The sequence below is a fragment of the Epilithonimonas sp. 33E genome (assembly GCF_059372615.1).
In genome coordinates, this window is record NZ_CM182009.1 from 3,286,885 (window position 1) to 3,344,555 (window position 57,671).

Below are 57,671 nucleotides of genomic sequence, written 5' to 3' on the forward strand. Positions count from 1 at the left end.
TCCTTTGAGTTTCATTCTTGCGAACGTACTCCCCAGGTGGCTAACTTATCACTTTCGCTTAGTCTCTGAATCCGAAAACCCAAAAACGAGTTAGCATCGTTTACGGCGTGGACTACCAGGGTATCTAATCCTGTTCGCTCCCCACGCTTTCGTCCCTCAGCGTCAGTTAAATCTTAGTGACCTGCCTTCGCAATTGGTGTTCTAAGTAATATCTATGCATTTCACCGCTACACTACTTATTCCAGCCACTTCAAATTTACTCAAGACCTGCAGTATCAATGGCAGTTTCACAGTTAAGCTGTGAGATTTCACCACTGACTTACAGATCCGCCTACGGACCCTTTAAACCCAATAAATCCGGATAACGCTTGCACCCTCCGTATTACCGCGGCTGCTGGCACGGAGTTAGCCGGTGCTTATTCGTACAGTACCTTCAGCTTCCCACACGTGGAAAGGTTTATCCCTGTACAAAAGAAGTTTACAACCCATAGGGCCGTCGTCCTTCACGCGGGATGGCTGGATCAGGCTCTCACCCATTGTCCAATATTCCTCACTGCTGCCTCCCGTAGGAGTCTGGTCCGTGTCTCAGTACCAGTGTGGGGGATCACCCTCTCAGGCCCCCTAAAGATCATTGACTTGGTGAGCCGTTACCTCACCAACTATCTAATCTTGCGCGTGCCCATCTCTATCCGCCGGAGCTTTCAATATCAAGTGATGCCACTTAATATATTATGGGGTATTAATCTTCCTTTCGAAAGGCTATCCCCCAGATAAAGGCAGGTTGCACACGTGTTCCGCACCCGTGCGCCGCTCTCAATTGCCCGAAAGCAATCTACCGCTCGGCTTGCATGTGTTAGGCCTCCCGCTAGCGTTCATCCTGAGCCAGGATCAAACTCTCCATTGTATGTTTGTTTGTCCTTATACTCAAACTCAATTTAAAATTGACGCTTTGGTTTTTTTTCCTTACTTGGTTGTTATATCTTATGTCAATGAACTTTGTTCTTTTCGCCTCCTCAGGAATCTTAATCTGTCATCTTGTTCCTGATTTGCGAGTGCAAAAGTAAAAAGTTTTTTCCAAACTACCAAAACTTTTTTGAAGTTTTTTTTCGTAACCTCGAATCCGTTTCCGTTATGTTTTTCTTACCATCTCCTGCGCTCCCAACATCTCTCGATTCGGGACTGCAAAGATAGACAAACTTTTTATTACAGCAAATTTTTTGAAACGTTTTTTTTTAATCTGTTTCTAAAAACATATTAACCAAACCCATCACTATCTTACTGCTCTCCTGCGCTACCAATTCTCTCGTTTTGGTTCTGCAAATGTATGGTGAATATGTAACAACTTGCAAATCGAATTAACAATAAATTTATAATTGTGTAAAACTTGCTTAATTAAACTGCTGTGGTAGAAGGTTCTAAAGACATTTTAAAGTTATCCACATTATGTTAAATAGATTACTGTATCGTGAAATATTATTATGAACATGGATGTGCGGCAGGGATAGCAGCGGTTATCCTTTTGCTTTTTTTGTGGAACGGTCGCTCTGGTTGAATGTGTCATCAACTTCTATATTATAATAGTATGGTGAAACTATGACCTGAAAAAGCAAAAGATATGAGCGAATAGCCCGGTGACAAAATAGCCAGGGAAATGGTTTGGCTTTTGGCAGCCGCCCAAATTTGCTTTTAGAATCTTAATGGGTTGTTGATATCTATTGATGATATAGATATCTGGAAATTAAATCCGGTTTTGAAATTTTTCATACCTATTATATATATAGTATGAAAATGATAATCCTACTGTGTCTGCGACTGCATCTAAAACTTCGAGCGAACGACCAAGCTTCATAATGTCTTGTAAAATCTCCGTTAGTAATGCATAAGAAACGAGTATGAGAAAAAAATATAAGAATATGGTTTTGGGAAATCTTAACTTATAGAAAAATCCTAAAAGAAAGAAAATGGCAAAATGGATAAGCTTGTCCAAATGAGGGAACATAAAGGCATATTCTTTATTTTCCAAACCCGGACGCAACAGCATATAAGTAAGAAATGCCCAATAAATGGGCAATATAATCTTACTGTATTTTGTTATGATATTATCCAACAACTTCCTGGTATTCTTCTGCGGATAACAAGGTTGACAGATCTGCTGAATCTGAGACTTTCAATTTAATGATCCAACCTTTTCCATAAGGATCGGTATTCAGTAATTCCGGTTGATCTTCCAGGTCTGCGTTAACTTCTAAAACTGTACCTGCTACCGGAAGATAAAGGTCGGAAACGGTTTTAACCGCTTCTACACTTCCGAATACATCGCCTTCGTTTAGATCTTCGTCAACAGTGTCAACATCTACGAATACGATATCTCCCAACTCTCCCTGGGCATAATCTGTAATCCCGATAGTTGCTGTATCGCCTTCTACTTTGATCCACTCGTGGTCTTTGGTGTACTTTAGTTCTGATGGTGTGTTCATTTTCTTTGATTAGGTTTTGGCAAATTTAATTATATAATTATGATATAACAATAGAATAAAAATAAATTACAAAAAAAGAGTAAACAAATTGTTTACTCTTTTTGATTATTAATTGGCTCCTCCAAAAGTCAGCGTTGCTGTAATACCAGCTCTGATTGTTGATAATGGGAATGCTGTTGAAATCTTGTACTTCGTCATCATCTGATCGTAGAAAAATTTCAGGTTCAGATTCTGTGACATATTATAATCTGCCGATAACTTGAGACTGAAAATCTTTTGTCCTCCTGTTACCTGAGAATCGTCTATCAAGATATTGGTAAGTGTTGTCTTGCTATCTCTCATTGATAGATCCGCTCTCATATTAAGGTCGCTCTTAATATCTCTTCCTTTCCCTTTATAATTAATTCTTATCTTGAGGTCTTTCAGTATATATCCGTAGCCTACTACAAATTCATTTCCTAATTCTTCGGTGAGAGTTGTATTAACCAACCCTAAAAGGTAAGTTCTATCTCTATTGTAGTTGAAACGGAACTGCATATTGTTTCTCATTGTTACATCAAAACCAATAAGTGGTGAGAAAGATTCTACATATCCAACCTGTGTAAATGTATAAGGATTATATCTATTACCATTGGAATCATAGGCTGTACTTGGATCTCTCAAATCCCTGTTAAAATAATCTACACTTGATTGGATACCTGACATTGTAAATGTAGATACATAAGAATGTAAAACATCAAACTTGGAGAACTGACTATTGATTATCGGTAAATTTCTAAGACCAGAATATACCAATTTCCAGTTTGGCAAAGGAATTCCGGCTTTTGTAGGATTGCCCAGTTTTTTCGGAGACTTACCTTCAATTGCTGCCTTGAATGCAGGAATCAAAATGTAAGAGTTACTTCTGGAATAACCTGCAGTGTAGCCTTCTACATCCCTGATCCCTTCATATTGCTGAGAGATGGCTAAAGCATTATCCTTTATAGCCTGATAAATAGCTGCGCCATCTTTGAAAGCTGTATTGAATGACCAGGAAGTATTGGAATAAGTAATCAACTCCGTTCCAAAAGCATCTCTATAACCACGATAATTATTTTCTACAACATTATATCCGCCTTGAACATAGTTTCTACTATAGTTTTGTAAAACATTGAAATCAATTCTAAGATCATTGGCCGGCATAAGTTGTAGATCTCCGGTAATGCTCCTATTATTGAGTTCAGAATAAGCATCATTCATTAATTTAGAATTGGAAACCCAGCCATTTTCAATCACTGTTCTTCTGATATCCGCCTGAGACCCCAATAAGAATCCAATTGTTGGTCCACCCAGAGTCTGTCCATACCCATAGAAGTTAGGTGCAGACAATAATCCAGGTAATACAATACCGTTATTCTCATTATAATTAAAATTGAACTGTTTAAATGAAGTCAATGCATAAGCCGCGGCCTGAAGTGGTGACAACTTATTCTTGAATTTATAATTCTTGAATTTGAATCTGCTATTTTTCTTGGTAAATGCAGTATTGTATACATTCCCAAGAGAATCTATCTCCTGACGACGCTTTTGTAATTTTTCATTGATCTTTCTAAAATAATTAAACTTAGATAAGAACTTAGGAATATCAACAGTTGATGTTGCAACAATTGCATTGGTGTTCTGCGATATATTACCAAGATTTTCGTAAGTTTTGGTATCATCGTTATAAAAATTCCTAACTGCGGTTGATCTTGCATTCCAGTTGTATTGGAATTGATAGCTTAACTCCGCATTGATAAAATCAAGATAAGGGAAATATTCAAAAGGCAGCCTGTAATTCAGTTGCGCTCTGTGGTTATACAACACCGGACGACCAGCTCTGAAAGGATTACTGAAAATAGAACGGTTTGTCATGGAATTAACATCCATTTGGTCATTCAATGTTTTCGTTTCGGAATTGATTTCCAACTTCAAAGACTTGGTGAAATTAAACCCTAAACTATACTGCCAGCCAAAGAAGAAGTTTCTGTTTCGGATTGTTTCGAAATCCGAGCCTCCATTTCCTGAAAGCAGTGCATCAACATTTCTATATTCCAGCTCATTATAATTTCTATCCAAAATTGTTCTGAAAGACAAACGTGTCGGAACCGGATTGAAATTGAATTCTTTTGCCCATCTCAGGTATTTATATGATTTGGCAGTATCGCTGATCATTTTGTCAAAAGGTTTCAAAACGTATGGCTTGAAGGTGTAATTATACTCTACATAACCTTTCAGATATTGTTTATAATTACGTTTTGTATAGATGTCACGATAAAAATCATCATTATAGATTGCCGTCACATTCAGGTTTTCTACGTCATAGAACTTTGCCTTTTTATTTGGGTTCATTCTTTCCTTTCTCATATTCACCACACCAATGCTTCTTTGTTGTGTATAAGTACGAACCACTTTTTTCAATTCATCCTGGTTTGGAGCTTTTTTAAGTTCCACATCATTATCCAAAGGATTATATTTTGGATCAGTGATGGTTTGGGTGTAGGAATAATTTAAAGGAATTTTCATTCCTGCCTTTTCCGGCAAAAACTTATCTACATTAACCGTTGTATTGATACTGAATGCTGAGTTTTCATCCTGAGATCTTTCAGAAGGCTTAGAATCAATTGCACCAAATCCAATAGAAGCATAAGACGCGTTGGCGTTAACCATTGCAAAATCACCCAGGTTAAAGTTCAGACTTGCATTACCTGCATAGCCACCTTTGTTTTCTATCTCTGACAGACGTATCTCATTGACCCAAAGAACCAAATCTTTTTCAGTAGCCTTTATACCTTTCGCCGAAGCAACTTCGTTACGTACTCCAATCATAATCGTGGTAACGTTACCAATACTTGGACGGCCTTTTACATAGATTTTTTTGTCACTTTCGTTATTTCCATAATCAAGATACAAATATCTTTCATCAAATTTAACCGCATTCGGATTTGATCTCATCAGCTCATCTCTTTTCAATTTTGCATTAACAAAATTCTCAACTTCAAGATCAACATTGTTTTCAGTCGGCCAAATATCCAGCTGAGAAGTGGCATTCTTTGCAGTATATTTCAAAGATGCTTCATATTCATAATAGTTATCTGTGGCATCACTACCGAAACGTATAAAGAACTTAGCATCATGGTCAAGCTCGCTGCTGTTGGATGTTGTAGTGTTTGTCTGATTTTCTGCGTGTACAAATAACTGTAGCTTTTTATAACGGCGCATATCCAGACTTGTATTCTTGAAAACACCTTTAGATGTTCTAAGCTTAGTCGCTTTCATATACAAGGAAGATTCGTTCTGTCTTTGCGCACCAGAGTTTCCACTAAGAACCTGTCTGTCAATTCCCGGAGGCAACACATAAGGTGGCGTTCCTAATGCATTTTCTTCCAGGTTTACACTTCCTATATCAAAGTTGCTATTGTCTTCTGGCTGTGTACCTTCATTTTCACCGGTTCCGCTGGAAGCAATATTTTTAGTATATTTTCTCCAATCTGATCTTACTAAATCAAATGATCCGAATCTCAGGGTTGATGTCTGGTCAAAACCTCTCATTAATAGTCTTGCAAATCTTACATTATTAAGAATAGACGGATCAGAACCTTCCACCACTTTTGTCCCGTTAGCACCATCATAATTGGCAACCGGAATTCTGTACAAATACCATTTTACTTTGCCAGCCTGTCCGTTTTCAAACTTAACATCCACTTCCTTGATGTCAACAATTTTGCTGTCAGGCGCGCCAAGTGTCATCGCAGCAGGAGATAGATCAATGGTATATTGATTATAATTTTCTGTCTGATCAAGGTTATAATCTCTATTAAGATCCTCGGCATCAGGTGTCTGAGTTGCAACTTCCAGAGTATTGGATGCTGAGTTGCCTTCCGGTCCTCTGAAATATTTGTAACGCTCTGTCAAAGAAGATGCAAGATCTCCTTGGAATTGATTCGATAAATAGAAAACAAAATTATCCGAAGCAGGATCCAGCTCATTAGTAACCGGATTCACAAAATTGACTCCAAATTTTTGCTGCTCCTGTGTTCCATTAAGACCGTCATAACCTAAATCCTGTTGTGTTCTCTCGTCTCCTTCAGATGAAAAAGCATAAAGGATAGGGAACTGGCTCGGCTGTGTCCCCCAATTGGTTGTAGAGGTATTGGTCTGTGTTGTTGCTGTCGGCAATCCATTTTCGAATTGCAGCTTACCATCTTTAAGAACATCTTCAGAAACATTTCCTAATTGAAGTAACAATTTTGGATCGGTTCCCAGATTGTTTCCATCTGCCCGCGGATCCATTAACCAAAATTCGACATAATCAATATTAGATGTTATAAAGTTGGTTACAGAAATAGGTCTCATCAATCCAGCCCATCTTTGCGATGTAGCCTCATTAGCCGGATTAACGTTATAAGGTCCTCTTTCCTGCGGATAGTAAGTGATATCGAAAGTATTCAGCAGGGTTTGTTCACCCGCAACATAATCACGGTTATTGTAAAGTTCTTTCATCTGAACTCTTCTGGACGCGTGATTGGATAATCTCTGAGCATTAATCCCATTGGGAGCAGCTCCTCCAACTCCGTAAAATCTTGGGTCAATTGTATACCATGACAATAATCCTCTGCCATTTCCACTATTCAAGTTATCATTATCTACGGATGTTGGGAATATCGGGTCATTAAGATTTTTCTCCGGACGCGACGCCAGACTCCACATTGCCGGTTCCTTCAAAGAAATTTTAGAAGTGGTCTGTTCAAAATCATCAATATAAGATTGATCATTAATCCCTTTACTTTGTCCCGGAATCAGATAAGCACCCTCAGCTTTGAAGTTAAGGTTAGAAGGCGCTTCTGTATTTACAAACGGGATTTTGTCCGTTAATCTTGTCAGGAATGGCAATTCGTTATTGTACATCATATTGAAGCCAGCCATTGTATTGCTAACGGCTTCCTGACCATAGTTCACTTTTTGGGTCAAAGGACGCTCTGTATAGTTAACAACAGTAGCTCCTAATGTAAAGTGCTCATTAAACTTCCTCTCGAGATTCAACCCCCAAAAGCTTTTTCTTTGGGTATTGAATGTTAACTGATTTTCTAAAGAAATATTAATGGCCTGGCCAGATTGTTTTATCGTTTCATTAATGATATTAACAGTTCCCAGCATATAGTCCACCGTATAATCGACACCTTCAACCAGCTGAGCACCATTAGCCGTTACTTTTACCGAGCCTTGCGGAACGTTGATCGCACCAAGAGATATTCCTTGTCCCTGAGTTCCTTTATAACGTCCTTCGATTGTATATCGCAGTGGAATTTCCGAAGGTATTGTTTTCTGTTTATCATAGATATCATTAAAAACATATGGCGTCTTGTCAGGAATATTTAGAATACTTTCCAGATAACTACCAAAAGGTTCAGTTTTGGTAAATATGATTTTCCCATTTTCTGCATCAACGGTAATTCCCTTAACAAAATCAAAAATACCATCGCCTTTCGTTCCGTCTGCATTTGTCTGTAGGTCATTATTTGCATTTAGACGATCCAAATTAAAGAGTCTTAACAAGTTGGCATCGGCCGGCATTCCATTATTGAATGAAACACCCGGCAAATAATTAACTTTTCCACCAGAGTTCGGATCTTTGAAATTAATATTCAATAAGAAATCCTGAGCCTGAATTTGATTAGTGTTAAGAGAATAAATATTTTTCATCATCAATTCCCACATTGGAGATGTAGGTCTTGTTGCTGAATTTGATTTTAAAAGTTTTGTAACAAGTACAGCATTCTCTTCAGAGAATTCACCAACTTTATAAACAGTGCTTGATCCGTTAATCGTATATGAATAAGAAACTGCTAAAAATTGTTCATTATTCAATCTCTGATTCAATGATATATAACCTAATTGTGTATTGAATTTATATTCCGAAGTTGTCAGCTTTCTTGCCTTTGCATTCGTCATAAAATGTTCTCCGGCAACAAATGGCTCCGGCGAACCTTGAGAATTAGGAAAGGACCTACCATTTAAAGTGCTATATGCAGTATTGATATCTCGCGTAGTTCCTAATGCGGTAGAAACTTGTGCGTATAAATTATTAAGACCATTATTAGGTGTTACTCCCTGAGCATCGCCCAAGTCTCTGATGCCCACAATTGGTTTCTGGGATTCCAGATTAGCTCCACCCTGATCAAGCACCCAAACTTCGATTCTTGTAATATTAATCCTTGAGCTGATTAAAGGATAATTTTCTAAAGACTTATCATAATTATCCAGGAAATAATGTCCCATAAAATAATGCTGATTATCTTCATAATCAAAAGCATTAACTTTAAAAGTACTCATAGTTCCGCCACCTTGTGCAACTATGGTTTTCGCTTCACCCTGCTGTTGTGAAAACACCAAGGTTCCGGTTGTTTTACCCAACTGGAATTCTGTTTTGAGACCAAATAATGATTGAGAACCCCTGATCAAACTTGTAGAAAGCGGCATGCTGATATTACCAACTTCTACTCTTTTGATAATCTTGTCTTCGGGATCCTGTCCTTTTTCATTCAGACCTTTGGACTGGAGATCTTTCCAGGAACCTTTTGCCTGCCAAACCATATTCATCCGGTTTTCAAAAGCAAAACCACTTTGAGTATCGTAATTAGCTTTCAGTTGAAGGTTCTCACCCACTTTTCCGGTAATTCCCAACTGAATCCTTTGCTGGATGTTAATCGCAAAACTGGTTCTGTTTTGTGCAAGAATCAATGGGTTATCAATCTTCTGATAAAGGCCTCCTAAATCAAATGAGGCAAATCCCTGAGGAATCAATTCAATTTTATTACTGCCAAAAATATTTTCGAACATTTTATTTTTGATCGTAATGGCTGGAATCAGGCCTTTTTTCTTAGCATCGGTCTGATCTTTCCTTCTTCCAAGATCATTTAAAAGTGATTTCTCTTCGTAATAGGCACGAAGATTGTTTTGCATCACATAGTTTTTGTATTCTTCGAATGTCATCGCAATCGGAGCTCCAACTACAGAGTTCCCGATTTTTGGATACAGGTAATACATTCCCGTTTTGATGTCATAAAAAGCATCATAACGGATAGGATCACCAAGACTGAAATCCGTCCTGCCGGTTACCAGTGTATCGGCTGGTTTTTCCTGTGCATATGCATTTGTAAAACCGACAAATAATAAAAAAAGGAGCGTTAATTTATAAAGGTAAATATTTTTCTTCACTTATATTTTTTTAAGAAACTGATGATAAAAATTCATCAACTGTTAAATATTTTTTAAAATCTCTTTCACTAATTCTTCTACAGAAACTTCAGGATTTTGCTTCAGAATTCTATCAGCAATTTTTTCACTCACTTTCCTGGAAATCCCTAAAACTTCTAATGCAGATAACGCTTCATTTTTGTTTTTATTGTCTGCAAAATTAGAAAGTTTCTCTTCCGAATTGCCGAAACTACCAACTTTATCGCGTAAATCAATGATGATTCTTTCTGCTGTTTTAGCACCAATCCCTTTCACTTTCTGGATGAGTCCGCTATTGCCGGAAAGTATTGCATTAGCAGCTTCTGACAAGCTAAGCGAAGATAATAATATTAATGCAGAAACAGGCCCAACACCATTAACACTTATTAACAGATTGAACATCTCTTTTTCTTCCTTGGTAAAGAAACCAAAAAGCAAGTGCGCATCCTCGCGAATAATTTGCTGGATGTAAAGTAGAACGTTTGCTCCTTGTGTCAGTTTTTGGGATGTCTGCAGACTGATACCAACATAATATCCAATTCCGCTAACATCAATCACAGCAAATGTTGGTGTTAGCTCCTGAACAATTCCTTTGAGTGAATAAATCATCGAAATAAAAAAATTAGGGTTTTGCGAAGATATAAATTAAGTTAAAAACAAAAGCCATCTTAACACGTTAAAATGGCTTTTACTTTATATTATAGATAAATAATTCTATTTTTTATCTTTCATCTGTGCATCAAGGACTGCAATCGTTGCAAGATTTACAATTTCGTCTACACTTGATCTCATTTGTAGAACGTGAACCGGTTGGTCTAGTCCCATCAAGATTGGTCCAATGGTTTGAGCCGCTTTCATTCCTCTGATAATCTTGTAAGAAAGGTTTGCACTTTCAAGATTTGGAAAAACCAAAACATTGGCCGGATTGGTTCCTAATTTTGAGAATGGATAATCCGCCAGGTGGTCGCTATTCAAAGCGAAATCAGGCTGAATCTCACCATCCACTACCATTTTCGGATATTTCTCGTGAAGGATTTTTACCGCAGCAGCCACTTTTTTAGACGTATCCGCTTTAGCTGAAAAATTCTCAAATCCTAACATCGCCAACCTTGGCTCGATAGCAAAAGATTTTACTGTGAATTCTGCCATTCTTGCAATTTCTACAAGATCTTCCGTGGAAGGATTTTTATTAATTGATGTATCTGCAAAGAACAATGGTTTCTTTTCTGTCAAGATCATCATCATTGCGGCAACCTTATTAACACCCGGTTTTTTATCGATGATTTCTAAAATCGGTTTCAGAACCGATGCATAACTTTTAGAAAAACCAACAATCAAAGCATCCGTATCGCCGTGTTCCAGCATCAATGGTCCAAAATAATCACGCTGTCTGACATGTCTTTTTGCTTTGTATTCATTGATACCTTTTCGGTTTCTCTTATCCCAAAGTGTCTTCCTGTATTTTTTACGGGTTTCTTTTTGCTCATCATCATTCGGGTCGATGATTGGAATATCTAATGTAATTCCGTATTCTTCCATTTTTTCTTTGATAAGCCTTTTGCTTCCTAATAAGCTTGGATAAGCGATTCCTTCTTCCTGTAGAATCTGTGCTGCTTTCAGGATATTATATTCTTCTCCATTACCAAGCGTTACTCTCTTCGGATTTGCCTTTGCACGGTTCTGCATCATTCTTACGAGCTTCTCATCACGACCCATTCTGTCAAGAAGCTGATTTTCATATGCTTCGAAATCTTCAATCTGCTTGCCGGCGATTCCACTTTCCATTGCTGCTTTTGCAACGGCGATAGAAACTTTGGTAATCAATCTGTTATCAAAAGGTTTTGGAATGAAATATTCTTTTCCGAAACTGATGTTACTTACATTATAAGCCAACTTCACCATTTCCGGAACCGGCTCTTTTGCAATTTCTGCCAAGGCATGAACTGCTGCTAATTTCATCGCTTCATTGATTCCTCTTGCCTGAACATCCAAAGCTCCTCGGAATATGTAAGGGAAACCAAGAACATTATTCACCTGATTAGGATAATCACTTCTTCCGGTTGCCATTATCACATCTTCTCTTGTTGCGATTGCCAAATCATAACTGATTTCCGGGTCCGGATTGGCCAAAGCAAAAACGATTGGATCATTTGCCATAGAAAGTAACATCTCTGCGGACATTACATTTCCTTTCGACAATCCCACGAAAACATCTGCGCCTTTTACCGCATCTTCCAAAGTCGAAATATCAGTCTGAGCAATGAAGTCTAATTTCTCAGGTGTAAGATTTTCTCTTTTGTGATTGATGACACCTTTGCTGTCACACATCAAAATATTTTTCGGATCAAGACCAAGCGAAATGTACAATTTGGCACAGGCAACCGCTGCCGCCCCAGCTCCATTGATTACCATTTTTACTTCCCCGATTTTTTTCCCTGCAATTTCCAAAGCATTAATCAAAGCAGCTGCAGAAATAATCGCCGTTCCGTGTTGGTCATCGTGCATCAATGGGATATCTAACTCTTCTTTCAATCTTTGCTCGATGTAGAAAGCTTCCGGTGCTTTGATATCTTCCAGATTGATTCCTCCGAAAGTTGGTGCGATGGCTTTTACGGTTTCAATGAACTTATCAGGATCTTTTTCATTGATTTCAATATCAAAAACATTGATTCCTGCAAAGATTTTAAAAAGCAAACCTTTTCCTTCCATCACCGGCTTAGATGCTTCCGGACCGATATCTCCTAATCCTAAAACAGCTGTACCGTTGGAAATTACGGCTACCAAATTTCCTTTGGATGTATATTCGTAAACGCTTTGCGGATCATCGTGGATTGCCATACAAGGTACAGCAACCCCTGGCGAATAAGCCAAAGACAAATCTCTTTGCGAAGAATGTGGTTTGGAAGGAATTACCTCGATTTTACCCTTCGGTTCCTGACGGTGATAATCTAAAGCTGCTTTATCAAAAGCGTTTTGGTCTCTTGAATTTTTTGACATTGTTGATTTACTTTTGTTGTGCTTCTATATTATTATAGACTCACGGGTTTTTATTTTTTCTTTGCGTAAGGGCGGAGGGCATTGTTGGAGCTCTTTTTTGTTTTTGTTGAAAAGGCAGTTCGAGCGCCTCAGGATGACAAAAAACAAAAAAAGCGACTGCCCGCAGACCGGCCCGCTTGTTTTGGCGGCTGACTCAGCCTGGCAAAACAAAGGGATACGCCCTAATATTATTGCAAAGTTAAAGCTTTGGAATGATATAGTCACGATGATAATTGACCAGACTTTCTATCGGCTTCTGTACAACTGTCCCGATTCTGAAGTGAAAATCTGACGCCGCTGCCCGTAAGGAATCTTCGAAAAAGTAGGCAATGGATCCGATGAAATTGATCTCACAATCCCGGCACTCTTCGTACGGCATCACCTGAAACTCAAGGAAATTCTTGAGTTCTTTGTAAATAAAATTCTGAAAATACGGATGGTTTTTTCTATCTACAATGAACCTTGTAAAATCTGCCATATAAGCATTCGCTCTGGGATTGTGATACATATTTTTCAATAATTCATCAATATTCAGCTGATAAATCTCAGTAAATTGCTGATGCAAATCCGGTGGCAGTTTCTTCATAAAATAATGACGAACGAGCTGCTTTCCTAATGCACTTCCACTGCCTTCGTCCCCGATCAGGAATCCTAAAGACGGTAATTCGGTTTTGACATTTTTGCCATCGAAATAACAAGCATTGGAACCTGTTCCGAGAATGCAGACAATTGCAGGAACGCCTCTGTAAGCGGCATATGCTGCTGCGAGAAGATCTTCTTTGACGTGAATCTGAGCATTGGTAAAAACCTTTTGGATCTCCCGCTCAACGATCAGCTTTTTTTCTGCTGTTCCACAACCTGAACCATAAAAAAAGATATTTTCCAGATAATCCTGAAACTTTGTAAGAGCTTGATTTTTTTCTAATTCGGGAGCAATTAATTCTGCTTTTATGATATTCGGATTGAAACCTACCGTTTCTGTTTTCAGTACTTCTGTACCGTCGTTTTCAAGAATGACCCAGTCGCATTTTGTAGATCCTCCGTCAACAATAGCAATCATATAAATATGTATTTAGAATGCTAAAATAATATTTTTTCGGGAAGGTTTTGAATTGATTTTTAATTATTGATCTTTATCTTCTATCAACCAGTCTTCTATCTCGTCCTCCAGATAAGTTGTTTGTAGTTTGATGGCATTGATGAAGTCATCCGGGATACTTTCTGTAGTCTCGTTGCTTTCGAGATCCCAGAGCTCATCAGACATTGTTTCATACTCAGAATAGATTCTTTTGAATCTGGAACTGCTTTTTTCCAACTCTTCGATCTTTTTTTGCTGAGGCAAAAATTTTCTGTAAGGTCTGTTAGAATTTTTCATTTGATTAATATTTGTGGTTTGGGTGTTTGTGTTTAGCGAAAAAATTTCCTGACCAATTATTATTAGTCAGGCTAACTTTACTCTCAACTGGAATTATTTGCATTATTTTCAACAAGAAAACCTTTGTGCAAACAATTTTTCAATCAAATCTCATTTTCTTTTACAATAAAATAAATGTAGGAATATTTCTAATACAAAAAAATTATTTAACGATTATTTTAAAACATTTAACAATTCCTATAAATTTGCAAACGAAATGAAACAATTAATTCTACATCAGAAGCAAGTTATATTCTTTATCATAGCCGGCGGACTAAGTGCTATTATAGAAATCGGCAGCTTTAAGCTTTTCAGCGTTTATCTTCCAAAAGTCTTTTTTTTGGAGTATAATCTGTATGGAATTAAATATCCGTTTAGCAATATCCTGTCTACGAGCTGTGGAATTATTACTAATTATTTTTTAAGTATTTGGTTTGTGTTTGAAAGAGGAAAACATTCTAAGAGAAAAGAGTTTGTTTATTTTATCCTTGTTTCTGTGGTTTCTACTTTTATAAGCTTGTTTTTGTTCCAGGTATTATATCACTTTGTCTTCAAAGAAGTGATAGATCTGGGAATCTATGTGCTTTCTCCGGAAATGATGAGTAAGATCTCCGCCATACTTCTCGTCTCGATGCTGAATTATTCTATAAAGAAAAAAGTTATTTTTAACGGATAAAAACTTATTTTTGGTCTGATTAATTTTTATTAGACATTAATGAGAACATTACTGGTGTATGTTTGGCGATTTTGGATGGTGATTCTGGGCACTGTTCTTACATTAATATTTTTTATTCCTGTTTATATTTTATCGATCCGGCAGAAGGATTACAAATTCTGCTATTTTTTTATCCGTCTCTGGGCTATCGGGATGTTCTACGGAATGGGTTTCCGATACAAAATGATTTCTAAAACTGGTAAAAAAATTGATAAGTCGCAGCCCTATGTTATCATATCCAATCACACTTCTATCATGGATGTTATGCTGCCCTGTATTCTTTTCCCTAATCATCCGCTGTGTTATGTCGGAAAAAAAGAGCTGGAAAAAATCCCAATCTTTGGAACCGTTTATAAAAGGGTTTGTGTAATGGTGGACAGAAATAGTGCAAGAAGCCGTGCTGATGTTTACCGAAGATGTGCTGAAAGAATGCAGCAAGGTCACAGTGTTGTTATTTTTCCTGAAGGCGGTGTCCCAGATGATACGAGTATTGTTTTGGATCAATTCAAAGACGGTGCTTTTATTTTGGCAACTAAACATCAATTTCCTATTGCGGTTTTCAGTTTCAAAGGTTTGAAGGAGATGTTCCCTTTTGATAATAAAAAAGGATATCCCGGAGTTGTGAAAGTTTTCTTCAATGATATTCTAACACCAGACTTATCATTAAAAGAGCTCAAAGAAAAAGCTTTTGACGAAATCCAATTGTCTCTGATAGAGAAAATAAAATAATTTATCCAACGAATAATACTTTTCACTACATTTGTTTAAAAATATTAACTTAAAATTAACAAACAATTAATACATGACACCACAGAAAACCAATTGGGGACAGTTTATTCCTCTAGTTACAGTTTTTTTCTTTTGGGGATTTGTTGCCGCAAGTAACGACATCCTGATTCCCGTTTTTAAGGAAGCTTTTCACCTCACTCAAAGCCAAAGTCAATTGGTATCTGTTGCTTTTTATGTTGCATATACAGTAGGTTCTCTTATTTATATGTTTATTTCTAAGGGTATTAGACAAGACCTTATTAACAAAATCGGTTACAAAAACGGATTGATTTTAGGATTATTGATTTCTGCTTTTGGAACCTTATTATTCTATCCAGCCGCAAATACCGGTTCATTTACATTAATGATATCAGGATTATTCATTGTCGGATTGGGATTCTCCCTTCAACAGATCGTAGCTAACCCACTGGCGATTGAAATTGGACCTTCAGAAACAGGGGCTCAAAGATTAACAATGGCAGGCGGAATTAACAATCTAGGGACAACAATCGGACCTCTGATCGTATCTTTTGCAATTTTTGGCTCTGCTACTACGGCCAATACAACTGCTAGTATAGAAAGTGTAAAGATTCCTTATTTGATTTTAGGTGGCGCTTTTGTTCTTGTTGCATTGTTATTGAAATTTTCATCCCTGCCTCAAAAGACTGAAGTGAGCACCGAAAATACAGAGTATACCACTCCAGGAGAGCACAGGACTTCAGCCCTTAAATATCCACAACTAGTTCTGGGAATGATTGCAATCTTCGTTTATGTTGGTGTAGAAGTTTCTACTGCAAGCAATCTTCCTGCATATATGGAAAAATCGTTAGGATTCTCAACAAAAGATGTTGCTCCCTATGTTTCTCTTTACTGGGCTAGTTTGATGATTGGCAGATGGACGGGATCAGTGGAAGCTTTTGATATTTCGGGAGGATTCAAAAAAATATTGAGATTCCTAGCTCCGTACCTGGCATTTGGAGTTTTTCTATTGGTTAATGCTATTGCACAACATGACTTGAGGCCTTTCTATATCTATCCGCTCATTATCCTGGTAATGATCATTGCAGATGTTCTCAGCAAAGGAAATCCGGCAAGAATGCTATTGCTTTTCTCATTAGCCGGAATTCTCGCAACAATATTAGGAATGACAACAGAAGGTATGGTTTCTGTGTATGCATTCACAAGTGTCGGCTTATTCTGTAGTACGCTTTGGCCGTGTATTTTTGCTCTGGCTGTTAATGGATTAGGAAAAAATACTAATGAAGGCAGCAGTATGCTAATTATGATGATTATGGGTGGAGGAATCGTGAGCTGGCTGCAAGGTTACATTGCTGATCTTACTTCTATCCATTCAAGTTATATTGTTGGTGTGATTTGTTTTGCTTATCTTGCATTCTATGCAGTAAGAGTTACCCAAATTTTAAAATCACAAGGAATTAACCTTGAAAAAGAAAAAATATCCGGTGGTGGTCACTAATAAAAATATCTTTTTAAAAAATAAAAATTGGGCAATCGTTTTGGTTGCCCAATTTTTATTTTTTTACATATTATCAAAACTTGATTTTGCAGTTAATTTTTTTTCAAAGCTTTTTGAATGGAAAAAGAGTTTACACATTGCTATATTTTCAAAATTTAATTTTTCTTTTGGAGATTTAGTCTATATTTTAATTACCATAATATTGATCTATTTAGTGTGGGGTTTAATCAAAAACAGAAATTCAAAATTCCTAAAATACATTCTTATTTCCTTCAACATATTCTATTTTATGTATCAATGTTTCTGGGGGATGCTTTATTTCCAGACACCAATTATAAATAAACTCCAAAAGAGAAAAATATCAGATTACGAAGTCAAAAATCTAACCCTTAAATATCTTGAGTTGTGTAAAAAAACACGGGAAAAGGTATCAGAAAATAAAAATGGTGTTTTTATAATCAGAGATATCCGGCAATTAAAACTTGAGATCTTAAAACAACAAAAAAACTTGCCGCAAAACATTAGCATAAAAAAGCCGGTTACAGACTTATCCGTTAAGCCAAGTTTATTCGATTCTTTTATGAATAAAACAGGAATCCTGGGCTATTATAATCCGTTTACAGCGGAATCACAATACAATCCTAATATTCCGGCTACACAACTTCCATTTACTCTGGCTCATGAGATGTCACACCAGCTTGGTTATGCCAGAGAACAGGAAGCCAGTTTTATAGCTTATCTATACTCAAAAAAAACAAATAATGCGGATTTACAATATAGCACTCAGCTATATATCTTAAAAAGTCTCTTAAGATCGATCGCCAAAAATGACAAACCTTTTGCAGAATCTATCATTGGGAAATATTCTGTTAAGATGAAGAAAGACCGGGAAAATGAAGTAGTTTTTGCTGAAAAAAATAAGGGTATAATAAGTGATTTTTTTGGAGCAACCAATGATCTGTTTTTAAAAACAAATCAACAAGACGGGCAGGTAAGCTATTCTTATTTTATCAATCTGTTGCTTCTATATGAGCTATAAAAAGAAAAAGAATCGTACAGTAAGTACGATTCTAAAAACACAAATGATGAAAAAAAATTTATTGCTCCTGAGTGATTGTCTCAAAAGCACCGTAAAAGTACAACATTTGAATTTACCCTCCAAATATTTTAAGCACATATTTAAAAAAAAAGCAGAACATATTAATAATCAAAATATTAAATGTTTTAAAATTATTATGATTAGAGACTTCTCTTAATTTTATCGACCTTGTCCCAAGAGGCCATTATATTAGTTAAAAATCTGATTAACCATCTAATCATTAAAAGGCTATTTTTCAAATAATAAGATGCATAAGAATCTGGAGCATTCCCTTAATTTTGAATAACCTAAAATAATATGACGCAGATATATTACAGAGAAATATATATTTTTTAGTTGTTTTATTAAAAAAACTTACCCTAAAAAATAATAGACTTTTTTTAATTACTAGAAAATAAAAATCCGCAAATGTCTATACATTTACGGATTTTCCAGTAGCGAAGACGGGAATTGAACCCGTGACCTCAGGGTTATGAATCCTGCGCTCTAACCATCTGAGCTACCTCGCCATTTTTGTGGTGCAAATATAAGGATATTTTACATTCCCACAAACTTTTAATTAACTTTTAAATAATCTAAAACATCAGCTACATGATTGGGTTTGCTAATGATTTTATTATCAGCATCTAATATGAAATAAGTTGGCGTTGCGGAAATATTATAAGTATCTCCATATGAGCTATACCAGCCTTTCCCTTCAGAATCACTTATCCAGGGATATATATTGGCTTTACTCTTAAATTCATCAAGATTGCTATCTAGCGATAAACCAACAACCTCAATGTTTTGTGCTTTTAATTTAGCATACTTTTCCAAAAGTTTTGGTAATTCTGCTTCACAATGAGAACAAGTGGAAGACCAGAATACAACAATTTTTTTATTGCTTTTTACATCGTACAAAGACTTGGCTTTGGTATGTATAGGATTTACAAACACATTATTGGGCATCTTAGCACCAATTTCTGTATTATTATTCGATTTCAGGGTTGATGCAAGCCTGTCATTGATTGTACATTTAAGATTATTGCCTTCTGCAAGATATTTTTGTTTCAGCTTATCCATATTATAGGTGTTAAAAATATCAATAAGCTCAGAAAGTATAGTTTGTCCTCGTGGTGTTTCAAGATTAACAGCAGCTAATAATTTGTCGACGCCTTCTTCTACATTGGATTTAGAAACATTCAAATAGTTTATTAAGGAAGGTTTTAAAATCAGCGATGTCTCCAGATATTCTCCAGATTTTGAGTAAAAATCAATATAATCCTGAGGTTTTAGCTCAGTTGCTTTTTCCTGTACAGAAAATTTTTGATTTTTGTGATAATAATCTAGAAAGGGATGAGTCTCATAGAGTAACTGATCGTTTTTCGAAAGCAAATTAATTTCCTTCTCAAGCGATTTATAAAAATCTTCCGTCGGTCTGTAATAATCCTTAATCTGGATCAGAGCCGGCAGTATTAATTCCTGTTTTTTTTGCTGGTCAATCTCATTCCCAAATAATTGATTTGTCTGATCATTAAAAACTACATTCGAGAACTTATTTTTACTATCCAGATCAACTTTGAAATCGATATTTTTATTTTCTGAAACCAAATTTACTGAAGAATTCGTCTTCTGAAAAAATGCTCTCATCATTCCAGTATACTTTTTATCAACTTTGAACACAGCTTTATTATTTGTGATCTTAGCTTTAGAATATAAAATCTCCTTAGATCCGTTAAAACCATATAGATACATATCAGAATCAGACAAATATGAAGGGATTTCCACAGTAACACTGAACTGTGGAAATGCATATGCAGATAATAAAATACTGCTTATAAATAATGTTTTTTTCATAGAGTAAAAATAAAAAAAACTCACTTAAAAGTGAGTTTTAAAATATTAAAAAATTTTATTGTAAGGCTTTTTGCTTTTGTTTCATTACAAAAATTATAGTCATTGCAATAGCAATTAAAAACAAAATAAAAGTATAGCTATCTATTGGGGAAGCAGGATAAGCTCCAATATCTCCGGATTCAGGATTCTCGGGTGGTGGTGGTACAGATTGAGCAAATCCGAATATACTCATCAGTAAAAACAAGAAACGGTATACCCTTTTTAATAAAAAATTAATCATCATTAGTTATTTTTGTGTTTAATTAACAATTTTTTTAGTTACAACCTCTCCTTTATCAGAAATAGCTCTAACCAAGAACATACTTTTTGCTTGATAATTCAAAGGAACAGTATAATCTGAGCCAGTAGATATTTGTGATTTGGTGTTCAATAACTGTCCTGTTGCAGAATACACCTCAACAGTTGCTTTATTCCAATTTTTTGCGAATCTTACAACCCATTGAGAATCTTTCTTAGCTATTATTGTTTGAGAATTATTAACGTTCCCAGTTCCTAATGTTGCACCTTCCGGCAGTTCATAATATAAACCTAAAACTTTAGCACCACTCATAGAAAGGCTATCACCATCTACAATCTTTATAAACTGACCCTGAGAATTCTTTAGATAAAAGCTATTTCCATCACTTAGCCCTTCCGGAACTCTATTACCTTTTTCATAAACCTCAAACTTCAGATAATATGGAGTTCCAACATCACTTATATAAAGAGGAATTTCTTTAGACTTGTAAGCAACTTCATTAGCTTCGTTAATATAAAGTTTTCCGGAAAGATTAATATCTTCACCTCCTGTTAAAGTCTCTTCTTTAGTATAAACAAAAGCATTATCTCCACTATAAGCTTGTAAACTTGTATTGCCGGGACTGTTCCCGGTAACAGCAGAAGGAGAAATTGCATAGTATGTTCTTCCTATTTCCAAGCTGTCTGTATCATACATTATAACCGCTACCTGCTTTACAATTTTGTCTGTAGGAATATCTGCATCATCAAATATCTTACTTGTAGGATTGGTGGTTTGCGTTGTATTATCTCTTGAAGTAGATGCAAAACGTCTTAATAAAGTATAATTAATTGCAGATGCGGCATTGTTTCCATTGTCAGCGGAAAGTTTAACCATGAACTCACCCATAGGTTTAATCACTAGACGGTTACCGCTAATATCTCCAGCTTGAAATACACCGGAACTTGCAACCATAACAACAGTTCTTCCCGCAGTACCATTGGCTGATCCGCTTGTATTTTCAGTTGGATAGCTGGTTCCTGATCCTCTTGTCCAGGTTAAACCCGAGGTATAATAGGCGATACCCTGTAAATTAGGTATAGCATTACCATCAGAGTTTGTAGATTCTGACTGACCAATGTATCTTAAATCAATATTTGTTAAAAAGGGATTTGCAACCTGATAAAGGTTCTTACCGTAACTAGCATCCCAGCCTCCTGCATTTCCAGTCTTTGATTGAAAGGGATCATCTAAATAGCTGTAATATCTTTCGCCATAATAATTAGTAGCAGATCCATTATAACCAAAGCTAATTCCACTGGATGCTCCTGTAAGAGAATAAGATTGATTTCCACTAACATCAGAAACCGGAGTTCCCGCAAACGTAGTAACCACCGAAGCTGCCGCAGCATCCCAAACAACTGTTCCTGAAGAATTTCTTCTCGGTATGATGTAATAATCCAGTGGAGTACCTACATAAGTTGTCGACAATGCGGAACTAGCCGCCGCTATCTGATCAAATCTTGCTCTGGCATTATTCCATCTGAATACAGAACTAGGATTAAAACGTCCTGCAGAATTATTAGCACCATTAGTCACATTAAGATAACTTCCTCCTGTGTTTCCCGGACTATTAGCTAAATTAGCCACCAGATCTGAAATCGGGTAGTTATAAAAAGGCAAAGCAAGCTGCTGCTTAGCTGTAGATCCGCTATTGGCATCTGCTCTGTATTCTTTATTAACTTTACCTGTAATATTAGTCTGAGGAATACCCGCAATATAAAGCTGTCCGTAACTTGTTGCACCGTTGAACTTCAAATTAACATTTGATGTAGATGCAATGTTAAGCTGATCTGTAGAAGCAGCATTAATCATGATATTTCCGGAATTGTTTACTATAGCTGTACCGGCGGTTTGTAATCCACCACCGTTGTATACCAAAGTTTGACTCTGAACAGTAACTAATGCTGAATTTCCAACATAAGTAAGAACCTGGGAAAAAGCAATACTATTGAATAGTATTAATTTGATAATAAATAATTTTCGTATCATTGTGTGTATATGTGTTTGTGTGTTCTTCTTGCAAAGATATTAATTTTTTAGATATTCGTATAAAATATCTAATTAATTAAAGATTTTATAATATTGAGTCTATTTTTACGTATTGGTTATTTTCAATATCAAACATATAATCTTCCAATACTTTTTCAGTTGTCCCTCGCAGACCTCTCGCTCCAAGTCCTTTATTCATAGTATCTTCCACGATTTCTTCAATAGCTTGATCTGTAAATTCGAGAGTGACATTATCCATCTTGAACAATTCGGTAAACTGATTAATGATAGAATTTTTAGGTTCTTTCATAATTCTTACAAGCGTCTCTTTTGTCAACTTATCGAGATAAGTAATGATAGGAAATCTCCCTAAAAGTTCAGGTATCAACCCAAAACTCTTCAAATCGATCGCATTGATCTGACTTAAAATGTAATCTTCTTCATCGGTTTTATTGATTTTGTCTGCGGAAAAACCAATGGCTTGCTTGTTAAGTCTTCTTTCAATAATTTCTTTCATCCCGTCAAAAGCACCTCCAGCAATGAACAAAATATTCTGGGTATTAACCTGAATATACTTCTGATCCGGATGTTTACGTCCGCCTTGAGGCGGAACGTTCACAATGCTTCCTTCCAGCAATTTCAACAAACCTTGCTGAACACCTTCTCCCGAAACATCTCTTGTGATACTCGGATTATCAGATTTTCTGGCGATTTTATCAATCTCATCAATAAAAACAATTCCTCTCTCGGCTTTTTCTACATCATAATCAGCAACCATCAACAATCTCGAAAGGATACTTTCCACATCTTCACCCACATAACCTGCTTCTGTAAGGATTGTCGCATCTACAATACAGAATGGAACATTCAGTTGTTTTGCAATCGTTTTTGCCAGCAATGTTTTTCCTGTTCCGGTCTCACCGATCATTATGATGTTGGATTTCTCAATCTCAACTTCACGGTTTTCATCCTGAGCATGTAATAATCTTTTGTAATGATTATAAACCGCTATCGACAATTGTTTTTTTGCCTGGTCCTGACCAATCACATATTCATCAAGAAAAGCTTTTATTTCTCTAGGCTTTTTAAGTTCTTCCAGAGATTCCGCCATAGATGCAGAATCCGAAGTTTTATTAACACTATCTTTTACAATGGCATGTGCCTGTTCTATACAGTTTTCACATATAAATCCATTTTGCCCGGAAATCAGTATTTGTACTTCACTCTTTTTCCTTCCGCAAAATGAACATTGATTTGGATTCATAATTTTCTCTAAGTTCTAAATTAAAAAAAGAAGCTCAAGACTTCTTTTATGCTTTTATTATGGATTCCTGAATTTCTTTATACTCTTCGGGTGTAAAAATCAGCCTAGCATTTTTAAAATTAAGGTCGTCCATACTGTTAAGTGGTATCAAATGTATATGAGCATGCGGCACTTCCAAACCGACAACAGCCACTCCTACTCTTTTGCAAGGGATAGCTTTCTTGATTTGCTTTGCAATGTCCTGTGTAAAAGCCCAAAGTTCTTTGTAATCTTCAGAATCTAAATCGAAGATAAGGTCGGTTTCCTTTTTCGGAACAACCAGCGTGTGACCTTTTACCAAAGGCATCGCATCCAGAAAAGCGATGTGTTTTTCGTCCTCGGCAATTTTATAACTAGGAATTTCTCCGTTGATGATTTTAGAAAAAATAGTGCTCATAATTTTTTTAATATTGATTTTAATTTCAGCAAGTTTTAAACCAACATCTCTATTTTTATTTTATAGCGAAATTTCTAAAACTTCAAAAGAAAGCTTATTTCCATTAGGCAATACGATATCGGCTGTTTCACCAACAGATTTGCCCAAAAGTCCTTTCGCAATAGGTGTATTCACAGAAATTTTTCCAGCCTTCAAATCACTCTCATTATCAGGAACCAAAGTGAATTTTTGCTCACCTTTTGTCACATTGTTCTTCAATCTTACAGTTGTAAGGATAGATACTTTGCTCAGATCAAGCTGGCTTCCGTCAATGATTTTGGATGTAGAAATAATATCTTTCAATTTAGAGATTCTCATCTCCAACATCCCCTGCGCTTCTTTAGCTGCATCGTATTCTGCATTTTCAGACAGATCCCCTTTATCTCTTGCTTCAGCAATCTGCTGCGTTATTTTTGGTCTTTCGATCGTTTCTAATTGTTCCAGTTCGGCTTTCATTTTGTCCAAACCTTCTTTGGTCACGTAGTTCATAACAATAAAATTTATCGTTTGTATAAAAAAATAATCCGACCTTTGCCGGATACTAATTTGTCTCGAATTGAGTTTACAAATATATAATTTATTTTTGAAATGAAAACCAAAAAAATCGCATCGCTATTCGCATTATTTTTGATTATCAGCGTTTTAAACACTAATAATTCTTGTAGTGAAAGAAATGAAACCGTAAGCTGTTTTCCTAATTCCACGATTGCTGTACAACTTAACCTGACTTTACCGCTTTATTACAAGTTACAGACCGTTGGAGCCTGGGTTTACGTGAATGAAGTTGGAGCCGGAACCAGAGGACTGATCGTGGTAAGAACAACAAGTGGATTCAAAGTTTATGATAGAAATGCACCACATATCTGTCCGGATACAGATACAACTCTTGAGGTCAAAAATGACACTTCCATTTATTGTCCGAAAGATGGTTCACAATGGATTCTAATCACGGGACAACCTACGGATAACAGCGTTGCCAAAATAGCACCAAAAACCTACGGATATAATTTTGATTCCAATACTAATATTTTATCAATTTATAATTAAAGATGAGAGTGGTAATCCAACGCGTTTCTGAAGCAAACGTAAAAGTTGACAACCAAATTGTTGGAGAAATTGGAAAAGGATTGATGCTTCTGATCGGTGTTGATGAAAATGATGAAAACGCAGATGCAGACTGGCTTGTCAAAAAAATTCTTGATGTACGGGTTTTTTCCGATGAAGAAGGAAAAATGAATCATTCCGTGAAAGACATTAATGGCGAAATCCTTTGCATCAGCCAATTCACTCTGATTTCTGATTATAAAAAAGGCAATCGCCCTTCCTATATCAAAGCTGCCAAACCTGATAAAGCCATTCCACTGTTTGAATATTTTAAAGATGAAATAAAAAAATCCGGACTGAAAACCGAAAGCGGCATTTTTGGTGCGGACATGAAAGTTTCATTGATTAATGATGGTCCGGTGACATTAGTTTTTGACAGCAAGACAAAATTATAAAGGAGCAATATTTGCTCCTTTACTTTTAATCGACCTCGTATTCAAGTTTTATGGTAATGCTTGCTTCTTTTTCCTTGGAAGTGGTATTGTAAGTTCCGCCATAGGAATAATCTTCGTTGGAATTTGGTGCCGTAATCTGAATTACGCCCATTGTTGCTTTTTTCAGATTTCCGAGACTGCTTCCCGCATTTTCAGCAATTTTCTCCGCTCTTTCTTTCGCATCTTTTGTAGCGTTAGCAATCATTTCTTGCTTAACATCAGACAACTTGGTGTAGAAATATTGCGGTGAAGAAGATGTGAACTCTATTCCACGATTGATGATTTCGGTAATGTTTCTGGAGATATTTTCAATTTTTGAAACTTCTTTGGATTGGATAGAAACACTTTGGGTCAAATTATATCCTGAAAATTCTCCCTGTTGATAATTCCCGTTGGAATCCGTATAGCTTCGGAATTGTTTCTGAATATCAACCGCAGAAAAAACCATTTCATTTTGTTTCACACCTTTGGAAAGAAGATAATCAGAGATCACTTTTCTGTCAATTGCCAAAGCATCATAAGCCGATTTCAGCTCAAAATTATTCTTGGAAAAGCTTCCTGACCAGGTAATAAGGTCTGATGTAAATTTTTTGGAACCAAGTCCGGTCACAGAAACGGTATTTTCCGACTTGTTTCTGTTTTTGATAGCGCTGCCAAGCAATCCAGCAGCAATAATAAAACCTAATGCAGCAATCCCAACTGCAATATAATTCTTCATAAAATTTTGTATTTGAGTTTTTTGTATCAAACTTGATACCAAATTTTAAGATTTCATTAACATTTTTTATCTAATTGGACCCTTTTCAGAGTTTAAAACTCTGAAGGGTTTGATTAGCTTTCTTTATTGAAATATCGATTTTTCAAATTCCAGACTCACGCCTTTCATTTCGCCTGGCATTGGCGGAACTGTTTTAGTTAATTTGATTTTGATGAAAGTGATTTGTGGAAACTGGTTTTCGATTTTGTTAATGATTCTTCCAATCACGTGTTCCAAAAGTTCGGAACGAATTGCCATTTCCCGATGAATAATTTCGCTGACCTCAGCATAATTGATGGTATCTTCAAGATTATCCGACTGTGATGCTTTTTCTAAATCGGCTTGTAATTCAACATTGATGATATAATTATTTCCAATCAAAGCCTCTTCTGGCAAAACACCGTGATAAGCATAGATTTTTATGTCTTCTAATAGGATTTTTGATTTCATTCTTTAAAAATAGAAAAATATTTTGAACGCAAAGTCCGCAAAGATTTTTAATCATAATTGAAAAATATTTTAAGGTTCGCAAAGGCGTAAAACTCAGCAAAGGAATAAACGAATTAAAACATCTAGTTTGTCATACCGGAGGAATCTCTTCGGTTTAGATTCTTACAGAATGACAAAGATTCTGGTAAACTCTTATTTATTCTGAGGTTTCTTTCTTGCAAAGCTGCAATAGGGATAGTAGTGGAAATCCTTTTTTGCAAAAAAAGATTGCAACGGATAGCCCGACCCGAGCGGATGCCCTTCGAGAGCCTCAGGATGACAAGTGTTGGCGAGGGGATTGCCCAAATCATTCTACAAAAAAACCTCATCTGAAAAGACAAGGTTTGTAATTTTATTTGATGCTTTTGGAAAGTTCCAGCATGGCTTCAATCGGTTTCAATGCTTTGAGACGAATATCCTCGTCCATTGTAATTTCCGGAAGTTCATATTTCATACACAGATAAAGTTTTTCCAGCGTGTTTCTCTTCATAAAGAAACATTCTGAGCAGTTGCAGCTCTCGTCGAAAACCAAAGCGGGAATCAAAGATTTGTGCGGTGCGCGTTTTCTCATCTCGTGAAGGATGCCTTCTTCAGTCGCAATGATAAACTCTTGGCAATCATCTTGTTCTACATAATTCAAAAGCGCGGACGTTGATCCAATGAAATGCGCCAGTTCCAAAACCGGCGTTTCGCTTTCCGGGTGTGCGATCAGTTTTGCATTCGGGTGGTCTGCTAACTGCTTTGCGATACGTTCCATAGAAAATGCCTCGTGCACGATGCAGCTCCCGTCCCAAAGAATCATATCACGACCTGTTTTCTTGCTGAGATATCTTCCTAAGTTTTTATCCGGCGCAAAAATAATCGGTCGGTCTTTTGGTAAAGCATTAATGATCTGTTCTGCGTTGGAGCTCGTTACAATAATGTCCGAAGCCGCTTTGGTTTCCGCATTACAGTTGATATAAGTTGCTACCAGTGCATCTGGATATTGCTCACGCATTTTGTTGAGACCTTCCGCCGAACAGCCGTCTGCCAAAGAACAACCTGCCAATGTATCGGGAAGAACCACTTTTTTGGTTGGATTAAGGATTTTCGCCGCTTCCGCCATAAAGTGTACGCCACAAAAAGCGATCATATCCGCATCGGTTTCCTTTGCCTGTCTTGCCAATTGTAAAGAATCGCCAAGGAAATCAGCGATATCCTGAATCGGACCCGGCTGATAATAATGCGCCAGAATAACGGCATTTTTCTCTTTTTTAAGGTCAAGAATAGCTTTCACAAGGTCATCGCCTGTCGGAATCGCAAATTCTTTGAGGTCAAGAAACCCTTTTACGGGCATATTATTGATTGCAATGTCTAATGTATTTTCCATTACGTGTTTTTCACATTTTTATTCGTTGATAAAGTTATTAATAATTTTCTCGACTTCCGCTTTTGCCGTGTCCAAATCTGTATTCACAATAATTTTATCGAAGTGTTTTTGATAAGTCATTTCTTCGCCTGCTTTTTCCACTCTGGTTTTGATCGTTTCTGCACAGTCGGTATTTCTTTTTATCAATCTTTGTTCCAGCTCGGCGATGCTTGGTGGCATTACGAAAATCGACAATGCTTTGTCACCGAAAATCTCTTTTAGTCGGATTCCGCCTTTAACATCAACATCAAAAATCACGACTTTCCCTTCTTTCCAGATTCTTTCTACTTCGGATTTCAGCGTGCCGTAATATTTGTCGGTATAAACTTCCTCGAATTCTACAAATTCATCTTTGGATATTTTGGTCCTGAATTCTTCCGGTGTCAAGAAGTAATAATCTACTGCGTGTTTTTCTTCGCCGCGCAGTTGTCTTGTGGTGGCAGAAATTGAAAAGCTTAATTGAGGAACTACTGAAAGTCCGTGTTTGACCAACGTTGTTTTACCGCTTCCGGACGGCGCGGAGAATATGATGACTTTTTCCATTAAAATAATTGATTGCTGATAAATGATAAGCGATAATCAAATCATTCATTAATTATAATTTATCGCTTATAATATGTTCAGTGTTTGTTCCTTGATTTTCTCCAAATCATCTTTCATCTCGACCACCAATTTCTGAATCTCAGAATGATTGGCTTTTGAACCTAAAGTATTAATTTCTCTTCCCATTTCCTGCGCAATGAAACCCAATTTTTTCCCATTAAAATCTTCGTTCCTCATCACTTCGAGATAATATTTGATGTGCTGGGAAAGACGAACTTTTTCTTCAGAAATATCCAATTTTTCAACAAAATAAACCATCTCCTGGTAATATCTTGTCTCATCAATATTCTCAAAATTCTTAAGCGCAGCCTGATATCTGTCTTTGATCGGCTGGATCCTTTCTTCTTCGTATTGAGCAACCTGATTGAGATTATATTCTATGTTCTGAACGATTTTTTCTATTTCAACAGCAAGATTATTTCCTTCCGTTTGTCTGAACTCAATAAATTTAGAAATAGAATTCTCTACAGTTTCCAAAAGAGTTTTCCACTCGTTCTCTTCCAAATCGGAGTTTTTTGTAGACAAAGCATCCGGCATTCTGACTGCCATTTTCAGCAATTCGAACTCAGGCGCATCAGAACCAACCTCTCTCAACTGATTCATATAATTTTTGACAACATCCTGATTGATTTTGACATCATTATTATCCTCAAGACTTTCGCAGTTGATGTAACAATCTACTTTCCCTCTGAGGATTTTATCATTCAGTAATTTTCTGATATCAAATTCTTTTTCTTTGTATCTCAACGGAATTTTAACATTCAGGTCAAAGTTCTTGCTATTCAAAGATTTGATATCGATTGTAATTTTTTTTCCTTCATAAACAGTCTCAGCGCGGCCGAAACCTGTCATAGATAATATCATACGATTCTATATAAGAATGCAAAGATAATTAATTTTGATTCTCCGGATTCAATTTCCTTTTTGAATTAAAAACACAATCAGAATTCGAAGTATTTCCTTATTTTTGCCTCCTATGAAAAGATGGTATCTCTACCCTTTTTCCTTGGGTTATCATCTCGGCACTTCTGTTAGAAACCGGATGTATGATTGGGGAATTTTTTCTTCTTCGAAATTCAGAACACCAATAATTGGTGTCGGAAACCTGTCGGTTGGAGGCAGTGGAAAATCACCGATGGTAATGTATCTGGCAGATTATCTTTCACGTTCGTTCCGGACGGGAGTCCTGTCAAGAGGTTATGGCAGGATTACAAAAGGTTATAAAATCGTGAATTACGAAAGTAATTACAAATTGGTTGGTGATGAGCCAATGCAATTGTTCGAGCGATTCCGAAACCGTTTTGTAATCGGTGTATGTGAGGACCGTGTTTTTGGTGCAAAAAAAATAATTTCCGATATGGATCTGGACGTGTTGATTTTGGATGACAGCTACCAGCATCGCGCCATAAAACCTGGGATGAACCTTTTATTAACGGATTATAACGATCCTTTTTTCAAAGATTTTGTACTGCCGGCTGGTGACCTTCGCGAGAGCAGAAGAGGAAAAAGCCGTGCCGACATCATTATGGTAACGAAATGTCCCGATGATCTGACGGAAGAAAAGAAGCAATACTATATCTCAAGAATACGACCGCAACATTACCAGAAAGTATTTTTCTCATCCATTGCTTACGACGAGAATATCCTCGGAATCAATAAAATGATGCCTGTAAAGAATCTGGATTATTATGATGTTCTACTGATTACAGGAATTGCAAATCCTTCCCAGCTTTTGAAAGAGATGTCAAAATACAATCAAAAAGTTAAACATCTCCAGTTCAAGGATCATCACAACTTTACCGACGATGACATCAAAAAAATCACTGCAGAATACAAAAAATTGGGCGAATACAAAGTTATTCTAACTACTGAAAAAGATTATGTCCGCCTAAAAACTTTTGATTATCTTAGGGACAAAATCTATTACTGGCCTATCAACGTAGAGATTGACAAGCGAGAAGACTTTAACAAAATCATTCAGAATTATGTTAGAAAAGTTTAAAGAAACTGCGGAATTCATCAAGAATATCATCTCAGAAATACCTGATTTTGCAATTGTTCTCGGTTCCGGACTTAGTAAACTCCAGTATGAGGTAAAAGCGATTCATACTTTAGACTACAAAGACATTCCCAATTTCCCTCAAACTACAGTTGTGGGTCACGGTGGAAAATTGATCTACGGAATTCTCGAAGGTAAAAAAGTTTTGATGATGAGCGGACGTTTTCATTATTATGAGGGTCATTCTATCGAAACTGTTACTTTTCCTTTCAGAGTTTTCCATTTGTTAGGAATCAAAAATTTGATTCTTTCCAATGCTGCCGGTGGTGTGAATCCCAATTTCAAAGTAGCTGATGTAATGATTCTGACAGACCATATCAATATGATGCCGGAACATCCGTTGAGAGGAAGAAATATTGACGAATTAGGGCCTCGTTTCGTGGATATGAGCGAACCTTACAATCGTAAGATGATTGCGATTGCTAAATCGATTGCTAAACAAGAAAACATTGACCTAAAAGAAGGTGTCTATGTCGCTTTGACAGGACCAACTTTTGAAACACCAGCAGAATACGGAATGGTAAGAGCCATTGGTGGTGATGCCGTTGGTATGAGTACTGTTCCGGAAGTTATTGTTGCAAAACATCAGGGAATGGATTGTTTCTGTCTTTCAATTATTACTGATTTAGGAGGGCCTGAAATTTCGTTTGCGGTGTCTCACGAAGAAGTTTTAGAAGCTGCCAACAAAGCTATGCCGAACGTCATTAAGGTCGTAAAAGGACTCATAAAAAATTACAATTAAATATAAAAAACCTCAGGAATTCTGAGGTTTTTTGTTAGTTCTTGATTATTTTCTCGTAACTCTTCGAACCGTCTGATTTTTCAAATTCGATGAAATAAACACCTTTTGTTAATTGTGAAACATCGATTGTTGCAGCAGATTTCTGAGACATAACTTGCTTCCCTGTAGAATCGTAAATTTTCAGAGAATTCGCTTTGTCAGAGTTGCTGAGGTTCAAAACATCTTTTACAGGATTTGGGTAAACACCAATTTTCTTTGCAGAAGAATTAGTCTCATCAACAGCGATCAAAGTTGGTGAAAACGTAAGTGTCGCATAATCTTTATTTCCTGCTCCGTGATAAGCTAAACTCGTAGAAGTTCCTTTACCGTAGAATATCGGAAGAGTACCTGCAGAATTGGTGAAAGCAAAATCACCAGCGCCACCCGCAAGTGTCCTTCTGACAACCAGAGTTCTTGTGCCGGAAGCTACTGTATTGGAAAGTTCTGTCCAGTTTTGCGCAGCATCTGCAGACGGTGTTACTCCAACTCCGTTGAAAGTGTAATCTCTATTTGCAGAACTGTTATAAATAAATCCGTCGGCTCCAGCTTTCATCCCTTCATCACTAAAACCAATTCCCAACCAGCTGGTACTGCTTCCGGTGAGTGTCATTGTAACATTCGTAGCATCAACATCAATTTTAACACTCATTGCAGTTGTCGGTAAACTTACAGTCCCCGTAGAATACTGTGAAAAAAGCATCCCGCTAACCAATAGCGGTATACTTAAAAGTAGATTTTTTTTTGCCATAAATTAAAGTTTTAGAAGATTGATCATTTCATTATTATTAGATTTCACAGCATATTCAAATGCTGAGATTCCCAACGAATCTTTTAAAGTCCTGTCCGCTTTATTTTGCAAAAGGATTTTTACTAGTTCGAGATTTCCTCTTTTCACAGCCCACAAAAGAGGCGTATTTCCAAAAGAGTCCTGAATATTAGGGTCAGCATTTTTGGACAGCATTTTTTCTACAAGCTCTTTATTATAATTGATACATAATGAAGACAGCGCTGTTCCTTCGGGACTTACATAATTCAAATCTTTGACATTGTCAATCAGATATTTTGCGACTTCTGTATTACCTCTGTAGCAAGCTAAAATCAAGGGCGTGAAGCCTCTTTCATTTTTAGAATTAATGATATCCGGATTTTGACTCACTAAGGTTTTCATTTCGTCAAGAGTCCCATTTCGGGCAATATCAAAAACGTTTTTGGTTTGAGAAAAACCTAATCCAAAAATCATTAATGCAATTATTGTAAAATATTGTTTCATTATTTCTGGAGTAAAAAGTTATAACTGACATTAACATTTTCCGCCACTTTTGCTGCCACCATTTTTGGAATTTTAACTTTATAATCTGCAGTTTTAACAACAAATTTTCCCTGAACAACTACTTTATCATCTTTCAGATAAACATTAGCGGTTGATTGAACAGAGTTGTCAACACCATGAAAATTCAATGTTCCGGAAATGGTATAAGCTTTTGGTTTTGAGGACAGATCGTTTTTATTAAAATTCAGGATTTTACCTTTGAAACTTGTCTTTGGATACTTCGCAGATTCAGCATAATTTTCATTAAAATGTTCTTGCATCAGACTGACTTTAAAATTAAATCCATTGACCATTGCAAGCGAGGCAATATCTCCGATATCAGCATTCAGGATTGCTGTCGAATTGTTATTCTCAGCATAAACGTCCTCAAATAACGGAACCGAAGCTTCGAAAGTAATCTTACCTGTCTTGGTGGAATATTTTTGGGCAAAAGCAAAATTCGTTACTAGAATTAAGCTTGTTAAAAAAACTAAAGCTTTCATTTTTCCTTTATTTATTAATTAGTTTTCAAGCAATCCATCTGCTTTCCATTTGATAATCATATTGATATTATCCTGAGACAATGTCCCGCCTTGAGGCATTTTTAAAGGGTCCCCATTGGCTCTTTGGATTCTGTCCAGGATATTGTCAATCGAATTTTTTACTGCTGTATAATCCGTCAAAGGGAAATAGGGATTAGAACCTGTTGCGGAATGACAAACCACACAATTATTATCCATTATTGCCTTCACATTTTTGTTGTAAGTAACGGTTTCTGTAATTGGTTTTACATCAGAGATTTCTTCAAAAGTTTTTGTATCGCAACTCATTAATACTAGAAATCCCAAAACCGGAACGAATAATTTTAATATATTTTTCATAATCAGCATTTAAAAAACTCTGTAAAGATTAAATCCAAAGAAGAAATGTCCTTTTCCCCAATCACCTGTCGCATTGCTTATATAACCTGTTTCCGTGTTAGCCTGGGAATTACTGAAGACCAGCTGAAAAACGTGTCCGCCCGTATCAATGTCCATTCCCACAGATAAAGGATTTTTATAGAAATTCTTATTCTCGAAGTTGTAGAAATATTCCGCATTGACAGAAACCCGTTTCGATATCTTGTATCTTCCTCCCAGACCTGTCGAGAAGAGATTTTTGGCATCAATCGTTGGCTCGATCAGATTTCTGTGAATATAAGTTGGCGTTAACTGCAAAGTCAGATTTTCCGTGAATCTTCTGGAAATTAATAATTGAGATAAGTAGGCAAATCTGTCTGTGAATTCGAGTTTTGGGTAATCATCTTTTTTAAGTTCCGAATTGATATCCAGAACATTGTAGCCGACAATATCAAACAGTGACTCTTTTTCCTGTTTGAAGAGTCTGTATTTTGCACCAAACTCATAAGTTTTTTGGTAAGTATGTCTGGAAGCGCTCAAAGCAAGCCAGTCTCTTAATCCATAGATTACGCCTAATTTCGTAGTCGCATTGTCAAGTCCGAAGAAATTTTTGAAACCGTCACTTACATCTCCAAACCTGTGGGAGATATCAAGATAGAATTCTTTTCTTGCAGGTAATTTTGTAGATTGTGCCGTAACAACCTGCAATGCTTTGAAACTGGGAGAATAAGGCTCTTCCGTTTTGACAGTATCGATTTCTTTTAACAGATCGTCCTGTGCGTAAGAGAAAATCAGAATGAATAAAGAGATAAATGATAGAAGTTTTGACATATAACCTTTTTATTCAAAATTATGACCTCTTCACAAAAAAAAACGGTGACTAAAGTCACCGCTTTTCAATTATTTCTATTCCTGATGGGCTTTGTGTAATCAATCCTTCTTTTTCAAATTTTTTCAGAATACGGCTGACCACCTCTCTTGCAGTACCCAATTCGTCAGCAATCTTCTTGTGGGAAACCTTTACGGCATCAGTTCCACTTCTTCTGATCCTTTCGTGGAGATATTCCAACACCCTGTGATCCAGCTTTTGGAAAACAATTTTATTGATAGTTTCCATCATGAATTTATATCTTGAATCATACTCCAGGAAGAATATTTGATTCAGTTGAGGATAGATTTGAAGCCAAGTAAGGAATTGCGGAACAGGAAGCAGCAGAATATCAGATTTTTCTTCCGAGATAGCATATATTCGGCTCACCTTATCTGTAAAAATTGTGGAAAACGTCATGATGCAACTCTCTCCTGGAGATATGTAATAGTAAACGAGCTCTTTCCCGTCATTCAAATTATACACCTTGACCGAACCTTTTATAAGTATGGGAATAAATTTTACCTTATCACCTTCAGCAATCAATTCCTGTTTAGCACTAACAGAAGTAAAAATCCCATACTCCTTGAGTTCCTGATAAAAACCGTTATCAAAATTTTCAAACTTACTTTTAATGAAATCCGAATTGACCATTAATTATTTTTATTCAAAATTAAATATATTTTAACAATATCAGTTAAATTCAAAAATATTTTTACAATACCTTACGGATTAAATATTTCATCATCAAGTCTTATAAACATTATATTTCGGTATTATTCATTAACTTCGTTCATCTAAAAAATTAAAAAATGAAGAGGATATTAGTTTACATCTTACTATTTGTATTCCAATTTGGGTTTTCTCAGGAAGTTCCAAAAGTTCTGAAAACCAAATTTTCCAAAGAAGCTTTAGCACAAAAATTACAGGACAAAAATGGCAAAGAGATATCGATCAAGGATATTCTTCAACAGCACAAAGGAAAGGTTTTGGTTCTTGATTTCTGGGCAGGCTGGTGCAAAGATTGTCTGAAAGTATTTCCAAAAGCCAAAGAATTAGAAGCTCAAAATCCAGATATCGATTTTGTTTTCCTTTCTTTAGAACGTTCAAAAGAAGGTTTTGATAAAAGCCTTGATAAATTCGAGATGAATGACAAAGAAAACTACTGGTTTGCTTCCGGCTGGAAAAACAATTTCAATAATTATGTAGATCTCAACTGGATCCCGAGATATATTGTGGTGGATCAAAAATCGAATATCGCCAAATATTATGCGATTTCTCCGGAAGACCCGGAACTCCAATCCACCATAGATAGGCTTACAAAATAACAATTGACATTCCCGAATATTTTTCGGGATTTTTTTTATCTAAATTTGTAATAACTACAAAAGGTGCAAAAACTTACTTTTAAATTTAAAATAATCAAAATATTCTTTTGTGCCTTTTGTGGTAAAATATTATTCTAAATTCCAATGCAATCGCAACGCAAAATCATTCACGTAGATATGGACGCATTTTATGCTTCTGTGGAGCAACTCGACAATCCTGGTTTGCGTGGAAAAGCTATTGCTGTTGGTGGGGGACATCGTGGTGTGGTCGCAGCCGCAAGTTATGAAGCCAGGAAATTTGGGGTGCGTTCTGCGATGCCGAGTAAAACTGCCAAAGAAAAATGTCCGCATCTCATTTTTGTGAAACCCAGATTCCAGCGTTATAAAGAAATCTCCAACAAAATCCGGAACATCTTCCACGAATATACGGATTTGGTTGAACCACTTTCTTTGGATGAAGCTTACCTTGATGTTACTGAAAATAAAAAAGGAATCGAATCTGCCAACGACATTGCCAGAGAAATCCGAAAACGCATTTTCGAAGAAACTGGACTGACCGCTTCTGCAGGGATTTCTATTAATAAATTTTTAGCCAAAGTCGCATCTGATATCAATAAACCGAATGGTCAGAAAACCATTCATCCCACAAAAATTAATGAATTTCTGGATAATCTTCCTATTGAAAAATTTTACGGTGTCGGAAAAGTGACGGCCAACAAAATGCACACGCTACACATCTTCAAAGGTGCTGATCTGAAAGCTAAAACCCTTGAACAACTTGAAGGTCTTTTCGGGAAATCCGGACGGTATTATTATAATGTAGTTAGAGGAATCCACAATGGAGAAGTCAAACCCAACCGAATTCAAAAAAGTGTTGCTGTTGAAAGAACGTTTTGGGATGACATCAATGAAGATGATGAAATTGATGAAAAACTGAAATCCCTGAGCCAGGAACTGGAAGAACGTCTCGGAAGAAAAGAAATCCAGGGAAAAACCCTGACACTTAAAATCAAATACAAAGATTTTTCACTTTATACAAGAAGTAAGACTCAGGAATTATATTTCGAAAATGCAGAGAAATTCTATAAAACCGCTAAACAACTTTGGGAGCTGAGACCTTTTGACAAAGCGATTCGTTTGCTTGGGCTATCACTTTCCAATCTTAATACAGAAGAAAAAAAGCAGGTTTCCGTTCAGCTAAAAATTCCATTTATGGAGTTTGATGATTAGGCAACTAAAAAAAGTTCATTTTATGTTAAGTTTGGATATATGACAAATCTTCAACATAGCGAAGCGCGCCCCGACTTGAGTGGAGCTCTTTTTCTTTTTTTGCTAAAAAAGAAAAAAGCGGGAACGGAAGGCGGATAAAGGCGTCCAAATCTTAATCCAGAAAATTTCTCTTGGCGTGATATTTTCATAACATGAAACATCAAATCAAACAATCTGAAAAAATCTACAATCTTATGAATGGGACTATGATTCAGTTTTTCCATTGGTATACCGATGGTGATTCTTTCCTTTGGAAACATACCAAAGATTCTGCACAATATCTTTCAGACTTAGGAATTACAGCAATTTGGCTTCCGCCGGCTTATAAGGCGATCAATGGCGGATTCGGTGTCGGATATGGACCTTATGATCTTTTTGATTTGGGAGAATTTGATCAGAAAGGAACCGTTGCTACAAAATACGGAACGAAAGACGACTACCTGGAAGCCATCAAATCTTTGAAAGAAAAAAATATCCAGGTCATAGTTGATGTAGTTCTGAACCACAAAGCAGGCGGTGATGAACTGGAGAAATTCCAAGTCGTGAAAGTAGATTACAATGACCGCAACAAAGTAATCTCCGATGTAATGGAAATTGAATCCTATACCAAATTTACTTTTCCGGGCAGGCAGAAAAAATATTCGGATTTTGAATGGAATTTCACTTGTTTTACAGGTGTTGATTATGCTGAAGGACAGGAAGACGGTATTTTCAGAATCATCAATGATTATGGTGATAACTGGGATGATATCCTGGATAATGAAATGGGCAACTATGATTTCCTCATGTATAATGATATCGAACACCGTAACCCTTTTGTACGAGAAGAACTGAATCACTGGGCAAAGTGGTATCATGAGCAAACTGATTTTGATGGCGTAAGATTAGATGCCGTTAAGCATATCTCTCCTGACTTTTACAAAGAATGGCTTACGCTTTTACGTTCCAATACCGGTAGAGACATCTTTGCAGTCGGAGAATATTGGGCGCCTGGAGAATTACCACTTTTGGAAGCCTACATAGATTCTACAGAAGGCTGTATGAGCTTATTCGATTCTTCTTTGCATCATAACCTGCACAATGCGTCTAAAAATCCGGATTATGATTTGAGAGAAATTTTCAATGAAACTTTGGTAGCTTCTCATCCGGACAAAGCAGTAACCGTTGTAGATAATCACGACACACAGCCGCTTCAGGCTTTGGAAGCACCCGTTGAAACCTGGTTCAAACCGATCGCCTATGCTTTGATTTTGTTGAGAAAAGATGGCTATCCTTGTGTTTTTTATCCGGATCTGTACGGCACAAGTTACAAAGACCACGGAAAAGATGGCAATGAATATGAAATCTTCCTGGACAAAGTGGATGCGATTGAAGAACTCATCAGAGCCCGAAAAGATTTTGCTTATGGTGAGCAAAGAGATTATTTTGACGACCCACATTGCATCGGCTGGACTCGTGAAGGTGATGATGAACATCCGGGTTGTGCGGTTGTTTTGAGTAACAAAGATGCGAATCAAAAATCGATGGAGATAGGAAAACGGTATGCAGGAAAAACGTTTTATGATTTTACCGGGCATTTGCAAGACAAAGTCACGATTGATGAAAATGGTTGGGCCAATTTTCTTTGTCCTGCCGGGAATGTGAGTGTTTGGGTTGCGGAGTGATTTTGAATCTGAAATATTTCTATATTTGAAAAATGTCTACCGGATTACAATACAAACTCATCAAGCCAGACCAGTTGCTGACTGATTTTGTTTATTGTTATTCATCATTAGAAAATTTGTCAGGATTTAATGAAGGTGTGATTATTCCGAATGGGAAAATTGATTTGCTATTTTGTAAAACAACCGACAATCAATTCCAGATTATTTTAATGGGTTTGGAAACGAAGCCCAAACCAATGCCCAAAAGAAAAATTGAATTTTTTTTCGCTATCAGTTTTAACCCGTTAGCTTTGGAATATGTTCTTCATCAATCCATTTCGGAATTGGTAGATAGCGGAAAAGAATTACCTGACAATTTCTGGGACTTTAGTATTAGTGATTTAGATAATTTTGAATTGTTTTGTGAAAAAGCCAACCAGAAAATCCAATCACTTTTACCGAAAGAAATTGACGAGAGGAAAAGGAAATTATTCAATTTAATTTTTGAAACCAACGGAGAAATCAGCATCAAAGAACTCGCTGAAAAAATAGTCTGGAATGAACGTCAAATCAATCGCTACTTTAATAAGCAATTGGGAATCTCGTTAAAATATTATTGCAAAATTTTGCGTTTTCAGGCTTCGCTTCATCATATCAAAGACGGCCAGCTTTCTCCGCAGCTTAATTTCACGGACCAATCTCATTTCATCAAAGAAATCAAAAAACTCTCCGGCGTTTCTCCCAAAGAATTGTTCAAAAATCAAAACGACCGATTTTTACAATTTTTGGTTTATCACACCCAATAACTTTGCAGCATAAAATTTAAAATTATGCTAATTAATAATCAATCAATTGCCATTGTTGGCGGCGGTCTCGGTGGATTGACTTTGGCCCGTCTTTTACAATTGAAAGGTGCTGATGTGAAAGTTTATGAAAGAGACTTCGATAAAAATGCACGTGTTCAAGGTTCGCCTTTGGATTTGCACGACGATTCAGGTTTAGCCGCAATCAGAAAAGCGGAATTGCTGGAAGAATTCAAACAAAATTTTCTTCCCGGCGCCGATAAAAAACTGATAATGAACGAGCAGGCAGAAATATTCTTCAGTGACCACGAAACTAAAGTTGAGGAAAACTTCGGTCACGAACATTTCCGTCCGGAGATTGACCGTGGAACTCTAAGACAAATATTATTGGAATCTTTACAGCCAGAAACCGTTGTTTGGAACAGCCATTTTGTTTCGATGGAAAAAGAAAATAAAGGTTGGAGATTGCATTTCAAAAACGGCTCATCAACTTATGCAGATATTGTTATCGCATCCGATGGCGCGAATTCTAAAATCCGTCCTTACATAACTGATATCAAAGCTTTCTATTCCGGCGTGACAATGCTGGAAGGGAATATCTACAATGCAAAAGAAACTGCACCGAATATCAACACTCTGTTGAAAGGCGGAAAAATAATGGCTTTCGGAAATACGAAAAATCTGTTGATGGGACAGAAAGGGAATGGTGATATTGGTTTCTATGCAAGTTTTAAATCCGATGAAAACTGGGCTTCAACGAATGGCTTGAACTACTCTGATAAAACACAAATTCTGGAATGGTTCAAAACCAATTACCCTGAATGGAATCATATCTGGTGTGAATTGTTTGAAAGTGCTGAAACACCTTTCGTTCCAAGACCAATCTATTGCGTTCCGTTTGACCAGACCTGGAAAACTCTTCCAAACCTCACGCTGATTGGAGATGCCGCTCACGTAATGCCTCCTTTTGCAGGTGAAGGCGCAAATATGGCAATGCTGGATGCATTGGATCTGAGCGAATGTCTGACTTCCGGAATGTACAATTCTTTAACGGAAGCCATTTCGGTTTACGAAAAGAATATGCAGAAAAGAGCCTCGATTGCAGCTAAAGAATCTCTTGAAAATGGTGAACTGATGCATTCTGAAAATGCTTTAGCAACAATGCTGGAGTTTTTTAATGGGCATTGAGAAAAACATTTTGTATAAATAATTATATTTGATTTGAAATGAATCAACAATAGTTATGAAAACAATAATGTTATTTTGTCTGCTTATCGGAAGTTTTTTCCAGGCTCAAACACACAGATATATTTATGAATTACAATTAAAAATGGATTCTACTGAAAATGAGCATCAAAAATTCTATATGATATTGGATATTAATAAAAACGAAACCAAATTTTATGGAAGAAATCTTTTGATTGCCGATTCCTTAAATAAAAAATTTGGAAACATGGATAATAAACACGTCGATATGACGGGACAGATCGTCAAGAGAAAAAACGGCTCTTCCGAAAACGAAAATTTCATTAATATCAAATTTGATTATTATTCTTATAAAACCACCGATATCATCAATTGGAAAATTGAAAATGAGACCAAGAAATATAATGATTATAATCTTCAGAAAGCAACAGCTGATTTTGGAGGGCGGCATTGGATTGCCTGGTTCAACAAGGATATTCCTTTTAATGAAGGACCTTATAAATTTCGTGGATTACCGGGTTTGATTTTTGAGATTCAGGATGATAAAAATAACTTTATCTATAAGCTTGTTAAAAATCAAAACTTTTCCGACAATTTCGCAACAGATGATTTTCTGGAATCGAATTTTGGAAACAAAGCTGTTGTTATCAATGAAAAACAGAAGAAAAAGTTACTAATGGATTTTTACAATGATCCTTTTTCTTTTGAAAGAACCAATTTGAAAAGCAGTCCAAACCTGAATATTAATATCGGAGGAAAGCAAATCAGCAATATCGAAGAACTGAATGCACAGGTAAAAAATCTGCAGGCCATTATAAGAAAATACAACAATCCTGTTGAGGTTGATAAGGCTATAAAGTATAAGTAATTACATATACAAACCTCCCGAAATTTCTCGGGAGGTTGTTTTATATATTAAAATTTAAATTCTTCTTAGGCGCCGTAAGGAATCCAGATATTTTTAATTTCTGTAGCGTGACGCAAGAATTCTTCACCTTCGCCCTGAGCGTTATCCAACCAATTTCTATATTTTCCGAAATTTAGCCAGGTGCGTTTCATACTGTCTGCAGCCAAAAACTCGATGTCTTTGCAGCCTTCTTTCGTTCCGAAATACCAGATTCCGTCGATGTTATAATGCTTCGCCATTTCTTTTGCCAGCTCATCTTTGTGGCCGGTAACGATATTTACCGTTCCGCCGGGAACATCGGATGTTTCAAGGATCTGATAAAAATCCGTTGCCGAGAAAGGATGTTTTTCAGAAGGAATCACAACTACATTATTTCCCATTGCAATTGCAGGAATCACCGTTGAAATGAATCCAAGCAAAGGATTTTCGTCCGGGCAAACAATTCCCATCACACCTACGGCTTCCGGCATTGCCAGCGTCACCATTCTCTGAACGGTTGAATGCGCCTGCCCATCATATTTATCTGCAAAAGCCGCGTAAGTATAAATTCTTTCAATCGATTTTTCCACTTCTTCCTCAGCAGATTCCAGAGATTGATTGGTCATTTCCATAATTCTCTCCGCAAATTCTTCCGAACGGATGGCCAGATTTTCAGCAATATAATATAAAACCTGCGCTCTTGCATGGCCTGTCATTCCTGCCCATGATTTTTCTGCATGAGCCGCTTCTACCGCATTCCGTATATCTTTTCTGTTTCCTTCGGAAACTTCGCCGATATATTCGCCAAAAGCATTTGTGACATTTAAACTGTAACCGCCGTCAGGGCGAGCTTGTTTTCCGCCGATATATAATTTGGAAGTTCTGTCAATATCTTCCAGAATAGATTTTGATTTTTTCTCCGATTTTGTTTTTACTGCTTTTGGCACAATTGGTTTGGAAGAAAATTCATCTTCGATCTTCAGCTTAACATATTCGTATAAGCCTTCTTTTCCGCCTTCTCTTCCAAATCCCGACTCGCGATAACCGCCAAATCCGGCAGAAGCATCCATTTGATTGGTACAATTAATCCAGACCATACCAGCTTTGATCTTCGGAGCCACATCCAATGCCAGATTGATATTTTCCGTCCATACACTTGCTGCTAAACCATATCTCGAATTGTTTGCCAAAGCTACAGCTTCGTTATGAGAACGGAAAGTCATTGCTACAAGAACAGGCCCGAAAATCTCTTCCTGGGCAATTGTTGCTGAAGTGGAAACATCGGTAAATAAAGTTGGCGGATAGAAGAATCCGTTTTTAGGAACTGCATTTTTTGCCTGATAGATTTCGCAGCCTTCAGTGATACCGAGTTTCACCAGTTTATCAATGGTTTTGAATTGTGCTTCATCCACAATGGCCCCCATATCAATTGCTTTGTCCATTGGATTTCCGACACGAAGGTTTGACATCCTGTCTTTTAGTTTTGCATAGAATTTTTCAGCAATGCTTTCTTGAACCAATAATCTTGAACCGGCGCAACAAACCTGGCCTTGATTAAACCAAATCGCATCCACAATGCCTTCGATCGCAGAATCGATGTCCGCATCTTCAAAAACGATGAACGGTGATTTCCCTCCTAATTCCAGAGAGATTTTTTTACCGCTTCCGGCAATTTCTCTTCTGATGATTTTCCCAACATTCGTAGAACCTGTAAATGCCACCTTGTTGACATCTTTATGATTGACCAAAGCTGTTCCTGCAACTGTTCCTTTTCCTGTAACGATATTGAAAACACCCTTCGGAAGTCCGACTTTCTCACAGATTTCCGCAAATAGCAATGCCGTTAAAGAAGTATATTCAGCCGGTTTCAGAACAACTGTATTTCCCATTGCCAAAGCTGGAGCTACTTTCCAGGCGAGCATCATCAATGGAAAATTCCAAGGAATGATTTGCCCGATAACACCAACTTCTTTGTAATCCCTCAGTTCGGTGTCCCTCAGTTTCGCCCAACCTGCGTGGTGATAAAAATGTCTGACTACGATTGGAATATCAATATCTCTTGTTTCGCGGATTGGCTTTCCGTTGTCCAGAGTTTCCAAAACTGCAAACAATCTTGAATGTTTCTGGATTTGTCTCGCGATTGCGTACAGATATTTTGCACGTTCGAAACCGCTAAGAGCAGCCCATTTTGGTAAAGCTTCTTTTGCCGCTTTTACCGCTTTGTCCACATCCTTTTCATCAGCTTCTGCAAATTTTGCAAGCAGCTCTTTGTTGGCAGGATTGTGAGACTCCATATATTGTTTGGAACTTGGTTTTGTCCATTCTCCGTTAATGAATAAATCGAAAGTTCTGTTGTGAGATTCCAGATAATCAACAGCCGGAGCTGCACTTTCCGGAGCGGGACCGTAAACCATGGTGTCGAATATTTCTTTTATTTCCATTTTCTAAAATTATGAACGCAAAGTGCGCAAAGATTTTTTAACTACTATTATTTTTTAAGTTCGCAAAGGCGTTTCACTCAGCAAAGATTTTTTTTATTTCTAATTTTTTGGCTGTCATTCTACATTATTTACCGAGGGTTGATTACTCTTTTATGATTTTCTCCGAAACGGTTTTACCGTTTTGCTGTCGTATGTTTAGTAGATAATTCCCTTTTGGAAGATCCGATACTTGCATATTTTTATTATTGGAACTTCTAATGAGTTTGCCATCTGTACTAAATAATTGCAAAGCCAAAATATTCTCTTTGGACTCAATATTAAGCATGTTTTTTACAGGATTTTCTACAAAAATTTTATTCTTGGCCACACTCTCTTGGGTTGCAAGATTTTCTGGGTTGAGTTTGACGATCCAATAATCATAGCTGCCATGATTCCCTATTATATCTCCATCAGTAGAACTGGATTGTCCTGCTATAATGTAGCTATTATCTAAGTTTTGCAAGATAGCATTTCCGTAATCAATACCATTACCTCCTAATGTTTTTTGCCATTGCATCGTTCCATTGCTATTGAGTTTTACAATCCAATAATCACTATCACCATGATTTTCTGTTACATCACCATTAGTAGAATTAGAAACCCCTGCAACAATGTATCCTCCGCCTGAGGTGGGTTGGATGGAATTTGCTTTTTCGTAGTTACTTCCTCCCAAGGATTTTTGCCATTGAATAGCCCCTATGCTATTGAGCTTTACAATCCAAACATCACCACTACCATGATTTCCAGTTATATCTCCATCGGTAGAATAAGAACCTCCTGCTACAATATACCCCCCATCAGAGGTTGGGTGGATGTCACCTGCAATTTCATTATTGCTCCCCCCTAACGTCTTTTGCCATTGGATAGCTCCAGCGCTATTGAGCTTTACAATCCAATAATCACCATTTCCGCCGTGGTTTCCTGTAACATCGCCATTGTTAGAATCAGAAGATCCCGCTACAATGTAACCCCCATCAGGAGTTTGCTGGATGCTAGTTGCAAAGTCATAACCACTCCCTCCCAAGGATTTTTGCCATTGAATGGCCCCTGTGCTGTTGAGCTTTACAATCCAATAATCACCAATTCCGTGGTTTCCTGTAACATCACCATCAGTAGAATAAGAATCTCCTGCGATGATGTAACCGCCATCTGAGGTAGGCTCAATAGACCAAGCATTATCCCAAGCACTGCCTCCTAAGGATTTCTGCCATTGGATAATGCCAGTGCTACTGAGTTTAACAATCCAGTAATCATAATCACCATGGTTTCCTGTAACATCCCCATTGGTAGAATTAGATTGTCCTGCTACAATGTAGCCACCATCTGAGGTAAGCTGGATGTAATTTGCTATATCATTACCACTCCCCCCTAAGGCTTTTTGCCATTGAATGGCCCCTGTGCTGTTGAGCTTTACAATCCAAGCATCTTTAGCTCCGTGGTTTCCTATGACATCTCCATTGGTAGAGTTAGATCCCCCAACCACAATGTAACCACCATCCGAGGTAGTCTTGATTATTCCTCCTCGATCTTCTAAACTCCCTCCCAAAGATTTCTGCCATTGGATGTTGGGGGCTTGGGCGTAAGAAAGGTTTCCTAATAATAGAAGAATGGGAAAATATTTTAATTTCTTCATCATTTTTTGTTTTAATGGTTGTTTTTTATTTTATTTATTGATTAATTCATTTCAATAAGTTTAACAATTTTAAAGCTTAAGCCATCGGATGTCTGTATCCTGCCGAGTAACTTCCGGTAACGTAATGCTCCAGCTGTCTTTCGATATCGCCTAACAGAGAACTTGCTCCGAAACGGAAGAGTTCCGGATTCAGCCATTCGTCGCCCAATTCTTCTTTTATTAGAATGAGATAATCTAAAGCCTGTTTTGCTTTCTGAATACCACCAGCCGGTTTATACCCCACTTTAACACCTGTCAATTGATAATAATCCCTGATACAACGGATCATGACCAGGCTCACAGCCAATGTTGCATTTACAGATTCTTTACCTGTAGATGTTTTGATGAAGTCTGAACCGGCCATCATCGCCACCCAGCTTGCTTTAGCCACTTTGGTATATGTCGGGATTTCTCCGGTTGCAAGTATGGTTTTCATATGTGCATCACCGCAAGCCTGCCTGCAAAGCTTCACTTCATCATACAATTCTTTCCATTTGCTTTCCAAAACCAGGTCTCTGGAAATCACAATATCGATTTCCGTAGCACCGGCAGCAACAGATCTTTTGATTTCGGCAATTTTTTCTTCGATTGAATTCTTACCTGCAGGAAAACCTGTAGAAACCGCAGCAATAGGAATATCGCTGCCTCCCAGAGCTTCTTTTGCGTAAGAAATCAAATTGTGATAAACACAAACTGCTCCTGTCGTCAAATTAGTATTTGCCATTCCAAGCTTTTCCAGTATATCGTGACGAACGGGATTTCTTGCCTTTTCACAAAGACGAAAAACATTACCACGCGTGTCATCTCCGGCTAGTGTTGTCAAATCTATCATGGTGATCGCTTTTAAAAGCCAGGCCGCCTGATATTCTTTTTTAACGCTTCTTCTTCCCGGAAGTGTGTTTACACGTCGGTCAATTGCACTTCTATTGATGTTGATTTCATCAAAATATTTCTCATTATAAGGGATACCTTCGTTTCTTTCCAAAGTATGGGAAGATCTATTTTGGATTCCGTTTTTTTCCAGAACTTTTGTCATAGAAATTGATTTTAAATTAAATCTCAATACGAAACTGAGAGAGTGGTAAATTTAATAATTATCTACAAATGTTTTATATCTATTAAAATTATTTTTGAACTATTCCAAAAACAAAAAACACATCCCGTAGAATGTGTTATTGTATATTTTTAATTTCCTGAGTTACACTTTCAGCTGCCTGTTGATGCTTTGTTCCAGAGAGATAAAGGTTTCTGTTCTGGTAACACCTTTCAGCTTCTGGATCTTGTTAAGAATCTGCATCAGATGGTCATTGTCTTTACAAAGCACTTTTAAAAATATGGTGTAATTCCCCGTGGTGTAATGGGCTTCTACAACTTCATTTACCAAGTTCAGATTTTTGATTGCATCTTGATAATGGCTTGGCTGCTCCAAGAAAACGCCGATATAAGAAACGACCTTATAACCTATTTTTCTTGGATTAAGGAAAGAAATAGAGTTTTCTATAACACCTGCCTGTTCTAATTTTTTGATTCTTTGATGAACTGCCGTGGTAGAAATCCCAACATGCTTGGAGATATGTGCAAGAGAAGTTTTAGCATTATCCATTAACATATAAATAATCTCTTTATCAACTCCGTCTAGATGGTAACCTGATTCGGATGCACTCTTCATAATATTTAGTTATTGATTTTTGTTGCAATTTAAAACAAACATTTAATTAATCAAAATAACATATTGATTTAAAATCAAATATATCACATATCAGAATTATGATTAATGAAAAATAAAATGTTTATTATTTTTTACTTGGTCGTAAATTTATAGAAATTTATGTGAACTATAAAAATATATTACATATTATTTTACAAAATAACACAAATATCAGTTAAGAGAATTAATCTCAATTAGAACCATACCGTTAATTTTCAGTTAAAATAAAATTAACAAAACAATTATACCAGCTATTAAAATAAATAATTTAACCCCTGTAAATCAATTAATTAATTATAAAAATATCATAAAATCAAAAATACATGTTGTATTCTGAAAAAAGTCTATATTTATGAACTTATATATAGACTTATGAAAATTTTTTACAATCTGATTGCATTTTTCATTGCAATCTCAACATTTGCGCAGCAACAGACCGTGACCTATTCGATCAGTCCTGCTGCTTTTAATGAAGATGAATCGATTACCATTACTTTTAATGGAAGTAGCATCAACGAATCTACGTGGGGTGTTTCAAACAATGCTTTGTATCTCTGGTCCTGGTCATATGATATTAATGATGCCAATAGCCAGGATTGTCCTACCAATGGGACTTGGGCTTCATCCAATGAGGCAAACAGATTGACTTATAATTCCGGTAATGATACTTACACCATTACCTTTGTTCCAAAAACATTTTACAACAGAACTGGTCTTGGAAGAATCGGTTTTCTCTTGAAAACTAAAACAGGTAACGGGCAATCTCAGGACATCTACTCCGAAGTCGGGAAATTCCAATTTGCAACAACTACACCCAAGAATGGATCTGTAAATTTCATTGCTTCCGGAAACAATTACCCTATTTCTTACAGCACATCTTTACCTGCAAATTTTGTAGTGAAGGCTAATGGAAACACCATATATACGGCAAACAATGTTTCATCTATGTTTACTGCGTATAATATTACAACTGATAATCAAATTGAATTAACTGCAACAAGCGTTGCGGATGGTACTGTTTTGACATCCAAATTTTCTATATCACCAACTCCAACTGTGCAAACTGCAGCAATACCTTCATACATGAGACAAGGTATCAGCTACGATCCTAATGATCCTACAAAAGTTGGATTGGCTTTATACGCGCCTTTCAAAAGTTATGTGCATGTCATCGGAAGTTTTAATAATTGGCAGGTTTCTTCCAATTATCTGATGAAAAGAGATGCAACTAATTCCAATCTTTATTGGTTAGAAATTACAGGACTGACACCACAGCAGATTTATACTTTCCAGTATAGAACAAGTGACGGCGTAAAAGTTGCCGATCCATATTCAACATTAGTTTTGTCTCCTGATGATGATCCTTGGATTTCTGCCAACACGTATCCGGGACTACCTGCTTATCCCGCAGGACAGCAATACGATGTATCTGTGATCCAGACAGCAAAACCAGCATATAACTGGACTGTAACTAATTTCCAAAAACCTGCAAAACAAAATCTTATTGTTTACGAAGCCCTGGTAAGAGATTTTACCGCTGAGCAAAACTGGCAGTCTATGATTAACAAAATCCCTTACATCAAAGGATTGAATGTTAATGCCATCGAGTTAATGCCGGTAATGGAATTTGACGGAAATAATTCCTGGGGATATAACCCGGGATTCCATTTAGCTTTGGACAAAGCTTACGGAACACCTGAGAAATTTAAGGAATTCATTGACAAATGCCACCAAAATGGTATAGCAGTAATTCTGGACGTTGCCCTAAATCATGCTACAGGAAGATCTCCATTAGAAAGACTTTGGTCCACAAGTACAACAGGAGGATATGGTGATGTCGCATCCAATAACCCTTATTTCAATCAGATTGCTAAGCATGCCTATAGCGTATTCTATGATTTCAACCATTCAAAAGCTGAAACAAGATATTATGTAAACAGAGTTCTTGAGCAATGGATATCAGAATATAAAATTGACGGATTCCGCTGGGACCTTACAAAAGGATTCACTCAAAACTGTACACCTTCGGATGAAGCTTGTACCGGCGCTTATCAACAAGACAGAGTTGATGTATTGAAATTATATTCAGATTATCAATGGTCTTATGATCCAACATCATATGTTATTTTTGAGCACCTGGGAACAGATGCAGAAGAGCAACAATGGGCAAACTACCGTGTTAATGAAGGAAAGGGTGTAATGATGTGGGACAACCTCACAGGACCTTTTGGTCAAAACACCATGGGTTACGATTCTAATAGCAACTTCAACAGAATCGACTTTGAAAATCATGGATTCTCAGAAAGAAGAAATGTCGCTTATGGAGAAAGTCATGATGAAGAGCGTTTGATGTATAAAAATCTTACTTACGGTAATGGCAGTGTAAAAATATTAGCAACTGCTCTTGAGAGACAAAAAGCATTTGGTGCCGTTTTTTTCACAGTTCCCGGTCCTAAGATGCTATGGCAATTTGGAGAATTGGGTTACGAATTCAGTATCAACAGATGTGAGAACGGAACCATTAGCAACGATTGCAGAACTTCTCCAAAACCTGTAGCCTTTACTTTAGGCTATGATACAGACGCAAGCAGAAAAGCAATCTACGACACTTGGTCAAAAATCTTAGCAATCCGATTATCAAGCCAGGTTTTTGATACAACAACCTTCACAGTAGAATCAGGAAATCTTTTACCTAGAATCTATGTTTGGAATGACGCCTTGCCTGCAAGTTCTTTGAAAAACGTAGTGGTAGTTGCCAACTTTACAACAACAGCTCAGACTGTTACGCCTAATTTCCCTTATGCCGGAAACTGGTACAATCTAATGGACAATTCTTCTATGAACGCCAATGGCTCTACAACAGTAGTTCTTCAACCGGGAGAATTTAGAATCTATGGAAATCAAACCGCTTTGGCAACGGACGAAACGAAGATTGATGCGAATAAAACATCATTGCAAATCGTTCAGAATCCTGCAACAGACGGATTATTGAAAATCAGATACAACAAAGCTAAAAACGGGCAAATCAACATCTATGACCTTAATGGTAAAATGGTAAAATCTTTCGGACTAAAATCCGCTAAAGGAGACGAAACATTCTCCGTAAACGGCATCGGAACAGGAAATTACTTAGTACAACTAAAATCTGATGAAGGTTTGGCAGTTTCTAAGTTAATCATCAAATAAGACAAAATAAATTTTCAAATCAAACAAAAAACGCCTCAGCTAGCTGAGGCGTTTTTTGTTTTTTATTTTTCAGAAAGTGCTTTTAGTTTTCCAAGACCTTCCGAGAACGATTTGTTCATCTGCCAGGTCATTAGCGGTTTCATTGGTTTGAAAAGCGTTTCAATTTCATAATCAATTGTCCAGGTAACTTTGGTTCCGGAACCTTCAGAAGCCAAAAGCAAATCCGAAGTCGCATTATCATCCATTGGTTTGATAAAATGCATTTTTGTGGCGACTTTTTCGTTTGGGACAATTGCTGTGATCTCCTGTTCGCCTTCACCAACATCATCATTTCCTTTCCAATGGTAGCCATCGCCCACTTCACCAGGCTTTCCTTTGTAAGTTACTGTCAAATTCGGATCCATTTTCATCCAGGGATTCCAGGTGTTGAAAGCTTTCATAGAATTCACATTTTGCCACACTTTCTCTTTCGGAGAATTGATAACGAGAGATTGTTCGTTATGGCATTTACTGTCAAAAAACAACATAGCAATCACGCAATAAACGATGATTATTGCCACGATGACGCTAATGATTTTTAGAAATTTCTTCATAATAAATTAGTTTTAAGTTTAAAACAAATCTAAAAAGAATTTGAACACAAAAACTTTTTCTCTGATAATATTTCATTTTCCTTTTTACTACTGTTAATTTGGGCGCCTTTATCCGCCTTCCACTCCCGCTATTTTTTTATTGCAAAGAAAGTTAGTCCAACAATAGAAATTTCGGACATTGCAATAAAAAAATGAGCTCCGTTCAAGTCGGGGCGCAATTTTGTCATACTTTCAACTTTAGGTACTAAATTTGTCAATTACGACACACAGAAAATCATTTATAATTTATCATTAATAATTCATCTTTATGAATCCACTTTTAGAAAAATTCAACACCAAATATACCTCATCGCCTTTCGAGGAAATCAAAGAAGAACATTATCTGCCAGCTTTCCAGGAATTAGTCAAAACATCTGAAAAAGAAATTGATGGAATAACCAATAATTCAGAAGAACCGACTTTCGAAAATACAATTGAAGCAATGGCTTTTTCAGGAGAACAACTGGACAGAGTTTCCAATATTTTCTTCAATATCAATTCTGCTGAGACCAATGATGAGATTCAGAAAATTGCTCAGGAAGTTTCGCCTTTGCTGACAGAATTCTCTTCCAAAATCTCTCAAAACGAAAAACTGTTTGAAAGAATCAAAAACGTTTACGACCAAAAAGACAGATTGTCTTTAAATGAAGAGCAACAAACTTTACTCAATGAAACTTACAAAGGTTTTGTAAGAAGCGGCGCATTGCTCAATGAAGAAGACAAAAAGAAACTGGAGAAAATCAATATGGATTTGTCTATCAAGTCACTTCAATTTGGGCAAAATGCTTTAGCTTCAACCAACGCTTACTTTAAACACATTATAGATAAAGACGAACTGAAAGGAATTCCGGAAGCGATTCTTCAGCAATACGAAGAAGATGCGAAGGAAAAAGATTTGGAAGGTTATGTGATTACTTTGCAATACCCAAGCTATCTTCCGGCAATGACTTACGCTGAAAATCGTGAATTGAGAAAAGAATTAGCTTTAGCAAACGGAAAAAAATCCTTTGACGGTGGCGAATTTGACAATCAGAATTTGATTAAAGAAATTGTAAAACTTCGTCAGGAAAAAGCAGAATTGCTTGGTTATAAAAATTATGCTGATTTTGTTCTTGAGGAAAGAATGGCACAATCGCCGGCAAAAGTTTTTGAATTTTTGAATGAACTTCTTGAAAAAGCAACACCTTACGCTCAAAAAGAAATCGAAGAATTAAAATCTTTGGCAAAAGCTGATGGAATCGATGACATCCAAAGCTACGACCACACTTTCTACGCAGAAAAATTAAGAAAACAAAAATTTGATATTGATGATGAAGAACTGAAACCTTATTTTAAATTGGAAAAAGTTCAGGAAGCCGTTTTTGTATTAGCCGGAAAATTATTCGGATTAGAGTTTAAAGAAATTACCGATGTTCAGAAATATCATCAGGATGTGAAAACTTACGAAATCACAGAAAACGGAAATTATAAAGCTCTACTCTACGCTGATTATCACCCGAGAAAAGGGAAACGTGCCGGCGCCTGGATGACGAGTTATAAAAATCAATACAAACAAAATGGAGAAAATTCCCGTCCGCATATTTCGGTCGTTTGCAACTTTACAAAACCGACCAAAGACACCCCAAGTTTGCTGACTTTTCAGGAAGTAACCACCTTGTTCCACGAGTTCGGACACGCACTTCATGGTGTTTTAGCAGACACGCAATACCCGAATCTTTCAGGAACTTCGGTTAAATGGGATTTTGTAGAATTGCCTTCCCAATTTCTGGAAAACTATTGCTATGAACCAGAATTCTTAAAAACCTTCGCAAAACATTATCAAACCGGAGAAATTCTTCCAACCGAAAAAATCGAGAAGTTATCTCAAAGCAAATCCTTTATGGAAGGTTATCAGACTTTGAGACAGCTTGGATTTGGGTTATTGGATATGGCTTATCATACAGAAGTTGGAGCGTTGGAGAATAAAAGTGTGAAAGCGTTTGAAGTGGAGAAAACTGCGGCAACCAATCTTTACCCGAGCAATCCGGAAACTGCGGCAAGTCCAAGTTTCTCACATATTTTCCAAGGCGGTTATTCGGCGGGTTATTATTCTTACAAATGGGCTGAGGTTTTAGATGCGGATGCTTTCCAGTATTTCAAAGAAAATGGAATTTTTAATCCGGAGATTGCTGCGAAATATAAAATTCTTCTCTCTTCCGGCGGCACCAAAAATCCAATGGAACTGTACAAAAACTTCCGTGGAAGAGAGCCAAAGGTTGAGAGCTTACTGAAAAGAGCGTTTGGATAAGTTTTAGTGTTCGAGAGTTTTAGAATATTAATATTTAACCCTTTCAGAGTTTTAAATTGACTTCGTGTAATCTTCGATTTCTGAAAGGGTTTTTGAATCAATCAATTAAATTTAGAAAATGAATTGTCCTTGCTGTTCCGGAAAGCCCTACGAAGATTGTTGTCAGCCTTATCATCTGAAAGAGAAATTTGCTCCAACAGCAGAAGCTTTGATGCGTTCAAGATTTTCTGCATTTGCTATCCCAAACGGCGACTATCTTTGGGAAACGACTTCTCCCAACAAAAGGCAATTCCATAACAAAAAGGATTTGCAGGAATGGGGTGAAATCAATGAATGGGTGAAGCTGGAAATTGTCGATAAACCTTCAACTAATAAAGTAGAGTTCAAAGCTTTTTATAATGATGAAGAAGGAAATCCTCACGTTCATCACGAGTTGTCACAATTCAAAATGATTCAGAATCGCTGGTTTTATGTGACTGGGGAATTTTTGGATTAATTATTTTCAACCACAAAGTCACAAAGTTTTTTATTGAAAATTCTTTGTGACTTTTGTGGTTATTTTATTCTTTTGATTGCTTTTTCTTTTGTTTCAAAACGTAGAGGTACAAACTCTCCACTTTTGCCCTTGCCCAAGGTGTTTTGCGAAGAAATTTGAGAGAAGAACTGACACTTGGATTTTCGCCGGTGAAACATTTGATGTTGATTTGTTTTCCCAATTCGCCGTAACCTTTGTAATATTCTAGTAATTCTTCCAGAATTGCATCCAATCTTTTTCCGTGCAAAGGGTCTTTCGAAGTGTTTTCCATTTTGTAAAATTATTGATTTTATTATTTCAAAAACCACAAAAGACACATAAGTTTTAGTTTACAAAAAATACTGCTGACTTTCATTTGCTTATTTCATTTGTGACTTTTGTAGTTAAAAAAGAAATTTCTCTACTGTCATTTCATATATTTGATAATCAAATTTAGAAATATGAAATCTATAGCATTTGCCTTATTATTATTTTCAACAATGTCATACGCTCAAGACTTTGCCAATTTTGGCAGATACCAGAAACAAAACCAAGAAGTTCTTTCTCAAAATATTGCTCCAAATTCTGTTTTGATGGGCGATTCTATCACAGAAGGTTGGTTTGCTACAGACCCGGGATTTTTCACAAAAAATAATTTTGTAGGACGAGGAATCAGCGGACAAGTGACTTCGCAAATGCTTTTGAGATTCCGGGAAGATGTGATCAAACTGAAACCTAAACGTGTGATTATTCTTGCCGGAACTAATGATATTGCAGAAAATCAAGGTCCGATTTCTTTGGATAAAGTGTTCGGAAATATTGTTTCTATGGCAGAATTGGCAAAAGCTAATAACATCAAAGTGATTCTTTGCTCCGTTCTGCCCGCTTACGATTTCCCTTGGAGAAAAGATATGCAGCCTGCTGATAAAGTCATTGCATTGAATAAAATGATAAAAGATTATGCGCAGAGAAATCATATCACTTACGTGGACTACCATTCTGTTTTAAAGGATGAGAAAAATGGTTTGCCTAAAGAAATTGCTGAGGACGGAATCCATCCCAACAAATTAGGTTATGAGAAAATGGAAGCAATCCTGATGAAGAATTTAAAATAATGAACTTAGACGAACTAAAATATCCTGTCGGAAAATTCATCAAACCAGAATTCATTACCAAAGAAATCATCGATTCTGCTATTTCAGATATTGAAAATTTTCCGGGTCTCGTTAATGCTGAGATTCAAAATCTCACTGAAGAAGAACTGCAGTTAAGATACAGACCAGAAGGTTGGACAACTACTCAAGTGGTTCATCATTGCGCCGACAGTCATATCAACAGCTATATAAGATTCAAACTGGCTTTGACGGAAAATGTTCCAACAATCAAACCTTACGAAGAAAGTGTATGGGCAGAGTTGTCTGATAACAATCTCTCGCCTTTGGTTTCATTGCAACTTTTGGAAGCTTTGCACGCAAGATGGGTTTATCTTTTGAAAACTTTGAGTGAAGAAGATTTGAATAAAGAATTCATTCATCCGGAACAATCAGAAAGAATTTCGCTCAAAGAAAATATCTTGATTTACAGCTGGCATTGTCGGCATCATTTGGCGCATATTCGCCAGGCGAAGGAATTGAGATTTTGATTTAAATCTGATGGAAACAAAACACGTTGTCTACAGTTATAAAAAATATACAATAATTTTACTAGTCGCATTTTTGCTGGCTTTGATTACACCGAAATTAGTCTATCATTTCCGATATACTGATTTTAGGATTGTTTGGCAAGTTGGAATAACTGCTTCGATGATCTTAAACGGATTATCAATTGCCTTTTCATTCATTAATTCTTTATTCATTTTCTTAGAATTTCGCGAAACCAAAAAATGGAATTTTCTTTGGTTAATGTTAAGTCTGATTCCCTTTTTGTATTGGAGCTGCTGGTTAATAATTATAACTTTCCTTCTACCTAATCAATAGTGATAAAATATAAAATCATTATAATATTCCTCCCGAAAAGTGTATTTTTAGGCAAAATTTTTCAGTGATGATTTACGGAATCGACCAATTTAAATATCAGAATGTTTTAGAGATTTTAAAAAATCCTTCCAAAGCCAAGCTCAATAAAAAATCAAAAGACCAGATCATAAAATCGCAACAGAATGTCAGAAAAATTGTGGAGTCTGACAGAACGGTTTATGGCATCAATACAGGATTTGGACCGCTTTGCGATGTTAAAATTTCAGAAGAAGAAACCGCTCAACTTCAACATAACTTGATTATTTCGCATGCTGTTGGCGTCGGAAAACCGATTCATAAAGACATTTCCAAAATAATGATGATTTCCAAAGTCCACGCTTTGTCGAAAGGCTATTCGGGCGTTTCTTTGGACGTTATCGAGCGATTGATTCTGATGTTGGAACTGGATATTATCCCAGTTGTTCCAGAGCAAGGCTCTGTTGGAGCTTCAGGAGATTTGGCACCGTTGGCCCATTTGGTTTTGCCGCTTTTAGGATTAGGCCAGGTTTGGGAAAATGATAAAATTGTTGAAACGGCTAAAGTTTTGAAAAAACATAAACTTCAACCGTTAAAATTAGGACCTAAAGAAGGTTTGGGATTGATTAATGGAACTCAGTTTATTTTGGCTCATGCAATTACAGGTCTTGCAAAATTCGAATATCTTTTAGATTTAGCAGATTTAACAGCAGCTATGAGTCTTGAAGCTTATCGTGGCTCATCAAGCCCTTTCAAGAAAGAATTGCACGAGATTCGTCCATTTGCCGGAAGCCTAAAAGTGGCGGAAAGAATGCGAAATTTCCTTAAAGATTCAGACAATCTAAAGTCTCACGAATTCTGTGACAGAGTCCAGGATCCTTATTCTATGCGTTGTGTTCCACAAGTTCACGGTGCGAGTAGAAATGCTTTCGAACATCTGAAGCAAATGGCCGAAACAGAACTGAATTCTGTAACCGACAATCCTATTGTTTTAAGCGCAGAAGAATCAATTTCCGGCGGTAATTTCCACGGACAATTGATGGCTTTGCCTTTGGATTATGCTTCGTTGGCAGCCGCAGAATTAGGAAATATTTCTGACAGAAGAAGTTATCTTTTGCTCGAAGGAAAATATGGCTTACCGAAATTGTTAGTAGAAAGCTCTGGGCTTAATTCTGGCTTCATGATTCCGCAATATACTAGCGCAGCATTGG

50 protein-coding genes, 1 tRNA gene and 1 rRNA gene (2 of these 52 only partly in view) are annotated in these 57,671 nt (G+C 36.7%); 20 read left to right on the forward strand and 32 right to left on the reverse strand.

Going from position 1 to position 57,671, the window contains the following annotated elements:
• From AC5P2S_RS15010 to AC5P2S_RS15045, 8 genes are all read right to left on the reverse strand, one after another.
• Positions 1 to 904, reverse strand: a 16S ribosomal RNA gene (locus AC5P2S_RS15010); it reaches 613 nt to the left of the window's first position.
• A gap of 834 nt (positions 905 to 1,738) precedes the next feature.
• A complete protein-coding gene (locus AC5P2S_RS15015; RefSeq protein WP_494557039.1) occupies positions 1,739 to 2,041 on the reverse strand; it encodes a VanZ family protein in 303 nt (100 codons plus the stop codon).
• Positions 2,042 to 2,099: 58 nt separating this feature from the next.
• Positions 2,100 to 2,477 carry a glycine cleavage system protein GcvH gene (gene gcvH / locus AC5P2S_RS15020; RefSeq protein WP_120214954.1) on the reverse strand — a complete coding sequence of 126 codons (378 nt, stop codon included), beginning with the start codon at positions 2,475 to 2,477 and terminating at the stop codon, positions 2,100 to 2,102.
• Positions 2,478 to 2,585: 108 nt separating this feature from the next.
• The gene (sov, locus tag AC5P2S_RS15025) at positions 2,586 to 9,713 is read right to left on the reverse strand and encodes a T9SS outer membrane translocon Sov/SprA (protein ID WP_494555451.1); all 7,128 of its coding nucleotides are present in this window, start codon (positions 9,711 to 9,713) and stop codon (positions 2,586 to 2,588) included.
• A 42-nt stretch (positions 9,714 to 9,755) separates the two neighbouring features.
• Positions 9,756 to 10,340, reverse strand: a complete 585-nt coding sequence (ruvA, locus tag AC5P2S_RS15030; RefSeq protein WP_494555452.1) for a Holliday junction branch migration protein RuvA — start codon at positions 10,338 to 10,340, stop codon at positions 9,756 to 9,758.
• 105 nt (positions 10,341 to 10,445) lie between these two features.
• A complete protein-coding gene (locus AC5P2S_RS15035; protein ID WP_283417782.1) occupies positions 10,446 to 12,728 on the reverse strand; it encodes an NADP-dependent malic enzyme in 2,283 nt (760 codons plus the stop codon).
• A gap of 238 nt (positions 12,729 to 12,966) precedes the next feature.
• On the reverse strand, positions 12,967 to 13,827 hold the full coding sequence (locus AC5P2S_RS15040; protein WP_283417781.1) for a BadF/BadG/BcrA/BcrD ATPase family protein: 861 nt from the start codon (positions 13,825 to 13,827) through the stop codon (positions 12,967 to 12,969).
• A 63-nt stretch (positions 13,828 to 13,890) separates the two neighbouring features.
• Entirely contained in the window at positions 13,891 to 14,142 is a 252-nt protein-coding gene (locus tag AC5P2S_RS15045) for a hypothetical protein (protein ID WP_283417780.1), read from the reverse strand.
• Positions 14,143 to 14,398: 256 nt separating this feature from the next.
• Here AC5P2S_RS15045 and AC5P2S_RS15050 point away from each other — a divergent pair, with 256 nt between their 5' ends.
• The 4 genes from AC5P2S_RS15050 to AC5P2S_RS15065 all read left to right on the forward strand — a co-directional run bounded on the left by AC5P2S_RS15050 (position 14,399) and on the right by AC5P2S_RS15065 (position 18,180).
• Positions 14,399 to 14,857, forward strand: coding sequence for a GtrA family protein (locus AC5P2S_RS15050; protein WP_494555453.1), 459 nt, complete (start codon positions 14,399 to 14,401; stop codon positions 14,855 to 14,857).
• Positions 14,858 to 14,896: 39 nt separating this feature from the next.
• Positions 14,897 to 15,625: a lysophospholipid acyltransferase family protein gene (locus AC5P2S_RS15055; protein ID WP_494555454.1), complete on the forward strand. Its 729-nt coding sequence runs from the start codon at positions 14,897 to 14,899 to the stop codon at positions 15,623 to 15,625.
• Positions 15,626 to 15,698: 73 nt separating this feature from the next.
• Positions 15,699 to 17,141, forward strand: a complete 1,443-nt coding sequence (locus tag AC5P2S_RS15060) for an MFS transporter (RefSeq protein ID WP_494555455.1) — start codon at positions 15,699 to 15,701, stop codon at positions 17,139 to 17,141.
• Positions 17,131 to 18,180 carry a DUF3810 domain-containing protein gene (locus tag AC5P2S_RS15065; RefSeq protein ID WP_494557040.1) on the forward strand — a complete coding sequence of 350 codons (1,050 nt, stop codon included), beginning with the start codon at positions 17,131 to 17,133 and terminating at the stop codon, positions 18,178 to 18,180. Before AC5P2S_RS15060 ends, AC5P2S_RS15065 begins: the two co-directional genes overlap by 11 nt.
• A 495-nt stretch (positions 18,181 to 18,675) precedes the next feature.
• On the opposite strand, the gene AC5P2S_RS15070 is transcribed toward AC5P2S_RS15065, so the two are convergent.
• From AC5P2S_RS15070 to greA, 7 genes are all read right to left on the reverse strand, one after another.
• Positions 18,676 to 18,749 (reverse strand) — tRNA-Met (locus AC5P2S_RS15070).
• Between the two features lie 46 nt (positions 18,750 to 18,795).
• Complete coding sequence (locus AC5P2S_RS15075; protein WP_494555456.1) at positions 18,796 to 20,076, reverse strand: redoxin family protein; 1,281 nt, start codon at positions 20,074 to 20,076, stop codon at positions 18,796 to 18,798.
• Positions 20,077 to 20,131: 55 nt separating this feature from the next.
• Positions 20,132 to 20,359 (reverse strand): hypothetical protein, encoded by a 228-nt coding sequence (locus tag AC5P2S_RS15080; protein WP_283417775.1) that lies wholly within the window; start codon positions 20,357 to 20,359, stop codon positions 20,132 to 20,134.
• A gap of 15 nt (positions 20,360 to 20,374) precedes the next feature.
• Positions 20,375 to 22,405 carry a T9SS type A sorting domain-containing protein gene (locus AC5P2S_RS15085; protein WP_494555457.1) on the reverse strand — a complete coding sequence of 677 codons (2,031 nt, stop codon included), beginning with the start codon at positions 22,403 to 22,405 and terminating at the stop codon, positions 20,375 to 20,377.
• Positions 22,406 to 22,490: 85 nt separating this feature from the next.
• The gene (gene clpX / locus AC5P2S_RS15090; RefSeq protein WP_494555458.1) at positions 22,491 to 23,669 is read right to left on the reverse strand and encodes an ATP-dependent Clp protease ATP-binding subunit ClpX; all 1,179 of its coding nucleotides are present in this window, start codon (positions 23,667 to 23,669) and stop codon (positions 22,491 to 22,493) included.
• A gap of 46 nt (positions 23,670 to 23,715) precedes the next feature.
• Positions 23,716 to 24,105, reverse strand: coding sequence for an HIT family protein (locus AC5P2S_RS15095; protein WP_283417772.1), 390 nt, complete (start codon positions 24,103 to 24,105; stop codon positions 23,716 to 23,718).
• A gap of 60 nt (positions 24,106 to 24,165) precedes the next feature.
• A complete protein-coding gene (gene greA, locus AC5P2S_RS15100; protein ID WP_494555459.1) occupies positions 24,166 to 24,633 on the reverse strand; it encodes a transcription elongation factor GreA in 468 nt (155 codons plus the stop codon).
• Between the two features lie 99 nt (positions 24,634 to 24,732).
• Between greA and AC5P2S_RS15105 the strand changes: the two genes are divergently transcribed.
• On the forward strand, positions 24,733 to 25,191 hold the full coding sequence (locus AC5P2S_RS15105; RefSeq protein WP_494555460.1) for a hypothetical protein: 459 nt from the start codon (positions 24,733 to 24,735) through the stop codon (positions 25,189 to 25,191).
• Positions 25,192 to 25,193: 2 nt separating this feature from the next.
• On the forward strand, positions 25,194 to 25,643 hold the full coding sequence (gene dtd / locus AC5P2S_RS15110; protein WP_494555461.1) for a D-aminoacyl-tRNA deacylase: 450 nt from the start codon (positions 25,194 to 25,196) through the stop codon (positions 25,641 to 25,643).
• Positions 25,644 to 25,668: 25 nt separating this feature from the next.
• On the opposite strand, the gene AC5P2S_RS15115 is transcribed toward dtd, so the two are convergent.
• From AC5P2S_RS15115 to AC5P2S_RS15135, 5 genes are all read right to left on the reverse strand, one after another.
• The gene (locus AC5P2S_RS15115) at positions 25,669 to 26,400 is read right to left on the reverse strand and encodes an SIMPL domain-containing protein (RefSeq protein ID WP_120214971.1); all 732 of its coding nucleotides are present in this window, start codon (positions 26,398 to 26,400) and stop codon (positions 25,669 to 25,671) included.
• A gap of 123 nt (positions 26,401 to 26,523) precedes the next feature.
• Positions 26,524 to 26,889, reverse strand: a complete 366-nt coding sequence (gene folB / locus AC5P2S_RS15120) for a dihydroneopterin aldolase (protein WP_494555462.1) — start codon at positions 26,887 to 26,889, stop codon at positions 26,524 to 26,526.
• 391 nt (positions 26,890 to 27,280) lie between these two features.
• Positions 27,281 to 28,297: a quinolinate synthase NadA gene (gene nadA / locus AC5P2S_RS15125; protein ID WP_120214974.1), complete on the reverse strand. Its 1,017-nt coding sequence runs from the start codon at positions 28,295 to 28,297 to the stop codon at positions 27,281 to 27,283.
• Between the two features lie 18 nt (positions 28,298 to 28,315).
• A complete protein-coding gene (gene gmk / locus AC5P2S_RS15130; protein ID WP_494555463.1) occupies positions 28,316 to 28,879 on the reverse strand; it encodes a guanylate kinase in 564 nt (187 codons plus the stop codon).
• Between the two features lie 66 nt (positions 28,880 to 28,945).
• Positions 28,946 to 29,803, reverse strand: coding sequence for a YicC/YloC family endoribonuclease (locus AC5P2S_RS15135; RefSeq protein ID WP_283417764.1), 858 nt, complete (start codon positions 29,801 to 29,803; stop codon positions 28,946 to 28,948).
• 112 nt (positions 29,804 to 29,915) lie between these two features.
• Here AC5P2S_RS15135 and lpxK point away from each other — a divergent pair, with 112 nt between their 5' ends.
• Both lpxK and AC5P2S_RS15145 read left to right on the forward strand, forming a co-directional pair.
• Positions 29,916 to 30,941, forward strand: a complete 1,026-nt coding sequence (gene lpxK, locus AC5P2S_RS15140) for a tetraacyldisaccharide 4'-kinase (protein ID WP_283417763.1) — start codon at positions 29,916 to 29,918, stop codon at positions 30,939 to 30,941.
• The gene (locus tag AC5P2S_RS15145) at positions 30,925 to 31,740 is read left to right on the forward strand and encodes a purine-nucleoside phosphorylase (protein WP_494555464.1); all 816 of its coding nucleotides are present in this window, start codon (positions 30,925 to 30,927) and stop codon (positions 31,738 to 31,740) included. The genes lpxK and AC5P2S_RS15145 overlap by 17 nt, the downstream gene beginning before the upstream one ends.
• 34 nt (positions 31,741 to 31,774) lie before the next feature.
• On the opposite strand, the gene AC5P2S_RS15150 is transcribed toward AC5P2S_RS15145, so the two are convergent.
• From AC5P2S_RS15150 to AC5P2S_RS15175, 6 genes are read right to left on the reverse strand one after another with little or no spacing between them, the layout of a single operon-like run.
• Entirely contained in the window at positions 31,775 to 32,527 is a 753-nt protein-coding gene (locus AC5P2S_RS15150) for a T9SS type A sorting domain-containing protein (protein ID WP_494555465.1), read from the reverse strand.
• Between the two features lie 3 nt (positions 32,528 to 32,530).
• Positions 32,531 to 33,049, reverse strand: a complete 519-nt coding sequence (locus AC5P2S_RS15155) for an ankyrin repeat domain-containing protein (RefSeq protein ID WP_283417760.1) — start codon at positions 33,047 to 33,049, stop codon at positions 32,531 to 32,533.
• On the reverse strand, positions 33,049 to 33,591 hold the full coding sequence (locus tag AC5P2S_RS15160; RefSeq protein WP_494555466.1) for a YceI family protein: 543 nt from the start codon (positions 33,589 to 33,591) through the stop codon (positions 33,049 to 33,051). Before AC5P2S_RS15160 ends, AC5P2S_RS15155 begins: the two co-directional genes overlap by 1 nt.
• Before the next feature lie 18 nt (positions 33,592 to 33,609).
• On the reverse strand, positions 33,610 to 33,969 hold the full coding sequence (locus AC5P2S_RS15165; protein WP_494555467.1) for a c-type cytochrome: 360 nt from the start codon (positions 33,967 to 33,969) through the stop codon (positions 33,610 to 33,612).
• Positions 33,970 to 33,978: 9 nt separating this feature from the next.
• Positions 33,979 to 34,818 (reverse strand): DUF5777 family beta-barrel protein, encoded by an 840-nt coding sequence (locus AC5P2S_RS15170; RefSeq protein WP_494555468.1) that lies wholly within the window; start codon positions 34,816 to 34,818, stop codon positions 33,979 to 33,981.
• Between the two features lie 55 nt (positions 34,819 to 34,873).
• A complete protein-coding gene (locus tag AC5P2S_RS15175) occupies positions 34,874 to 35,509 on the reverse strand; it encodes a Crp/Fnr family transcriptional regulator (RefSeq protein ID WP_283417756.1) in 636 nt (211 codons plus the stop codon).
• A gap of 158 nt (positions 35,510 to 35,667) precedes the next feature.
• On the opposite strand from AC5P2S_RS15175, the gene AC5P2S_RS15180 reads away from it, so the two are divergent.
• The 6 genes from AC5P2S_RS15180 (at position 35,668) to AC5P2S_RS15205 (ending at position 41,972) form a co-directional block, all read left to right on the forward strand.
• Positions 35,668 to 36,183: a TlpA family protein disulfide reductase gene (locus AC5P2S_RS15180; protein WP_494555469.1), complete on the forward strand. Its 516-nt coding sequence runs from the start codon at positions 35,668 to 35,670 to the stop codon at positions 36,181 to 36,183.
• A 144-nt stretch (positions 36,184 to 36,327) separates the two neighbouring features.
• Positions 36,328 to 37,413, forward strand: coding sequence for a DNA polymerase IV (gene dinB, locus AC5P2S_RS15185; RefSeq protein ID WP_494555470.1), 1,086 nt, complete (start codon positions 36,328 to 36,330; stop codon positions 37,411 to 37,413).
• A gap of 191 nt (positions 37,414 to 37,604) precedes the next feature.
• A complete protein-coding gene (locus AC5P2S_RS15190; protein WP_494555471.1) occupies positions 37,605 to 39,116 on the forward strand; it encodes an alpha-amylase in 1,512 nt (503 codons plus the stop codon).
• Positions 39,117 to 39,148: 32 nt separating this feature from the next.
• Positions 39,149 to 39,901, forward strand: a complete 753-nt coding sequence (locus AC5P2S_RS15195; RefSeq protein WP_494555472.1) for a DUF6597 domain-containing transcriptional factor — start codon at positions 39,149 to 39,151, stop codon at positions 39,899 to 39,901.
• A 24-nt stretch (positions 39,902 to 39,925) separates the two neighbouring features.
• Positions 39,926 to 41,086, forward strand: a complete 1,161-nt coding sequence (locus AC5P2S_RS15200; RefSeq protein WP_494555473.1) for an FAD-dependent oxidoreductase — start codon at positions 39,926 to 39,928, stop codon at positions 41,084 to 41,086.
• A gap of 67 nt (positions 41,087 to 41,153) precedes the next feature.
• The gene (locus tag AC5P2S_RS15205) at positions 41,154 to 41,972 is read left to right on the forward strand and encodes a GLPGLI family protein (protein WP_494557041.1); all 819 of its coding nucleotides are present in this window, start codon (positions 41,154 to 41,156) and stop codon (positions 41,970 to 41,972) included.
• A 65-nt stretch (positions 41,973 to 42,037) separates the two neighbouring features.
• Here AC5P2S_RS15205 and AC5P2S_RS15210 read toward each other — a convergent pair whose 3' ends face one another.
• The 4 genes from AC5P2S_RS15210 to AC5P2S_RS15225 form a co-directional block, all read right to left on the reverse strand.
• Positions 42,038 to 44,431, reverse strand: coding sequence for an aldehyde dehydrogenase family protein (locus AC5P2S_RS15210; protein WP_494555474.1), 2,394 nt, complete (start codon positions 44,429 to 44,431; stop codon positions 42,038 to 42,040).
• Positions 44,432 to 44,573: 142 nt separating this feature from the next.
• On the reverse strand, positions 44,574 to 46,106 hold the full coding sequence (locus AC5P2S_RS15215; protein ID WP_494555475.1) for a T9SS type A sorting domain-containing protein: 1,533 nt from the start codon (positions 46,104 to 46,106) through the stop codon (positions 44,574 to 44,576).
• A 73-nt stretch (positions 46,107 to 46,179) separates the two neighbouring features.
• Positions 46,180 to 47,178, reverse strand: coding sequence for a deoxyribose-phosphate aldolase (deoC, locus tag AC5P2S_RS15220; RefSeq protein WP_494555476.1), 999 nt, complete (start codon positions 47,176 to 47,178; stop codon positions 46,180 to 46,182).
• A gap of 162 nt (positions 47,179 to 47,340) precedes the next feature.
• Positions 47,341 to 47,811: an Lrp/AsnC ligand binding domain-containing protein gene (locus AC5P2S_RS15225; protein ID WP_283417747.1), complete on the reverse strand. Its 471-nt coding sequence runs from the start codon at positions 47,809 to 47,811 to the stop codon at positions 47,341 to 47,343.
• Between the two features lie 411 nt (positions 47,812 to 48,222).
• Between AC5P2S_RS15225 and AC5P2S_RS15230 the strand changes: the two genes are divergently transcribed.
• Complete coding sequence (locus AC5P2S_RS15230; RefSeq protein WP_494555477.1) at positions 48,223 to 51,036, forward strand: alpha-amylase family glycosyl hydrolase; 2,814 nt, start codon at positions 48,223 to 48,225, stop codon at positions 51,034 to 51,036.
• Positions 51,037 to 51,098: 62 nt separating this feature from the next.
• Here AC5P2S_RS15230 and AC5P2S_RS15235 read toward each other — a convergent pair whose 3' ends face one another.
• Positions 51,099 to 51,629 (reverse strand): SRPBCC family protein, encoded by a 531-nt coding sequence (locus tag AC5P2S_RS15235; protein ID WP_494555478.1) that lies wholly within the window; start codon positions 51,627 to 51,629, stop codon positions 51,099 to 51,101.
• A 307-nt stretch (positions 51,630 to 51,936) separates the two neighbouring features.
• Here AC5P2S_RS15235 and AC5P2S_RS15240 point away from each other — a divergent pair, with 307 nt between their 5' ends.
• Both AC5P2S_RS15240 and AC5P2S_RS15245 read left to right on the forward strand, forming a co-directional pair.
• A complete protein-coding gene (locus AC5P2S_RS15240; RefSeq protein ID WP_494555479.1) occupies positions 51,937 to 53,955 on the forward strand; it encodes a M3 family metallopeptidase in 2,019 nt (672 codons plus the stop codon).
• 118 nt (positions 53,956 to 54,073) lie between these two features.
• Entirely contained in the window at positions 54,074 to 54,451 is a 378-nt protein-coding gene (locus tag AC5P2S_RS15245; RefSeq protein WP_494555480.1) for a YchJ family protein, read from the forward strand.
• Between the two features lie 64 nt (positions 54,452 to 54,515).
• Here AC5P2S_RS15245 and AC5P2S_RS15250 read toward each other — a convergent pair whose 3' ends face one another.
• Positions 54,516 to 54,761 (reverse strand): VF530 family protein, encoded by a 246-nt coding sequence (locus tag AC5P2S_RS15250; protein WP_494555481.1) that lies wholly within the window; start codon positions 54,759 to 54,761, stop codon positions 54,516 to 54,518.
• A gap of 169 nt (positions 54,762 to 54,930) precedes the next feature.
• Between AC5P2S_RS15250 and AC5P2S_RS15255 the strand changes: the two genes are divergently transcribed.
• The 3 genes from AC5P2S_RS15255 to hutH all read left to right on the forward strand — a co-directional run.
• Positions 54,931 to 55,584, forward strand: coding sequence for an SGNH/GDSL hydrolase family protein (locus tag AC5P2S_RS15255; RefSeq protein WP_494555482.1), 654 nt, complete (start codon positions 54,931 to 54,933; stop codon positions 55,582 to 55,584).
• Positions 55,584 to 56,111: a YfiT family bacillithiol transferase gene (locus AC5P2S_RS15260; RefSeq protein WP_494555483.1), complete on the forward strand. Its 528-nt coding sequence runs from the start codon at positions 55,584 to 55,586 to the stop codon at positions 56,109 to 56,111. The genes AC5P2S_RS15255 and AC5P2S_RS15260 overlap by 1 nt, the downstream gene beginning before the upstream one ends.
• 401 nt (positions 56,112 to 56,512) lie before the next feature.
• Positions 56,513 to 57,671, forward strand: partial view of a histidine ammonia-lyase gene (gene hutH / locus AC5P2S_RS15265; protein ID WP_494555484.1) — the 5' portion only. Its footprint extends 329 nt past the window's final position; only the first 1,159 of its 1,488 coding nucleotides appear in the window; its start codon is at positions 56,513 to 56,515; the stop codon falls past the right edge of the window.

What these genes read in the sequence shown, in the direction of transcription:
- lpxK (WP_283417763.1), top strand. Translation starts at nt 29,916, where the DNA reads ATGAAAAGATGGTATCTCTACCCTTTTTCCTTGGGTTATCATCTCGGC.
- AC5P2S_RS15205 (WP_494557041.1), top strand. Translation starts at nt 41,154, where the DNA reads ATGTTATTTTGTCTGCTTATCGGAAGTTTTTTCCAGGCTCAAACACAC.
- AC5P2S_RS15150 (WP_494555465.1), bottom strand. Translation starts at nt 32,527, where the DNA reads ATGGCAAAAAAAAATCTACTTTTAAGTATACCGCTATTGGTTAGCGGG.
- nadA (WP_120214974.1), bottom strand. Translation starts at nt 28,297, where the DNA reads ATGGAAAATACATTAGACATTGCAATCAATAATATGCCCGTAAAAGGG.
- AC5P2S_RS15230 (WP_494555477.1), top strand. Translation starts at nt 48,223, where the DNA reads ATGAAAATTTTTTACAATCTGATTGCATTTTTCATTGCAATCTCAACA.
- AC5P2S_RS15080 (WP_283417775.1), bottom strand. Translation starts at nt 20,359, where the DNA reads ATGATGATTAATTTTTTATTAAAAAGGGTATACCGTTTCTTGTTTTTA.
- AC5P2S_RS15225 (WP_283417747.1), bottom strand. Translation starts at nt 47,811, where the DNA reads ATGAAGAGTGCATCCGAATCAGGTTACCATCTAGACGGAGTTGATAAA.
- folB (WP_494555462.1), bottom strand. Translation starts at nt 26,889, where the DNA reads ATGAAATCAAAAATCCTATTAGAAGACATAAAAATCTATGCTTATCAC.
- AC5P2S_RS15215 (WP_494555475.1), bottom strand. Translation starts at nt 46,106, where the DNA reads ATGATGAAGAAATTAAAATATTTTCCCATTCTTCTATTATTAGGAAAC.
- gmk (WP_494555463.1), bottom strand. Translation starts at nt 28,879, where the DNA reads ATGGAAAAAGTCATCATATTCTCCGCGCCGTCCGGAAGCGGTAAAACA.
- AC5P2S_RS15260 (WP_494555483.1), top strand. Translation starts at nt 55,584, where the DNA reads ATGAACTTAGACGAACTAAAATATCCTGTCGGAAAATTCATCAAACCA.
- AC5P2S_RS15105 (WP_494555460.1), top strand. Translation starts at nt 24,733, where the DNA reads ATGAAAACCAAAAAAATCGCATCGCTATTCGCATTATTTTTGATTATC.
- AC5P2S_RS15165 (WP_494555467.1), bottom strand. Translation starts at nt 33,969, where the DNA reads ATGAAAAATATATTAAAATTATTCGTTCCGGTTTTGGGATTTCTAGTA.
- AC5P2S_RS15060 (WP_494555455.1), top strand. Translation starts at nt 15,699, where the DNA reads ATGACACCACAGAAAACCAATTGGGGACAGTTTATTCCTCTAGTTACA.
- AC5P2S_RS15245 (WP_494555480.1), top strand. Translation starts at nt 54,074, where the DNA reads ATGAATTGTCCTTGCTGTTCCGGAAAGCCCTACGAAGATTGTTGTCAG.
- AC5P2S_RS15235 (WP_494555478.1), bottom strand. Translation starts at nt 51,629, where the DNA reads ATGAAGAAATTTCTAAAAATCATTAGCGTCATCGTGGCAATAATCATC.
- AC5P2S_RS15095 (WP_283417772.1), bottom strand. Translation starts at nt 24,105, where the DNA reads ATGAGCACTATTTTTTCTAAAATCATCAACGGAGAAATTCCTAGTTAT.
- AC5P2S_RS15135 (WP_283417764.1), bottom strand. Translation starts at nt 29,803, where the DNA reads ATGATATTATCTATGACAGGTTTCGGCCGCGCTGAGACTGTTTATGAA.
- AC5P2S_RS15115 (WP_120214971.1), bottom strand. Translation starts at nt 26,400, where the DNA reads ATGAAGAATTATATTGCAGTTGGGATTGCTGCATTAGGTTTTATTATT.
- AC5P2S_RS15055 (WP_494555454.1), top strand. Translation starts at nt 14,897, where the DNA reads ATGAGAACATTACTGGTGTATGTTTGGCGATTTTGGATGGTGATTCTG.
- AC5P2S_RS15240 (WP_494555479.1), top strand. Translation starts at nt 51,937, where the DNA reads ATGAATCCACTTTTAGAAAAATTCAACACCAAATATACCTCATCGCCT.
- AC5P2S_RS15195 (WP_494555472.1), top strand. Translation starts at nt 39,149, where the DNA reads ATGTCTACCGGATTACAATACAAACTCATCAAGCCAGACCAGTTGCTG.
- AC5P2S_RS15040 (WP_283417781.1), bottom strand. Translation starts at nt 13,827, where the DNA reads ATGATTGCTATTGTTGACGGAGGATCTACAAAATGCGACTGGGTCATT.
- AC5P2S_RS15045 (WP_283417780.1), bottom strand. Translation starts at nt 14,142, where the DNA reads ATGAAAAATTCTAACAGACCTTACAGAAAATTTTTGCCTCAGCAAAAA.
- AC5P2S_RS15085 (WP_494555457.1), bottom strand. Translation starts at nt 22,405, where the DNA reads ATGATACGAAAATTATTTATTATCAAATTAATACTATTCAATAGTATT.
- AC5P2S_RS15160 (WP_494555466.1), bottom strand. Translation starts at nt 33,591, where the DNA reads ATGAAAGCTTTAGTTTTTTTAACAAGCTTAATTCTAGTAACGAATTTT.
- AC5P2S_RS15050 (WP_494555453.1), top strand. Translation starts at nt 14,399, where the DNA reads ATGAAACAATTAATTCTACATCAGAAGCAAGTTATATTCTTTATCATA.
- AC5P2S_RS15210 (WP_494555474.1), bottom strand. Translation starts at nt 44,431, where the DNA reads ATGGAAATAAAAGAAATATTCGACACCATGGTTTACGGTCCCGCTCCG.
- clpX (WP_494555458.1), bottom strand. Translation starts at nt 23,669, where the DNA reads ATGAATCCAAATCAATGTTCATTTTGCGGAAGGAAAAAGAGTGAAGTA.
- AC5P2S_RS15075 (WP_494555456.1), bottom strand. Translation starts at nt 20,076, where the DNA reads ATGAAAAAAACATTATTTATAAGCAGTATTTTATTATCTGCATATGCA.
- AC5P2S_RS15155 (WP_283417760.1), bottom strand. Translation starts at nt 33,049, where the DNA reads ATGAAACAATATTTTACAATAATTGCATTAATGATTTTTGGATTAGGT.
- greA (WP_494555459.1), bottom strand. Translation starts at nt 24,633, where the DNA reads ATGAACTACGTGACCAAAGAAGGTTTGGACAAAATGAAAGCCGAACTG.
- AC5P2S_RS15035 (WP_283417782.1), bottom strand. Translation starts at nt 12,728, where the DNA reads ATGTCAAAAAATTCAAGAGACCAAAACGCTTTTGATAAAGCAGCTTTA.
- AC5P2S_RS15255 (WP_494555482.1), top strand. Translation starts at nt 54,931, where the DNA reads ATGAAATCTATAGCATTTGCCTTATTATTATTTTCAACAATGTCATAC.
- deoC (WP_494555476.1), bottom strand. Translation starts at nt 47,178, where the DNA reads ATGACAAAAGTTCTGGAAAAAAACGGAATCCAAAATAGATCTTCCCAT.
- AC5P2S_RS15145 (WP_494555464.1), top strand. Translation starts at nt 30,925, where the DNA reads ATGTTAGAAAAGTTTAAAGAAACTGCGGAATTCATCAAGAATATCATC.
- AC5P2S_RS15175 (WP_283417756.1), bottom strand. Translation starts at nt 35,509, where the DNA reads ATGGTCAATTCGGATTTCATTAAAAGTAAGTTTGAAAATTTTGATAAC.
- gcvH (WP_120214954.1), bottom strand. Translation starts at nt 2,477, where the DNA reads ATGAACACACCATCAGAACTAAAGTACACCAAAGACCACGAGTGGATC.
- dinB (WP_494555470.1), top strand. Translation starts at nt 36,328, where the DNA reads ATGCAATCGCAACGCAAAATCATTCACGTAGATATGGACGCATTTTAT.
- AC5P2S_RS15200 (WP_494555473.1), top strand. Translation starts at nt 39,926, where the DNA reads ATGCTAATTAATAATCAATCAATTGCCATTGTTGGCGGCGGTCTCGGT.
- dtd (WP_494555461.1), top strand. Translation starts at nt 25,194, where the DNA reads ATGAGAGTGGTAATCCAACGCGTTTCTGAAGCAAACGTAAAAGTTGAC.
- AC5P2S_RS15250 (WP_494555481.1), bottom strand. Translation starts at nt 54,761, where the DNA reads ATGGAAAACACTTCGAAAGACCCTTTGCACGGAAAAAGATTGGATGCA.
- AC5P2S_RS15180 (WP_494555469.1), top strand. Translation starts at nt 35,668, where the DNA reads ATGAAGAGGATATTAGTTTACATCTTACTATTTGTATTCCAATTTGGG.
- AC5P2S_RS15190 (WP_494555471.1), top strand. Translation starts at nt 37,605, where the DNA reads ATGAAACATCAAATCAAACAATCTGAAAAAATCTACAATCTTATGAAT.
- ruvA (WP_494555452.1), bottom strand. Translation starts at nt 10,340, where the DNA reads ATGATTTATTCACTCAAAGGAATTGTTCAGGAGCTAACACCAACATTT.
- AC5P2S_RS15015 (WP_494557039.1), bottom strand. Translation starts at nt 2,041, where the DNA reads ATGCTGTTGCGTCCGGGTTTGGAAAATAAAGAATATGCCTTTATGTTC.
- AC5P2S_RS15170 (WP_494555468.1), bottom strand. Translation starts at nt 34,818, where the DNA reads ATGTCAAAACTTCTATCATTTATCTCTTTATTCATTCTGATTTTCTCT.